52 protein-coding genes and 1 riboswitch (1 of these 53 only partly in view) are annotated in these 55,833 nt (G+C 73.5%); of the genes, 34 read left to right on the top strand and 18 right to left on the bottom strand.

Annotation, left to right across the window (positions count from 1 at the left end; genetic code table 11):
- Positions 1-242, bottom strand: partial view of an adenosylcobinamide-GDP ribazoletransferase gene (locus ACFP1Z_RS31295; protein WP_390321109.1) — the beginning only. Its footprint begins 574 nt before the window's first position; the window shows 242 of its 816 coding nt (coding positions 1-242); its start codon is at positions 240-242; the stop codon falls past the left edge of the window.
- Between the two features lie 577 nt (positions 243-819).
- On the opposite strand from ACFP1Z_RS31295, the gene ACFP1Z_RS31290 reads away from it, so the two are divergent.
- Complete coding sequence (locus ACFP1Z_RS31290) at positions 820-1,557, top strand: hypothetical protein (protein ID WP_390321108.1); 738 nt, start codon at positions 820-822, stop codon at positions 1,555-1,557.
- Here the strand turns inward: ACFP1Z_RS31290 and ACFP1Z_RS31285 are convergent.
- From ACFP1Z_RS31285 to ACFP1Z_RS31270, 4 genes are all read right to left on the bottom strand, one after another.
- Positions 1,524-2,243 carry a hypothetical protein gene (locus ACFP1Z_RS31285; RefSeq protein ID WP_390321106.1) on the bottom strand — a complete coding sequence of 240 codons (720 nt, stop codon included), beginning with the start codon at positions 2,241-2,243 and terminating at the stop codon, positions 1,524-1,526. The two genes, ACFP1Z_RS31290 and ACFP1Z_RS31285, sit on opposite strands and share 34 nt — an antisense overlap.
- Positions 2,240-4,003 (bottom strand): phosphatidylglycerol lysyltransferase domain-containing protein, encoded by a 1,764-nt coding sequence (locus tag ACFP1Z_RS31280; RefSeq protein WP_390321105.1) that lies wholly within the window; start codon positions 4,001-4,003, stop codon positions 2,240-2,242. The genes ACFP1Z_RS31285 and ACFP1Z_RS31280 overlap by 4 nt, the downstream gene beginning before the upstream one ends.
- 81 nt (positions 4,004-4,084) lie before the next feature.
- The gene (gene cobT / locus ACFP1Z_RS31275; protein ID WP_390321104.1) at positions 4,085-5,131 is read right to left on the bottom strand and encodes a nicotinate-nucleotide--dimethylbenzimidazole phosphoribosyltransferase; all 1,047 of its coding nucleotides are present in this window, start codon (positions 5,129-5,131) and stop codon (positions 4,085-4,087) included.
- Between the two features lie 118 nt (positions 5,132-5,249).
- Positions 5,250-6,449: a bifunctional adenosylcobinamide kinase/adenosylcobinamide-phosphate guanylyltransferase gene (locus ACFP1Z_RS31270; RefSeq protein ID WP_390321103.1), complete on the bottom strand. Its 1,200-nt coding sequence runs from the start codon at positions 6,447-6,449 to the stop codon at positions 5,250-5,252.
- A gap of 139 nt (positions 6,450-6,588) precedes the next feature.
- On the opposite strand from ACFP1Z_RS31270, the gene ACFP1Z_RS31265 reads away from it, so the two are divergent.
- Positions 6,589-6,798 (top strand): hypothetical protein, encoded by a 210-nt coding sequence (locus ACFP1Z_RS31265; RefSeq protein WP_390321102.1) that lies wholly within the window; start codon positions 6,589-6,591, stop codon positions 6,796-6,798.
- A 53-nt stretch (positions 6,799-6,851) separates the two neighbouring features.
- Here ACFP1Z_RS31265 and ACFP1Z_RS31260 read toward each other — a convergent pair whose 3' ends face one another.
- The 3 genes from ACFP1Z_RS31260 to ACFP1Z_RS31250 form a co-directional block, all read right to left on the bottom strand.
- Positions 6,852-7,946, bottom strand: a complete 1,095-nt coding sequence (locus tag ACFP1Z_RS31260; RefSeq protein ID WP_390321101.1) for a S1C family serine protease — start codon at positions 7,944-7,946, stop codon at positions 6,852-6,854.
- A gap of 218 nt (positions 7,947-8,164) precedes the next feature.
- Complete coding sequence (locus tag ACFP1Z_RS31255) at positions 8,165-8,917, bottom strand: class I SAM-dependent methyltransferase (RefSeq protein WP_390321117.1); 753 nt, start codon at positions 8,915-8,917, stop codon at positions 8,165-8,167.
- A 35-nt stretch (positions 8,918-8,952) separates the two neighbouring features.
- Positions 8,953-9,561 carry a DUF3043 domain-containing protein gene (locus ACFP1Z_RS31250; RefSeq protein ID WP_390321100.1) on the bottom strand — a complete coding sequence of 203 codons (609 nt, stop codon included), beginning with the start codon at positions 9,559-9,561 and terminating at the stop codon, positions 8,953-8,955.
- Positions 9,562-9,778: 217 nt separating this feature from the next.
- Between ACFP1Z_RS31250 and ACFP1Z_RS31245 the strand changes: the two genes are divergently transcribed.
- From ACFP1Z_RS31245 to ACFP1Z_RS31230, 4 genes are all read left to right on the top strand, one after another.
- Positions 9,779-10,597 carry a PspA/IM30 family protein gene (locus ACFP1Z_RS31245; RefSeq protein ID WP_390321099.1) on the top strand — a complete coding sequence of 273 codons (819 nt, stop codon included), beginning with the start codon at positions 9,779-9,781 and terminating at the stop codon, positions 10,595-10,597.
- A 42-nt stretch (positions 10,598-10,639) separates the two neighbouring features.
- On the top strand, positions 10,640-10,918 hold the full coding sequence (pspAA, locus tag ACFP1Z_RS31240) for a PspA-associated protein PspAA (protein WP_390321098.1): 279 nt from the start codon (positions 10,640-10,642) through the stop codon (positions 10,916-10,918).
- Between the two features lie 145 nt (positions 10,919-11,063).
- A complete protein-coding gene (locus ACFP1Z_RS31235; protein ID WP_390321096.1) occupies positions 11,064-12,356 on the top strand; it encodes a sensor histidine kinase in 1,293 nt (430 codons plus the stop codon).
- Positions 12,357-12,654: 298 nt separating this feature from the next.
- Positions 12,655-13,347, top strand: a complete 693-nt coding sequence (locus tag ACFP1Z_RS31230; RefSeq protein WP_390321095.1) for a response regulator — start codon at positions 12,655-12,657, stop codon at positions 13,345-13,347.
- A 44-nt stretch (positions 13,348-13,391) separates the two neighbouring features.
- Here the strand turns inward: ACFP1Z_RS31230 and nadA are convergent, their stop codons facing one another.
- Positions 13,392-14,570, bottom strand: a complete 1,179-nt coding sequence (gene nadA, locus ACFP1Z_RS31225; protein WP_390321094.1) for a quinolinate synthase NadA — start codon at positions 14,568-14,570, stop codon at positions 13,392-13,394.
- Between the two features lie 289 nt (positions 14,571-14,859).
- Between nadA and erpA the strand changes: the two genes are divergently transcribed.
- Positions 14,860-15,216: an iron-sulfur cluster insertion protein ErpA gene (gene erpA / locus ACFP1Z_RS31220; protein WP_390321093.1), complete on the top strand. Its 357-nt coding sequence runs from the start codon at positions 14,860-14,862 to the stop codon at positions 15,214-15,216.
- A 109-nt stretch (positions 15,217-15,325) separates the two neighbouring features.
- On the opposite strand, the gene ACFP1Z_RS31215 is transcribed toward erpA, so the two are convergent.
- The gene (locus ACFP1Z_RS31215; RefSeq protein WP_390321092.1) at positions 15,326-16,861 is read right to left on the bottom strand and encodes a hypothetical protein; all 1,536 of its coding nucleotides are present in this window, start codon (positions 16,859-16,861) and stop codon (positions 15,326-15,328) included.
- A 302-nt stretch (positions 16,862-17,163) separates the two neighbouring features.
- On the opposite strand from ACFP1Z_RS31215, the gene ACFP1Z_RS31210 reads away from it, so the two are divergent.
- Positions 17,164-18,138: a carbohydrate kinase family protein gene (locus ACFP1Z_RS31210; RefSeq protein WP_390321091.1), complete on the top strand. Its 975-nt coding sequence runs from the start codon at positions 17,164-17,166 to the stop codon at positions 18,136-18,138.
- A 45-nt stretch (positions 18,139-18,183) separates the two neighbouring features.
- On the opposite strand, the gene ACFP1Z_RS31205 is transcribed toward ACFP1Z_RS31210, so the two are convergent.
- Positions 18,184-19,566 carry a cysteine desulfurase/sulfurtransferase TusA family protein gene (locus ACFP1Z_RS31205; RefSeq protein WP_390321090.1) on the bottom strand — a complete coding sequence of 461 codons (1,383 nt, stop codon included), beginning with the start codon at positions 19,564-19,566 and terminating at the stop codon, positions 18,184-18,186.
- Between the two features lie 291 nt (positions 19,567-19,857).
- Here ACFP1Z_RS31205 and ctaC point away from each other — a divergent pair, with 291 nt between their 5' ends.
- The 4 genes from ctaC to ACFP1Z_RS31185 all read left to right on the top strand — a co-directional run bounded on the left by ctaC (position 19,858) and on the right by ACFP1Z_RS31185 (position 24,328).
- The gene (gene ctaC / locus ACFP1Z_RS31200) at positions 19,858-20,823 is read left to right on the top strand and encodes an aa3-type cytochrome oxidase subunit II (protein ID WP_390321089.1); all 966 of its coding nucleotides are present in this window, start codon (positions 19,858-19,860) and stop codon (positions 20,821-20,823) included.
- Positions 20,820-22,547, top strand: coding sequence for an aa3-type cytochrome oxidase subunit I (gene ctaD / locus ACFP1Z_RS31195; RefSeq protein WP_390321088.1), 1,728 nt, complete (start codon positions 20,820-20,822; stop codon positions 22,545-22,547). The genes ctaC and ctaD overlap by 4 nt, the downstream gene beginning before the upstream one ends.
- Positions 22,544-22,942, top strand: coding sequence for a cytochrome c oxidase subunit 4 (locus tag ACFP1Z_RS31190; protein WP_390321087.1), 399 nt, complete (start codon positions 22,544-22,546; stop codon positions 22,940-22,942). The genes ctaD and ACFP1Z_RS31190 overlap by 4 nt, the downstream gene beginning before the upstream one ends.
- 138 nt (positions 22,943-23,080) lie before the next feature.
- Positions 23,081-24,328: a L,D-transpeptidase gene (locus ACFP1Z_RS31185; protein ID WP_390321086.1), complete on the top strand. Its 1,248-nt coding sequence runs from the start codon at positions 23,081-23,083 to the stop codon at positions 24,326-24,328.
- Between the two features lie 52 nt (positions 24,329-24,380).
- On the opposite strand, the gene ACFP1Z_RS31180 is transcribed toward ACFP1Z_RS31185, so the two are convergent.
- Positions 24,381-24,812 (bottom strand): hypothetical protein, encoded by a 432-nt coding sequence (locus ACFP1Z_RS31180; RefSeq protein WP_390321085.1) that lies wholly within the window; start codon positions 24,810-24,812, stop codon positions 24,381-24,383.
- A gap of 300 nt (positions 24,813-25,112) precedes the next feature.
- Here ACFP1Z_RS31180 and ctaE point away from each other — a divergent pair, with 300 nt between their 5' ends.
- The 6 genes from ctaE (at position 25,113) to ACFP1Z_RS31150 (ending at position 32,316) form a co-directional block, all read left to right on the top strand.
- Positions 25,113-25,733, top strand: a complete 621-nt coding sequence (gene ctaE, locus ACFP1Z_RS31175; RefSeq protein WP_390321084.1) for an aa3-type cytochrome oxidase subunit III — start codon at positions 25,113-25,115, stop codon at positions 25,731-25,733.
- Positions 25,734-25,795: 62 nt separating this feature from the next.
- On the top strand, positions 25,796-26,605 hold the full coding sequence (qcrC, locus tag ACFP1Z_RS31170) for a cytochrome bc1 complex diheme cytochrome c subunit (protein WP_390321083.1): 810 nt from the start codon (positions 25,796-25,798) through the stop codon (positions 26,603-26,605).
- Entirely contained in the window at positions 26,602-27,660 is a 1,059-nt protein-coding gene (gene qcrA, locus ACFP1Z_RS31165; protein ID WP_390321082.1) for a cytochrome bc1 complex Rieske iron-sulfur subunit, read from the top strand. Before qcrC ends, qcrA begins: the two co-directional genes overlap by 4 nt.
- Positions 27,657-29,285, top strand: coding sequence for a cytochrome bc1 complex cytochrome b subunit (gene qcrB, locus ACFP1Z_RS31160; RefSeq protein WP_390321081.1), 1,629 nt, complete (start codon positions 27,657-27,659; stop codon positions 29,283-29,285). The genes qcrA and qcrB overlap by 4 nt, the downstream gene beginning before the upstream one ends.
- Before the next feature lie 179 nt (positions 29,286-29,464).
- Positions 29,465-30,532, top strand: coding sequence for an anthranilate phosphoribosyltransferase (gene trpD, locus ACFP1Z_RS31155; RefSeq protein WP_390321080.1), 1,068 nt, complete (start codon positions 29,465-29,467; stop codon positions 30,530-30,532).
- A gap of 99 nt (positions 30,533-30,631) precedes the next feature.
- Positions 30,632-30,748, top strand: a riboswitch (SAM riboswitch).
- Between the two features lie 188 nt (positions 30,749-30,936).
- Positions 30,937-32,316 (top strand): aminotransferase class V-fold PLP-dependent enzyme, encoded by a 1,380-nt coding sequence (locus tag ACFP1Z_RS31150; RefSeq protein WP_390321079.1) that lies wholly within the window; start codon positions 30,937-30,939, stop codon positions 32,314-32,316.
- 31 nt (positions 32,317-32,347) lie between these two features.
- Here the strand turns inward: ACFP1Z_RS31150 and ACFP1Z_RS31145 are convergent, their stop codons facing one another.
- The gene (locus ACFP1Z_RS31145) at positions 32,348-32,629 is read right to left on the bottom strand and encodes an Lrp/AsnC family transcriptional regulator (protein ID WP_390321078.1); all 282 of its coding nucleotides are present in this window, start codon (positions 32,627-32,629) and stop codon (positions 32,348-32,350) included.
- Positions 32,630-32,641: 12 nt separating this feature from the next.
- Positions 32,642-33,445 carry a rhomboid family intramembrane serine protease gene (locus tag ACFP1Z_RS31140; RefSeq protein WP_390321077.1) on the bottom strand — a complete coding sequence of 268 codons (804 nt, stop codon included), beginning with the start codon at positions 33,443-33,445 and terminating at the stop codon, positions 32,642-32,644.
- A gap of 201 nt (positions 33,446-33,646) precedes the next feature.
- On the opposite strand from ACFP1Z_RS31140, the gene ACFP1Z_RS31135 reads away from it, so the two are divergent.
- The 5 genes from ACFP1Z_RS31135 to ACFP1Z_RS31115 all read left to right on the top strand — a co-directional run bounded on the left by ACFP1Z_RS31135 (position 33,647) and on the right by ACFP1Z_RS31115 (position 39,292).
- Positions 33,647-33,886 carry a hypothetical protein gene (locus ACFP1Z_RS31135; protein WP_390321076.1) on the top strand — a complete coding sequence of 80 codons (240 nt, stop codon included), beginning with the start codon at positions 33,647-33,649 and terminating at the stop codon, positions 33,884-33,886.
- A gap of 18 nt (positions 33,887-33,904) precedes the next feature.
- A complete protein-coding gene (locus tag ACFP1Z_RS31130; protein WP_390321075.1) occupies positions 33,905-35,284 on the top strand; it encodes an NYN domain-containing protein in 1,380 nt (459 codons plus the stop codon).
- Between the two features lie 230 nt (positions 35,285-35,514).
- The gene (locus tag ACFP1Z_RS31125; RefSeq protein WP_390321074.1) at positions 35,515-36,618 is read left to right on the top strand and encodes a C40 family peptidase; all 1,104 of its coding nucleotides are present in this window, start codon (positions 35,515-35,517) and stop codon (positions 36,616-36,618) included.
- Positions 36,619-36,875: 257 nt separating this feature from the next.
- Entirely contained in the window at positions 36,876-37,964 is a 1,089-nt protein-coding gene (locus ACFP1Z_RS31120; protein ID WP_390321073.1) for a C40 family peptidase, read from the top strand.
- Between the two features lie 50 nt (positions 37,965-38,014).
- Positions 38,015-39,292 carry a hypothetical protein gene (locus ACFP1Z_RS31115; RefSeq protein ID WP_390321072.1) on the top strand — a complete coding sequence of 426 codons (1,278 nt, stop codon included), beginning with the start codon at positions 38,015-38,017 and terminating at the stop codon, positions 39,290-39,292.
- A gap of 800 nt (positions 39,293-40,092) precedes the next feature.
- Here ACFP1Z_RS31115 and ACFP1Z_RS31110 read toward each other — a convergent pair.
- Complete coding sequence (locus tag ACFP1Z_RS31110) at positions 40,093-41,340, bottom strand: glycosyltransferase 87 family protein (RefSeq protein WP_390321071.1); 1,248 nt, start codon at positions 41,338-41,340, stop codon at positions 40,093-40,095.
- A 142-nt stretch (positions 41,341-41,482) separates the two neighbouring features.
- Between ACFP1Z_RS31110 and ACFP1Z_RS31105 the strand changes: the two genes are divergently transcribed.
- Positions 41,483-42,625: a glycosyltransferase family 4 protein gene (locus ACFP1Z_RS31105; protein ID WP_390321070.1), complete on the top strand. Its 1,143-nt coding sequence runs from the start codon at positions 41,483-41,485 to the stop codon at positions 42,623-42,625.
- A gap of 71 nt (positions 42,626-42,696) precedes the next feature.
- On the opposite strand, the gene ACFP1Z_RS31100 is transcribed toward ACFP1Z_RS31105, so the two are convergent.
- On the bottom strand, positions 42,697-44,493 hold the full coding sequence (locus ACFP1Z_RS31100; protein WP_390321069.1) for an AMP-dependent synthetase/ligase: 1,797 nt from the start codon (positions 44,491-44,493) through the stop codon (positions 42,697-42,699).
- Positions 44,494-44,783: 290 nt separating this feature from the next.
- Between ACFP1Z_RS31100 and ACFP1Z_RS31095 the strand changes: the two genes are divergently transcribed.
- The 6 genes from ACFP1Z_RS31095 to ACFP1Z_RS31070 all read left to right on the top strand — a co-directional run bounded on the left by ACFP1Z_RS31095 (position 44,784) and on the right by ACFP1Z_RS31070 (position 49,790).
- Entirely contained in the window at positions 44,784-45,554 is a 771-nt protein-coding gene (locus tag ACFP1Z_RS31095; RefSeq protein ID WP_390321068.1) for a metallophosphoesterase family protein, read from the top strand.
- A 69-nt stretch (positions 45,555-45,623) separates the two neighbouring features.
- Positions 45,624-46,079: an SRPBCC family protein gene (locus ACFP1Z_RS31090; RefSeq protein ID WP_390321067.1), complete on the top strand. Its 456-nt coding sequence runs from the start codon at positions 45,624-45,626 to the stop codon at positions 46,077-46,079.
- Positions 46,080-46,122: 43 nt separating this feature from the next.
- Positions 46,123-47,436, top strand: coding sequence for an ArsA family ATPase (locus ACFP1Z_RS31085; protein WP_390321066.1), 1,314 nt, complete (start codon positions 46,123-46,125; stop codon positions 47,434-47,436).
- A 77-nt stretch (positions 47,437-47,513) separates the two neighbouring features.
- Positions 47,514-47,975 carry a DUF5304 domain-containing protein gene (locus ACFP1Z_RS31080; protein WP_390321065.1) on the top strand — a complete coding sequence of 154 codons (462 nt, stop codon included), beginning with the start codon at positions 47,514-47,516 and terminating at the stop codon, positions 47,973-47,975.
- A gap of 57 nt (positions 47,976-48,032) precedes the next feature.
- The gene (locus ACFP1Z_RS31075) at positions 48,033-48,974 is read left to right on the top strand and encodes an ROK family glucokinase (RefSeq protein WP_390321064.1); all 942 of its coding nucleotides are present in this window, start codon (positions 48,033-48,035) and stop codon (positions 48,972-48,974) included.
- Positions 48,975-49,019: 45 nt separating this feature from the next.
- Positions 49,020-49,790, top strand: coding sequence for an endonuclease/exonuclease/phosphatase family protein (locus tag ACFP1Z_RS31070; protein ID WP_390321063.1), 771 nt, complete (start codon positions 49,020-49,022; stop codon positions 49,788-49,790).
- Between the two features lie 32 nt (positions 49,791-49,822).
- Here ACFP1Z_RS31070 and ACFP1Z_RS31065 read toward each other — a convergent pair whose 3' ends face one another.
- Both ACFP1Z_RS31065 and ACFP1Z_RS31060 read right to left on the bottom strand, forming a co-directional pair.
- Positions 49,823-50,452, bottom strand: coding sequence for a hypothetical protein (locus ACFP1Z_RS31065; protein WP_390321062.1), 630 nt, complete (start codon positions 50,450-50,452; stop codon positions 49,823-49,825).
- Entirely contained in the window at positions 50,445-51,236 is a 792-nt protein-coding gene (locus ACFP1Z_RS31060; protein WP_390321061.1) for an alpha/beta hydrolase, read from the bottom strand. The genes ACFP1Z_RS31065 and ACFP1Z_RS31060 overlap by 8 nt, the downstream gene beginning before the upstream one ends.
- A gap of 196 nt (positions 51,237-51,432) precedes the next feature.
- Here ACFP1Z_RS31060 and ACFP1Z_RS31055 point away from each other — a divergent pair, with 196 nt between their 5' ends.
- From ACFP1Z_RS31055 to ACFP1Z_RS31040, 4 genes are all read left to right on the top strand, one after another.
- Entirely contained in the window at positions 51,433-52,299 is an 867-nt protein-coding gene (locus ACFP1Z_RS31055) for a lysophospholipid acyltransferase family protein (RefSeq protein ID WP_390321116.1), read from the top strand.
- Between the two features lie 99 nt (positions 52,300-52,398).
- Positions 52,399-53,604 carry a MacS family sensor histidine kinase gene (gene macS / locus ACFP1Z_RS31050; RefSeq protein WP_390321060.1) on the top strand — a complete coding sequence of 402 codons (1,206 nt, stop codon included), beginning with the start codon at positions 52,399-52,401 and terminating at the stop codon, positions 53,602-53,604.
- 296 nt (positions 53,605-53,900) lie between these two features.
- On the top strand, positions 53,901-54,602 hold the full coding sequence (locus ACFP1Z_RS31045) for a response regulator (RefSeq protein WP_390321115.1): 702 nt from the start codon (positions 53,901-53,903) through the stop codon (positions 54,600-54,602).
- A gap of 46 nt (positions 54,603-54,648) precedes the next feature.
- Positions 54,649-55,680 (top strand): 6-phosphofructokinase, encoded by a 1,032-nt coding sequence (locus tag ACFP1Z_RS31040; protein WP_390321059.1) that lies wholly within the window; start codon positions 54,649-54,651, stop codon positions 55,678-55,680.
- Positions 55,681-55,833: the final 153 nt, after the last annotated feature.

The following is a 55,833-nucleotide window of genomic DNA, read 5'->3' as shown; positions in this document are numbered from 1 at the left end:
GCCACGGCGGCGAGCAGCGGTCCCGAGCCGAGCAGCAGCAGCACCGCCCCGGCACCGGCCGCACCCGCACCGACGACCACCCCGGCCACCGGCGCCACGGCCATCCCCCCACGCGCGGCCGCCCGGTCCCAGCGGGAGACCCGTACGGGCAACACGGTCAGCGTCCCGAAGGCGAACCGCAGGGCGTCGCCCGGAGAGACGGAAGGGACGGGGGCGGGAGCCGCGGCGGGAGTGTCGGACATGGTGCGGCACCTTATCCGGTGGGTCCGGGGCACGGTGTCCGGTGGGCCCGGGGTGCCTTGTCCGGTGGGTCCGGGGCGCCGGGACGTGCCGCCGGGCCGACGGGGCGCGGCCTTGCGGGGTGCCGGGTCGGGTCGTGCGGGTGGTGTCCGGGGCATGCCGGGGTCGGCCCCCCCCGCAGCCTCCGCCCCGAGGGCCGTGCGCGGTCGGCCCGGCCAGGGACCCGGGTGGCGCTTGCGGGGAGCGGTGCGGATCCGGGTGTGGGCCCATGGGCCGGGTCGTTCGCCTGCGCGCGGGCGGTCGTACGGGCAGGGGCTCGGCCCTGCGTGCGGGCCGCGGCCTTGCGGGGTGCCGGGCCGGGCCGTACGGCGTTGCCCGGGGCACGCCGGGGTCGGCCCCCGGCCCCGGAGTGCGCGGCCGGCCGCCCCGCGCTTCGGGGCCGGGGGCGCGGTCGGAACCGGGGTGGGTGGCTGTGCGTTGCCCGGAGGGCGTTCGCTTGCGTGTGCTCGCCGTGCGGTGCCGTCGGGCGGCGGTACGTTGCCGGTGAGGGCTGATCAGGAGCGGAGCGAAGGCGCGTCAATGGGGCACTGGCTGGAGCGGAACATCGTCGCGCCGGGCAAACTGCCGCTGCTGCTCGCGCTGGCCGCGTTCGTGCTGACGTTTCTGGTGACCCGGGTCATCACCCGGCTGATCCGGGCCGGCAAGGGCCCGTTCCGCAATATCCGGCCGGGCGGGCTGCACATCCACCACGTGGTGCCCGGCATCGTGCTGATGGTCATCGGCGGTTTCAGCGCGGTGGCCTCGGGCCGGCACGGTCTCGCGGCCTCGGTGTCGGCGGTGGTCTTCGGTACCGGCGCCGGGCTCGTCCTCGACGAGTTCGCGCTCGTCCTGCACCTCGACGACGTCTACTGGACCGAACAGGGCCGCAAGAGCGTGGAGATCGTGGTGCTGACGGCGGCCCTGGTCGCGCTCGTGCTCTTCGGTTTCCTGCCGTTCGGCGTCAACGAGCTGACCCCGCAGGAGCTGCACGACCGCCGCGTGGTGATCGCGAACGTGCTCGTCAACTTCCTCATCGCGCTCTTCGCGCTCGCCAAGGGCAAGCCGCGGATCGCCCTGATCGGCTCGGTGGTGCCGTTCGTGGCGCTGGTGGGCGCGGTCCGGCTGGCCCGGCCGGGTTCGCCGTGGGCCCGGCGCTTCTACCGCAACCGCCCGCGGGCCCGCCGCAAGGCCCGCGTCCGCGCCTGGCGGCACGACGCGCGCTGGGCGGCCGTACGCAACCGGCTTCACGATCTGGTGGCGGGCGCCCCCGACCGCTGACCCCCGGCGCGGAAGAGGTCGCGGCGGGGCTTGCCTCTTCGGCGCACTTCGTCCACCGCGCACAGCAGCAGGACCGACAGGACGGCCGCGATGTGCTCCTTGCCCGCGAGATTGGGTTTGACGAACACCTCGACCACCATGGCCAGCACCACGGCCGCGCAGGTGAACCAGGCCCGGTAGCGCCAGGAGATGTACACCGCGAGCCCCACGACCGCCGCCGACGGGCCGGTGTCGATGACCTTGGCGGCCTCCGGCGGCAGCCCGAAGGGGGAGGCGGGGCCGATATGGACGGCCAGTCGCGCGTACATCGTCCCGGCGAGCGTGGCGAGGTAACCGATGGCCAGCGTCCGCCACTTGCCCAGGGTGAGCTCCGCGATCCCGAAGACCAGCAGGACCTGCGCCAGCGCCCCCCAGACGGGCAGGTCCAGCGCGGGGACGAACAGCGACAGCGGGGTGCGCAGCAGCGCGAGCCACCACGGCAGTTGGGCCTGCACCGAGCCGATGCGCTGCACCGGCTCGTAGCCCCAGGACTGGTTCTGGACGATCTGGAAGAGCGCGGTGAGGGCGACGGCCGAGAGCGTCATCGGGATCGCGCGCAGCCGCCGGCGGACGAGCGCCGTACGGACGGTCCCGGCCAGCGGGCCCCACTCGGCGCGCGCGGCGCGGCGCAGCGCCGCGCGGTTCATCGGCGGCTCTCCAGATGCTTTCGGTTGAGCCACTTGGGCAGGCCGGGTGCCTCCAGGAAGCCCTCGGCCCGTGCGCTCGCGACGCCGATCCGCAGCAGGTCGCTGCTCTTCTCGAACAGCATGAATCGAGGCTCCCAGATGGGGCGGTATTTCGCATTTGCTCGGTAGAGGGACTCGATCTGCCACCAGCGGGAGAAGAAGCTGAGCAGCGAGCGCCACGCGCGCAGGATCGGTCCGGCACCCAGCCGGGAGCCCCGCTCGAAGACCGAGCGGAACATCGCGAAGTTGAGCGAGACCTGGGCGATGCCGTGCTGCCGGGACGCCTGCAGCAGCTCGATGACCATGAACTCCATCAGCCCGTTCTCGGAGTCCCGGTCGCGGCGCATCAGGTCCAGCGACAGGCCCTTGGGCCCCCACGGCACGAAGCTGAGCAGCGCCCGCAGCCGGCCCTCGCCGTCGAAGCACTCCAGCATCACGCAGCGCCCGTCGGCGGGGTCGCCGAGCCGGCCCAGGGCCATGGAGAAGCCGCGCTCGGTCGCGCCGTCGCGCCAGTCGTCGGCGTGCCGCAGCAGCTCGGCCATCTCCTCCTCGGGGATGTCCTCGTGGCGGCGGATGCGCACCGTGTAACCGGCGCGCTTGACGCGGTTGTAGGCCTGGCGCACGGTGCGCATCGCGCGCCCTTCCAGGGTGAACTCCGCGGTGTCGACGATGGCCTCGTCGCCCAGCTCCAGGGCGTCGAAGCCGTGGCGCGCGTAGATGGTGCCCGCCTCCTCGCTCGCGCCCGACACCGCGGGGATCCAGCCGTGCGCCCGGGCCTCGGCCAGCCACAGGTCTATCGCCCCGGGCCAGGCCTCCGGGTCGCCGAGCGGATCGCCGGAGGCCAGGGAGACCCCGCCGAGGACGCGGTAGGTGACGGCGGCCTTGCCGCTGGGGGACCACACGACGCTCTTCTCGCGGCGCAGCGCGAAGTAGCCCAGCGAGTCGCGGTCGCCGTGCCGGTCGAGCAGGGCGCGCAGCCGCTCCTCGTCCTCCGGGGTGAGCGGGTCGGCCGCCGGGCGGGCGCGGAAGGCCGCGAAGACCACCGCGAGCAGCAGCACCATGCTCAGGATGTTGATGAAGACATCGACCCAGCCGGGCGTGGCGATGCCCGGCGGGGTGTCGTCGGTGGCCAGCCAGACCAGGTGGACGAAGCCGTAGTACCAGCGGTCCAGGAAGGTCGAACGGGCGCTGTCGGACGCCTCGTTGGTGGCGGTCACCAGCAGGGCCGCGGTCAGTGAGGTGACCAGCAGGCCGCCCACGGCGACCACCGTCGCCAGCACCGGGTTGGCCCGGTCGCCCTTGGCGTAGAACTCGCGGCGGCCCACCAGCAGGGCGAGCACGAACAGCCCGGTGGCCGCGGTGGAGAACCAGTTCAGTCCGTGCCGGTTGAACTCGGGGAGGAACATGGCCCACACGAGCACCAGGAACAGCAGCCCGGCGAGCACCAGGTTGAGGATCCACGCGGCGCGCTTGCGCCGGCGCAGCGTGACGGCCATCACGAACGACCACAGCGCCGAGGCGAAGCCCGCCGTCAGCAGGTAGGGAGTGAAGAACTCGTCGACGTTGTGCCGGCGGATGCCCGCGCCGATGGACACCCACATCGCGCCGAGCAGATTGACGAACGTGACGACGCGCAGATACCACACGGCGAACGCTGCGCCGCGCCGCGGCCAGCGGCCACCACGCGCTCCCTCATCCGGAGTCAAGCGGACTTCTCCCAAGAAATGCGGTCGTTCGGGGCGTCCGGTGCGGCGCTCCCCGTGCTCCCCCGGCCCTGTGACAGGCCGGGGGAGCGGCGCTGGTCAGGCGCGCTCGGGAAGTTCCGCCGCCAGGGCCGCGGCCGCCTGCACCATTGGCAGGGCGAGCAGCGCCCCTGTCCCCTCGCCCACTGTGACGCCATGATCGAGCAAAGGGTTGAGTGCCATCCGGTCAAGTGCTTTCGCCTGGGCCGGGTCGCCGCTCGCGTGCCCCGCCAGCCACCAGTCCGGCGCCCGGAACGCGACCCGCTGCGCGACCAGCCCGCAGGCCGCCGAGACCACGCCGTCGAGGATCACCGGGGTCCGCCGCACCGCGCTCTGCAGCAGGAAACCCGTGGCCGCGGCCAGGTCCGCGCCGCCGCTCGCCGCGAGCAGCGCCAGCTGGTCCCCGAGCACGGGACGGGCCCGGCGCAGCGCGTCACGGATCGCGGCGCACTTGCTCATCCACGCCAGGTCGTCGATGCCCGCCCCGCCCCGGCCGGTGACCACCGAGGCGTCCGTCCCGCACAGCGCGCCGATCAGGGTGCCGGCGGCGGTGGTCCCGCCCACGCTCAGATCGCCCAGCACCACCAGGTCGGTGCCGGCGTCGGCCTCCTCGTCGGCGAGCGCCGTCCCGGTACGGAACGCGGTCTCCGCCTCCTCGGCCGTCAGCGCGTCCTCGATGTCGATACGGCCCGAACCCCGGCGCACCCGGTACCGGGTGACCTCCTCGGGCAGTTCCGCCGGATCGCAGTCCACGGCCATGTCGACCACGCGCAGCCGCACCCCGGCCCGCCGGGCCAGCACCGCCGCCGCGCTCTCCCCGGCCAGCGCCGCCTTCACCAGCTCCACGGCCCCGCCCTGCGGCCCGGCCGAGACGCCCAGTTCGGCGACCTTGTGGTCCCCGGCGAACACCAGCGCCGTCACCCGCTCCACGGGCCGTACGCTCGCGGACCCCTGCGCGGCGGCGAGCCACTCGGCCAGCTCGTCCAGCCGCCCCAGCGCGCCGGGCGGCGGGCCCTGGCGCGCGCGCCGCGCCTCGGCGTCCCTGCGCACCGCGGGGTCGGGACGCTCGATCAGCGTGGCGAAGTCATCGAGATTCAGACCGCTCATCCGCGAAAGATTACCCGTGGGGGATGACGGTATCCCCGTGCGCGGTGCGGGGACGCGGGCGGAGCGGCCCGGCCCGTACGGCCGGAGCCCCCGGCCGCGCGCCGCCCCGGCCTGCCCCTCAGCCCCGCAGCAGCAGCGCCTGCCCGGCCACCACGAGCAGCACCTGCTCGCACTCCGCGCCCAACGCCGCGTTCAGCTTCCCCAGTTCGTCGCGGAAGCGGCGGCCCGCGGCCGTGGCCGGCACCACGCCCGCGCCGACCTCGTTGGAGACCGCCACGACCGTCCGCCGGGTGGCCCGTACCGCCGCCACCAGTTCCGCGACCCGCTCCGCCAGCGCCCGCGCGCCGCCGGCCGCCCACTTCTCCTCGTCCCAGGCCCCCACCGCGTCCATGGCGTGCGTCAGCCACAGCGCCAGACAGTCGATCAGCAGCGGGGGGCCGTCCGCCGCGAGCAGCGGCACCAGGTCCTGGGTCTCGACGGTGCGCCAGGAGGCGGGCCGCCGCTCGCGGTGCAGCGCGACGCGCTCCGCCCACTCCGGATCCCCCTCGCGGGTCCCGCTCGTCGCCGCGTACAGCACGTCCGGGAACGCCTCCAGACGCCGCTCGGCCTCCACCGACTTGCCCGAGCGGGCGCCGCCGAGCACCAGGGTGCGGCGCGGCAGGTCCGGCACCGCGTGGTAGTCGCCGACGATCAGCGTCGTGCCGTCGGGCACCGCCCGCGCGCCCGCCGCCGCGAGCCGCCGGTGCAGCTCGCGGCCCGGGGGCACCTCGTGGCCGAGGTGGACGGCGAGCACGTCGGTGGTCGCGGTGACCGCGCCCGCCGCCCGCAGCCGGGCCAGCCCGTCCGGCCGCCCGAGCACGTCGAGCAGCACCATCCCGTACGGGGCGGCGGCCTCGCGCAGCCCGGCCGGGGCCGTGCCCGGCGGCAGGTACAGCAGCCGTTCGCCGTCCGGCGAGGTCACCGCGTACCCGGTGCCCGGCGCGTCCAGCGGCACCGCCCGCACCCGGTGCCCGCTGATCAGCGCCAGTTCGCGGCCGTCGGGCACCCGGCCCGGCGCGGGCAGCCCCGGCGGCAGCTCGACGGCCGGACCGTTCTGCGGGTGCGAGAGCAGCACCTGGCGCACCCCCGCGATCGACCGCCCCGCGCGGGCGGCCGCGAAGGCCGGGCCCGGGGTCAGGTCCAGCAGCAGCACGCCGTCGACGAGCAGCGCGGTCGCGGCCCGCGCCTCCTCGCCCACGGCGGTGGCGCAGGACGCGCAGGGGCAGTCGGGGCGGGGCAGCCCCTGGGGGGCTCCGGTGCCGAGCAGAGTCACATCCACGCACTGATCGTCTCGCGTCCGGGGGCCCGCAGCGCGCGGGGCTCACCCTTTCACGCCGCCCGGGGCCGGTTAGGCTGCGCTCGCGAGAACGTGACCGGCAAGTGCGTGAACCAGTGATCCAGGGCCCCAGGAGGCGGACATGGCGTGGACGTGGCGGTTCGAGACGGCGGACGGGACGGAGACGGACCCGGCGGTGGAGCCGGAGGACTTCACCACCCAGGGCGACGCCGAGTCCTGGATCGGCGAGTACTGGCGGCAGCTGCTGGAGGGCGGCACCGAGCAGGTCACGCTCTTCGAGGACGGCACGGAGGTCTACGCGATGAGCCTGCGCGCGGCCGCCGAGAGCTGACCCGCCCCGGCCCGCCGTCCGTCCCGGACCCGGCGGCGGGCCGGCGTCCCGCTTCAGAGCTGGCCCAGGGTCACCGGCACTGTCCGGCTCGCGCCGTCGCGCTCGTACGTCACCTGGGCCGTGTCGCCCGGCTTGAGCGGGGCGAGCGCCTCCAGCAGCGACTGCATCGTCGTGATCGGGCTGCTGTTGACCTGGGTGATGACGTCGCCGGCCCGCAGCCCGGCCTTCTCGGCGCCGCCGCCCTGGGTGACGGAGACGACCGCGACCCCGGCCGGCCGGTAGTCCGGTCCGACGATGGTGCGCCCGGTGACGCCGAGCGCCGCCCGGCCCGACTCGGTGACCCGGCCGCTCTTGATGATCTGGTCGGCGATGGTGCGCACCGTCGCGGCGGGGATCGCGAAACCGATGCCGGGTGCCGCGCCGTTGCCCAGCTCCGGGTCGGTCGCGGCGAGCGTCGGGATGCCGATGACCTGCCCGGCGAGGTTGACCAGGGCGCCGCCGCTGTTGCCCGGGTTGATCGCCGCGGAGGTCTGCACCATGTTGGCGATCGTCGCGCCCGTACCCCCTCCGCCCCGGCCCTCGCTGACCGTCCGTCCGACGGCCGAGACGATGCCCTGGGTGACGCTGGAGGACAGGCCGAGCGGATTGCCCATGGCCAGCACGATCTGGCCGACCTCGACCTTGGCGGAGTCGCCGAGGACGGCCGGTTTGAGGTTCTTGGGCACCTCGTCGAGCACGACCACGGCCAGGTCCTGCTCCGGGTAGCCGGCGACGAGCCGGGCACCGACCGGCCCGCCGCCCGTGGCGAGGGTGACCTTGAAGGACGTCGCGTCGCCGACGACGTGCGCGTTGGTGACGATGTGGCCCTTGTCGTCGTAGACGACGCCCGAGCCCAGCCCCTGCCCGGTCGTGATCTGCACGACGGACGGGAGCACGTCCTTGACCACCTTCTCGTAGGCGGCCTGGAGGTCACCGGCAGCGCCCGGCGCGGCCGGCGCGGCGGCCGCCGAGGTGCTGGGGGCGGCCGAACCGCCTTGTTTCGAAGGGGCGTTGGAGCATCCGGTGGCGGCGAGCGCCGCCGCGCACAGCACGGCGGCCGCGGCGAGCGGAAGCCGCCGGAGGCGGCGGGAAGCGCGTGAGACAGCCATGACTGCGAGTATTCCGCCGCGCGGGGCCGCTGTCCCGGCCGTGATGGCCATACGGATGGCTGTCCGGAGGGGGTACGGGCGGCCACGGCGCCGGAACGGGGGCCGGCGGCGCGGGGGCGTACGCGCCGGAGGCCGGGCGCGCGGTGCGCGGCGGCGCTCCCGCCCGCCCGCCCAGGGGAGCGCACGGACGTACGGCCCCGGCGGGCCGCCCGCCGTGCCTACCCCCGCACCCCGCACAGATGCAGCAGCGCCGCCACCGCCCGGTACGGGTCCGTGCGGCCCGCGCGTTCCTCGGCGGTCAGCAGGCGGGCCAGGGCGGCGTCGTCCGGCGGGAGGGCGCCGTCGGGGGACAGGTCCGTGAAGACCCGGACGCCGTACCACGCGCGCAGCGGCGTCCCGATCCCGGCGAGGGTCGCGGCCAGCGTCTCCCGCCGGTCCGCACGCACCGTCAGACCGAGGCGGTTGACGTAGGACGGGGAGTCGAAGGCGGCCAGCGCCGTGTCCCAGTCGCCGCTCAGCCCCGGCCGCAGGGCCAGCGCGTCGGCGTTGCGGACGAGCAGCGACAGCAGTCCGCCCGGCGCGAGCACCCGGGCCAGCCCCGCGAGCATCGGGTCCGGCTCCGGCACGTACATCAGCACGCCGTGGCACAGCACCACGTCGAAGGAGCCCGGCAGGAAGTGCGCCCCGGTGTCCCGGCCGTCGCCCCGCACGATCCGCACCCGCTCTTGGACCCCGGGCGCCTCGGCGGCCAGTGCCTCGCGGAGGGCGGCCGCCATGCGCGGATCCGGCTCCAGGCCCGTCACCTCGTGGCCGGCACGGGCCAGCCGCAGCGTCTGCGTACCCTGCCCCGGGCCGACGTCGAGGACCCGCAGCCGCCGGCCCACCGGGAAGCGGGCGGCCAGCTGCTCGTCGAGCTGCCGGGCGACGAGTTCCTGGCGGACGGTGTTCCGTAAGCCCCCGAGCCCGCGCAGCCAGGACGCCGCACCGGGGGCGAAGCCGGCGACGCTCACGCTCTGGGCTTCTCCCCCCGCTTGACCTGGGGCTTGGGCAGCCGCAGCCGGCGCATCTGGAGCGTGCGCATGAGCGCGTACGGCACGGCGCCGCGCAGGTTCTCGTCGGGGAAGCGCTTCTTCAGCGCCCGGCGCAGGGTGACGGCCGTGATCACGGAGTTGATGACGATCAGGGCGATCACGATCATCCACAGCAGCAGCACGAAGGTCTGGAACGTGCCGCGGTTGATCATGCTGAGGATCAGGATGAGGACGGCCAGCGGCAGGAAGAACTCCGCCACCGAATAGCGCGCGTCGACGAAGTCGCGCGCGAAGCGGCGGACCGGCCCCTTGTCGCGCAGCGGCAGGAACCGCTCGTCGCCGTTGGCGAGCGCCTCGCGCTGCCGGGCGAGGTCCGCGCGGCGGGCCTCCCGGCTGCGCTTGGCGGCGTCCTTGCGGTTCGTCGGGGTGGACGCCAGGCTGCGGCGCTGGGACGTGGCCTCGCTGCGCTTGGGCGTCGGGCGGCCCTTGGGGGCCTGCGGGTCGCGGGGCTGCTTGGGCTGGGCCGCGGACGCCTTCGCGGCGGCGGCCTGCTCATCCTTGGAAGTGGAACGGCTTCGGAACACGAAACCCAAGGGTACGGGGTGCGGGCTCCGGGCAGCAGGCCCCCGCTCCCCGGACCGTCTCCTAGTCCTTGCGCCGGATGACCGTGACCTTGTGATCGTCCTGGAGGAGGAGCGCATCGGAGCCCGGACAGTGCGTCAATGGAAGCAGGGCCCGTAGTGTGGGGTCTGATAGTTGTGCTGGAGTACCGAGTCCGTCAGAAGGGGGCGCCGGAGGCCCATGAGCGGTGTCATGAAGCGTATGGGAATGATTTTCCGCGCGAAGGCCAACAAGGCCCTGGACCGGGCCGAGGATCCGCGCGAGACCCTCGACTACTCGTACCAGAAGCAGCTCGAACTGCTGCAGAAGGTACGCCGTGGCGTCGCCGACGTCGCCACGTCACGCAAGCGTCTGGAGCTCCAGCTCAACCAGCTGCAGGGCCAGTCGTCGAAGCTGGAGGACCAGGGCCGCAAGGCGCTCTCCCTCGGCCGCGAGGACCTCGCCCGCGAGGCGCTCACGCGCCGTGCCGCGCTGCAGCAGCAGGTCAGCGACCTGGAGACACAGCACCAGACCCTCCAGGGCGAGGAGGAGAAGCTGACCCTGGCCGCGCAGCGCCTGCAGGCCAAGGTCGACGCCTTCCGCACCAAGAAGGAGACCATCAAGGCCACCTACACCGCCGCGCAGGCGCAGACCCGCATCGGCGAGGCGTTCTCCGGCATCTCCGAGGAGATGGGCGACGTCGGCCTGGCCATCCAGCGGGCCGAGGACAAGACCGCGCAGATGCAGGCGCGGGCCGGTGCCATCGACGAGCTGCTCGCCTCGGGCGCGCTCGACGACCCCACCGGCATGGCCAAGGACGACATCACCGCCGAGCTGGAGCGGCTCTCCGGCGGCAACGACGTCGAGCTGGAACTGCAGCGCATGAAGGCCGAGCTGTCGGGCGGCAGCGCCCCCAAGCAGGCCATCGAGGGCGGCGGTGCCGGCCAGAACGCCGCGCAGAACCACGCCGCACAGCCGCAGCAGCAGCCGCAGCAACAGCAGCCGCGCCTCGACAAGTAGCGCCAAGCAGCGCCGACCGGCGCCGGAGCGAGGGAGACCGTCGTGATCGTACGGATCATGGGGGAGGGCCAGGTGAAGCTGGCGGACAGCCACTTCACCGAGCTCAACAAGCTGGACGACGAGCTGCTGGAGGAGATGGAGAGCGGCGACGAGCCGGGCTTCCGCCGTACGCTCGGCGCCCTCCTCGACGCGGTGCGCCGTCTCGGCGAGCCGCTCCCGGACGACGCCCTGGAGCCGTCCGAGCTGATCCTGCCGTCCCCGGACGCCTCCTTGGACGAGGTCCGGGACATGCTCAGCGACGAAGGGCTCATCCCCGGCTGACCCCGGCGCCGCGACGGACGGCCCCCGCGCCCCGGCCGGTGCCGTACTCCAGCACACGCGGCACCCCGCTCCGCCTCGCGCGGGGCGGGGCTCGTGCGTCCGCGCCCGGGCCGCCGTCGGCGCCTGCCGCCCCGACGGGACCTCCATGACGACCCCCCTCGCCCGCCCGTGCCGCTGGCTGCGCGCGCACCCGGCCGCGGCCGACGCCCTGCTCGCCCTCACGGTCCTCGCGGCCGTTCTGGTCGGCTCCTTCCTCGGGCCGCGCGACGGGCAGCGGGCACCCGGTGCCGGACTCGTGCTGCTCGCCGTCGCCGGCTGCGCGGCCCTGACGCTGCGCGGCCCGTACCCGCGCACGGTGCTCGCCGTCACCTCCGCGCTGACCCTCACCGACCTCGCCACCGGCGGCGACGGCCCCCCGCGCACCCAGCTCGTCCTCGCCGTCACCGTCGCCCTGTACACCGTGACCTCCCGCACCGGGCGGCCCGCCGCCTGGCGCATCGCCGCCGTCACCGTCGGGGGGCTCACCGCCGCCGCCATGGCCTTCGGCCCGCCGCCCTGGTACGCGCAGGGGAACCTCGGCCTGTTCGCGTGGACCGGCATGGCCGCGGCCGCCGGTGACGCCGTACGCAGCCGGCGCGCCGTCGTCGCCGCGATCGAGGAGCGGGCCGTACGGGCCGAACGCACCCGTGAGGAGGAGGCCCGCCGCCGCGTCGCGGAGGAGCGGCTGCGCATCGCCCGCGAGCTGCACGACGTGGTCGCCCACCACATCGCGCTCGTCAACGTCCAGGCGGGCGTCGCCTCGCACGTCATGGACAGCCGGCCCGAGCAGGCCAAGGAGGCCCTCGCGCACGTCCGCGAGGCCGGCCGCTCCGCCCTGGAGGAGCTGCGGGCCACCGTCGGGCTGCTGCGCCAGCACGGCGAGCCGGAGGCGCCCACCGAACCGGCCCCCGGCCTCGGCGACCTCGGCCGGCTGCTCGCGGGCGTGCGCCGGGCCGGACTGCCCGTCGCGGTCGCGGCCGCGGGTCCCGGCACCCCCGGCGTCGCCACCGAGGACGCCGAAGTCGCCGCCGCGCTGGGGCAGTTGCCCGCGGCCGTCGACCTGACCGCGTACCGGCTGGTGCAGGAGGCGCTGACCAACGCGCGCAAGCACGCCGGACCGGGCGCCCGCGCGGAGGTCTCCCTGCTGCGCGGCCCCGACTCGCTGCTGCTGACCGTCCGCGACGACGGCGCCGGCCCGCCGCCCGCTCCCGGCGGCCCCGGCGGGCACGGGCTGACCGGGATGCGCGAGCGCGTCGCGGCCCTCGGCGGCAACTGCACGGCGGGCCCGCGCGCCGACGGCATCCCGGGCTTCCAGGTCCGCGCCACACTGCCGCTGCCACGAACGCGGGACGCTGGCCGCGCGGACGGCCCCGGGCAAGGGCTGCTCCGGACCCGCTGACCGCGCGGGGCGCGCGAACGGGCCGTGGTGCGCGGGGCGTGGGCCGGCGGCCGGGGCGTAGGGCGGCTGGCGGTGCGTGCTCCGGGTCCGCTGACCGGGTAGGGCGCGTGAACGGGCCGTGGTGCGCGGGGTGTTCGCGGGGCGTGGGCCGCGGCCCCGGCGTACGGCGGCTCGTGGCGCGCGCACCACCCGGCGCGGTTCCGGGGCGCGCGGGCCGTGAACTGCCCCCGGCAGTACGGCTCCCGGACCGTCGCGCCGCCGCGTCCCCGCGCCCCCGGCCCGTCCGTACTCTTTCCCCATGGCCGAACCGACCGACGTGATCCGTGTGCTCCTCGCCGACGACCAGGCCCTGCTGCGCAGCGCGTTCCGGGTCCTGGTGGAGTCGGAGCCGGACATGACCGTGGTGGGCGAGGCCGCCGACGGTGCCGAGGCGGTCGGACTCGCCCGCAAGCATGTGCCCGACGTCGTCCTGATGGACATCCGCATGCCCGGTACGGACGGTCTGGCCGCCACCCGCGCCATCTGCTCGGACCCCGCGCTCGGCGACGTGCGCGTGGTGATGCTCACGACCTTCGAGGTCGACGAGTACGTGGTGCAGTCGCTGCGCGCGGGCGCCTCCGGGTTCCTCGGCAAGGGGGCCGAGCCGGGGGAGCTGCTCGCGGCGATCCGGATCGCGCGGGCGGGGGAGGCGCTGCTGTCGCCCGCCGCGACGAAGGGGCTGATCGCGACCTTCCTCGCCCAGGGCGGGCCCGGACCCGCCGTCCCCGAACAGTGCGAGCCGCGGCTCGCGACGCTGACCGGCCGCGAGCGGGAGGTGCTCGTGCACGTGGCGGGCGGTCTGTCCAACGACGAGATCGGCGGGCGGCTGTCGGTGAGCCCGCTCACCGTCAAGACCCATGTCAACCGGGCCATGGCGAAACTGGGGGCGCGGGACCGGGCCCAACTGGTCGTGATCGCCTACGAGTCGGGGCTGGTACGGCCCCGGGGCTGAGCGGGGAGGGCGGGGCTCCGCCCGGGGAGCCCCGCGCCGCGCGCCTACGGCAGCGCCAGCATCCGCTCCAGCGCCAGCTTCGAGAACGCCGCGACCTCCGGGTCCACCTCGATGCGGTTGACGACCGTGCCCTCGGCCAGCGACTCCAGCGCCCACACCAGGTGCGGCAGGTCGATCCGGTTCATCGTCGAGCAGAAGCACACCGTCCGGTCGAGGAAGACGATCTCCTTCCCCTCCCCGGCGAAACGGTTCGCCAGCCGCCGTACGAGGTTGAGCTCCGTACCGATGGCCCACTTGGAGCCGGCCGGGGCGGCCTCCAGGGTCTTGATGATGTGCTCGGTGGAACCGACGTGGTCCGCCGCCGCCACGACCTCGTGCCGGCACTCGGGGTGCACGAGCACGTTCACCCCCGGTATGCGCTCGCGCACGTCCTTGACGGAGTCGAGCGAGAAGCGCCCGTGCACCGAGCAGTGCCCGCGCCAAAGGATCATCTTCGCGGCCCGCAGTTCCTCGGCGGTCAGCCCGCCGCCCGGCTTGTGCGGGTTGTAGACGACGCAGTCGTCGAGGAACATGCCCAGGTCCCGTACGGCCGTGTTGCGCCCCAGGTGCTGGTCCGGCAGGAACAGAACCTTCTGGCCCTGCTCGAAGGCCCACGTCAGCGCCCGCTCGGCATTGGAGGAGGTGCAGATCGTCCCGCCGTGCTTGCCCGTGAACGCCTTGATGTCGGCGGAGGAGTTCATGTAGGAGACGGGCACGGTGACCTCGGCGACGCCCGCCTCGGTGAGCACGTCCCAGCACTCGGCGACCTGCTCGGCGGTGGCCATGTCGGCCATCGAGCAGCCGGCGGCCAGGTCCGGCAGGACGACCTGCTGGCTGTCCGAGGTGAGGATGTCCGCCGACTCGGCCATGAAGTGCACACCGCAGAAGACGATGTACTCGGCGTCGGGCCGGGCGGCCGCGTCGCGGGCCAGCTTGAAGGAGTCCCCGGTGACGTCCGCGAAGGCGATGACCTCGTCGCGCTGGTAGTGGTGGCCGAGCACGAAGACCTTGTCCCCGAGCCGCTCCTTGGCCGCGCGGGCGCGTGCCACCAGGTCCGGGTCGGACGGCGCCGGCAGTTCGCCGGGGCACTCGACACCCCGCTCGCTGCGCGGGTCGGCCTCGCGGCCGAGCAGCAGGAGCGCGAGCGGCGAGGGCTGGACATCCAGGGGCTGGGCGGTGGTCACGTCACGCACCCTTTCTCTCTGCAGAGGGCCGGACCGATTCCGCCGGCCCGGCCTTGTCGTCAGTTTGACGCTATTTATCATAGCGGCTTCGCGTCAGTTTGACGATGATGATCGTGTCAATGTGACGCATTCCCGGGGCGGCGGCCGGTGTGCGAGCATGAAAGACGCAAGACCAAGCAAGACCAAGCAAGGCCGAGCAAGTCCTCTGTGCCCGTCCCGGAATGAATCGGGGCGGCCGGCGGTTGCAGCCGACGGCAAGCAGTCCGCACCAGACCCGGGAGTGAAGCAGATGTCCGTTCAGGACGAGAAGACCACGGTGAGCGACGGCATCCTCCTGTCCGACGCCGCGGCCGCGAAGGTCAAGAGCCTGCTGGAGCAGGAGGGCCGCGAAGACCTCTCGCTGCGGGTCGCCGTCCAGCCCGGTGGCTGCTCCGGCCTGCGCTACCAGCTCTTTTTCGACGAGCGCTCGCTCGACGGCGACGTGGTCAAGGAGTTCGACGGCGTCAAGGTCGTCACCGACCGGATGAGCGCCCCGTACCTGAACGGCGCCTCCATCGACTTCGTCGACACCATCGAGAAGCAGGGCTTCACGATCGACAACCCCAACGCCACCGGCTCCTGCGCCTGCGGCGACTCCTTCAGCTGATGCAGCCGAAGAGCGGCTGAAGGGCAGCGCTCGCAGCGCTCCGCACGGCGAAGGCGGTGACCCCCGCACGACCGGGGTCACCGCCTTCGCGCGCCTCCCGCGCCCGCGCTCACGCCCGGCTCTCCGGCACCGTCCTGCCGTCGACGGCGTCGAGGACCCGGCGGCCGTCCAGCGGCTGGTCCAGCCGCACCGGCAGCTCGTACTGCCGCGCCATCATCACGCACGGCCGCTCCGGCTGCCGCGCCGTGCCGAGGATCTTCACCGTCACCGCGCCCGCCGACTGCTCGGCCGAGGCCGCGTACGAGGTGCACATCCCGCCCCAGAAGCGCAGCAGGAGCTTCTGGCCGCCCTCGGCCCTGCTGTACGACTCCACACCCGTCGGCACCGGGTGCGCCGTGTCCGTCGGAGCCGGGGAACGCCCCGGTTGTGACGGGCCTACGAGGAACTTCGGGTCCACCGCCGGCCGGACGAGCGTCACCGTACGGTCCGTACCCGGCACCTCGGCCGTGAACAGCCACGACGGCACCAGCGCGGGCCGTCCGCGCACCCAGTTCTGCGCCAGCGCGAAGGACGCCCCGCGCACCGTGACCGGCCCGTCCGACGGCGAGGGCACGAGCGGGCACGGCTTCGCCCCGCCGTCCGCCGGGAGCCCCTCGCCCTCCCCGTACGGGACGGCCGACGCGCAGCCCCCGCCCGGGCTCGCCATACCGCCCCCCGGGGAGCCGTTCAGCTGCTTCAGTGCCTCGTCCGCGCTGATCAGCGGGTACTCGGCCCCCTTGGCCGGGGCCTGCAACCGCCCGCTGCCGCCCACCAGTTGCCCGTCCGCGCCCACGCGCAGCGAGGTCTGCCAGCCGTGGCTCGGCAGCCCGCCGTGGACCGGGTCGGCCGTGACCACGCGCACCGCCCCGTACAGCTTCCCCGCGTCCACCTGCGCCCCGTCGAGGCCCAGCGCCGTGAACACCGGTGCCGCGACCGCCTTCGCCCGCTCCTCGGACACGGGCTGCGCCGCCGCCGGATCGGCCGGGTGCAGCGGGCAGTTGAGACCGGGCGGGCCGTCCGACGGAACGGGGGCGTCCGCCTTTCCGCGCTGCGGGCCGGTGCCCGGCGGGCGCACACAGCCGCTTTCCGGGCCGCCGTAACGGGTGTACGACCACAGGCCCGGCCCCTTCCGGGCCACCTGGAGCACGGGCTCTCCCGCCCCCGGCGCGCCCCCCACCCGCCAGGTGTCCCCGTCGAGCCGGGGCGTTCCCTGCACGTCAAGTGCCTTGGCCAGTAAGGCCACTTCGTCCCGGCCCACCTCGTCTTTCGGCAGGTACACCGGCGCCGAGCGCGGGCCCTGCGGCAGCTTCCCCGCCGCCCGGTAATGGCTGCCGTGCGGATCCGGCTCGCCGACCGCGATGCCCTGCGACGGGCCGCCGCGCCCGTAACCGTCCAGCGCGAGCGGCGGGGGAGAGGCGGACGGGGACGGGGAGCCGCCCCCGTGCGCGCCCGCCGGTGCGCCGTCGCCGCCGCCCGCCGTGGCGGCCCAGTACGCGCCACCGCCCCCGGCCAGCAGCACCGCCGCCACCGAGACCACCGCGAGCCGCGTATGTCCGCGCCGTGTGCGCTCCGGAGTGCTGTCAGGGGTGCCGCCCTCGCTGCTCACCGCATCGCTCCTTCGCTCCGCTCAATGTCGGTACGCCCTCTCCACCGAGAGGGTGACGGCGATTGGACGGAGCGAAGGAGCGGGTGGTTCCACCCGCGAGGAGAGTGACGTCCTTCACAGACTCCGGCAAGAGCGCACCGCGAGCACGGGGGAGCTCACGGAGAAAGGGACGCTATCCGGTAATTTCTGCTCCCTAGTGGCTGGATCCTTGCCTGGGTCCGATAAACGAACCCGGGTAGCGTGGTGTGGCTCGTTGTTTGTTGTCCTGTCCTACTGCCGAGCCCGCAGGAGCAGAACCCGCCGTGCGTATCGCTGTCACCGGCTCCATCGCCACCGACCACCTGATGACCTTCCCCGGCCGCTTCGCCGATCAGCTCGTGGCGGACCAGCTGCACACCGTCTCGCTCTCCTTCCTCGTCGACGAACTCGACGTCCGCCGCGGTGGCGTCGCCCCCAACATCTGCTTCGGCATGGGCCTGCTCGGACTGCGCCCGGTCCTCGTGGGCGCCGCCGGCGCCGACTTCGGCGAGTACCGCGCCTGGCTCGACCGGCACGGCGTCGACACCGACTCGGTGCGCATCTCCGAGGTCCTGCACACCGCGCGCTTCGTGTGCACCACCGACCAGGACCACAACCAGATCGCCTCCTTCTACACCGGCGCGATGAGCGAGGCCCGCCAGATCGAACTGCAGCCGGTCGCCGAGCGCGTGGGCGGTCTCGACCTCGTCCTCATCGGCGCCGACGACCCCGAGGCGATGCTGCGCCACACCCAGGAGTGCCGCACCCGGGGCATCTCCTTCGCCGCCGACCCCTCCCAGCAGCTCGCGCGCATGGACGGCGAGGACATCCGCCTGCTCGTCGACGGGGCCACGTACCTGTTCACCAACGAGTACGAGAAGGCCCTCATCGAGACCAAGACCGGCTGGACGGCCGAGGAGATCCTGGGCCGGGTCGGCACCCGCGTCACCACGCTCGGCGCCAACGGCGTGCGCATCGAGCGCGCCGGCGAGCCGGCCATCGAGGTGGGCTGCGCCCAGGAGGAGTCCAAGGTCGACCCGACCGGCGTCGGCGACGCCTTCCGCGCCGGCTTCCTCGCCGGCCTGACCTGGCAGCTGTCCCTGGAGCGCGCCGCCCAGCTCGGCTGCATGCTCGCCACCCTCGTCATCGAGACCCTGGGCACCCAGGAGTACGAGCTGCGCCGCGCCCACTTCATGGAGCGCTTCACCAAGGCGTACGGCGAGGAAGCGGCGGGCGAGGTCCGCGCCCACCTGGCGTAGCCGTAAGGCGGTACCGGTGCCGGGCCCTTCGGGGCCCGGCACCGCTCACACCACCCGCCGCACCCGGTACGCCGTCCCCCGCTCCGCCGGGCTCCCGCCCTCGTAGTCGTGGCCGCGCATATGGCACCAGGCCGGGATGTCCAGGCAGGCCGCCTCGTCGTCGGAGAGGACGGTCACCACGCCGCCCACCGGCACGTCCCCGATGACCTTCGCCAGCTCGATCACCGGGACCGGGCAGCGCTTGCCCAGCGCGTCGACGACCAGCCCGCCCGCGGCGGCCGGGGCCGTAGCGGGGGCGGCCGGGGCGCCCAGCTGCTCCCGGACCGAGGCCACCACCCCGGGCAGCACGTCGAGGAAGCGGTCGACGTCCGCCGCGTCCGTGCCCACCGGCAGGGACACCCGCACATTGCCCTCCGACAACACCCCCATCGCGCGCAGCACATGGCTGGGCGTCAGCGTGCCGGAGGTGCACGAGGAGCCGGAGGACACCGAGAAACCGGCCCGGTCCAGGCCGTGCAGCAGCGCCTCCCCGTCGACGTACAGACAGGAGAAGGTCACCAGGTGCGGCAGCCGCCGCACCGGATCGCCCACCACCTCCACGTCCGGGACGAGCGCGGGCACCCGCCGGCGGATCCGCTCCACCAGACCCCGCAGCCGCTCCGCCTCGGCGGCGGCCTCCTGCCGGACCGCCCGCAGCGAGGCGGCGGCCGCCACGATCGCCGGCAGGTCCGGGAAGCCGGGCGCCCGGCCCCCCTCCCGCTCGTCCGCCGGACCCGCGTGGGCGAAGCGCACCCCCTTGCGCACGGCCAGCAGTCCCACGCCCGCCGGCCCGCCCCACTTGTGCGCGCTCGCCGCCAGCAGCGACCAGCCGGCCGGGACGGGCCCCCAGCCCAGCGACTGCGCGGCGTCGACGAGCAGCGGCACCCCCGCCGCCCGGCACTCCTCGGCGGCCTCGGCCACCGGCTGCTCGGTGCCCACCTCGTGGTTGGCGGACTGCAGCACCGCCAGCGCGGTGTCCGCGCGCAGCGCTTCCGCGTACGCGCCGGGCGCCACCCGGCCCGTACGGTCCACGGGGATCTCGGTGACGCTGCCGCCCGCCGCCCGGAGCGCGGCGGCCGACTGCAGCACCGCCGAGTGCTCGACGGCCGAGACCAGCAGATGGCGGCCGACGCGCCGGCGCCCGGCGAGGGCCCCGGCGATGCCGTCGTGCAGCGCGCGCGTCCCCGAGGGGGTGAAGACGAGCTCGTCGGGCCGGCAGCCCACCGCCTCGGCGGCGGTCTCCCGCGCGGCGTCGAGCAGCAGCCGGGCCCGCCGGCCCTCCCGGTACAGCCGGGCCGGGTCGGCCCAGCCCTCGTCCAGGGCGGCCAGCAGCGCCTGGCGCGCGACGGGGTGCGGGGGAGCGGCGGACGCGGCGTCGAAGTAGGCCATGCCCGAACGCTAACCCCCGCCCGCCGCCGGGCGGGAGCGGCCCGGCGCGGGCGGCGCCCGCACCGGCCCCCACCGGGGCTGACGCCCTGGCAGATGGCCTCCGGAGCCGTCGATTCCATCCCTTCGGGGTGCGGCGCGGCGCGTTGGGTACCCTCCCCGCGCGGCCCCAAATAGCGTCCAGTAGGGTTTGGTCCGCATAAACATCCAAACCCCTGCCCGCAGCGGGCCGGCGACCGACCAGCGAGACGGCCGCAGCCGGCCGCACGGGCGAGACTCTCGGGAAGGCGCTACGTGAGTCCCAACGGCTCCGACCGCTCGTCGCGGCGCCCGGTGCGGCGGAAGCTGCTGCAGGCGCTGGCCGCGGGCGCTGTCCTGGTAACCGCCTCCGGTTGCACATACAAGGACTTCCCCCGCCTCGGAATGCCCACTCCCGTCACGGAGGAGGCGCCGCGGATCCTCTCCCTGTGGCAGGGATCCTGGGCAGCCGCCCTCGTGGTCGGCTGCCTGGTGTGGGGCCTGATCATCTGGAGCGTCATCTTCCACCGGCGCAGCCGGACGAAGGTGGAGGTCCCCGCTCAGACCCGGTACAACATGCCCATCGAGGCGCTGTACACCGCGGTCCCGATCATCATCGTGTCGGTGCTCTTCTACTTCACCGCGCGCGATGAGAACAAGCTCATGACCAACCCGGAGAAGCCGCAGCACGTCATCAACGTGGTCGGCTTCCAGTGGAGCTGGGCGTTCAACTACCTGGAGAACGTCGAGGGCCAGCCCGCGGGCCGGCCGCTGCGCGAGGTCAAGGAGCTCGACGCGATCCCGGACCGGTTCCTGAGCAAGGCCCCGCAGACCGCCCAGGGCGTCTACGAGATCGGCACTCCGGGCACGCGGAACCCGCAGACGAACAACCCCGGCCCGACCCTGTGGCTGCCCAAGGGTGAGACGGTCGAGTTCGTCCTCACCTCGCGGGATGTCGCCCACTCCTTCTGGGTGGTGCCGTTCCTGATGAAGCAGGACGTCCTTCCGGGCCACACCAACAGCTTCACGGTGACCCCGAACAAGGAGGGCACCTTCCTGGGCAAGTGTGCCGAGCTGTGCGGTCAGGACCACTCCCGGATGCTCTTCAACGTCAAGGTCGTCTCTCCTGAGCGGTACCGGGCGCACCTGAAGGAGCTGGCGGACAAGGGCCAGACCGGCTACCAGCCGGCGGGCATCGCGCAGACGGATCACGCGAAGAACGCGGAGACCAAGAACAAGTGAGCATCCTCAACGAACCCCAGGGTGCCGCCGCCGCGACAGCCACGGCAGCACCACCCGTACGTCAGAAGCAGCCCGGCAGCACGGTGATCAAGTGGCTCACCACCACTGACCACAAGACGATCGGCACGCTGTACCTGATCACGTCGTTCGCGTTCTTCTGCATCGGCGGCCTGATGGCGCTCCTCATGCGCGCCGAACTCGCCCGTCCCGGCACGCAGATCATGTCGAACGAGCAGTTCAACCAGGCGTTCACGATGCACGGCACGATCATGCTGCTGATGTTCGCGACGCCGCTGTTCGCCGGTTTCGCGAACTGGATCATGCCGCTGCAGATCGGCGCGCCCGACGTGGCGTTCCCGCGGCTGAACATGTTCGCCTACTGGCTGTACCTCTTCGGCTCGCTCATCGCGGTGGGCGGCTTCCTCACCCCGCAGGGCGCCGCGGACTTCGGCTGGTTCGCCTACTCGCCGCTGTCCGGCGCGGTGCACTCGCCGGGTGTGGGCGCCGACCTGTGGATCATGGGTCTGGCCATGTCCGGCTTCGGCACGATCCTCGGTTCGGTCAACTTCATCACCACCATCATCTGCATGCGCGCGCCGGGCATGACGATGTTCCGCATGCCGATCTTCACCTGGAACGTGCTGCTGACCGGTGTGCTGGTCCTGCTGGCCTTCCCGGTGCTGGCCGCCGCGCTGTTCGCCCTGGAGGCGGACCGCAAGTTCGGGGCGCAGATCTTCGAAGCGGCCAATGGCGGCGTGCTGCTGTGGCAGCACCTGTTCTGGTTCTTCGGCCACCCCGAGGTGTACATCATCGCGCTGCCGTTCTTCGGCATCATCTCCGAGGTCATCCCGGTCTTCTCCCGCAAGCCGATGTTCGGCTACTGGGGTCTGATCGCGGCCACGATCTCGATCGCCGGTCTGTCGGTGACGGTGTGGGCGCACCACATGTACGTCACAGGCGGTGTCCTGCTGCCGTTCTTCTCCTTCATGACCTTCCTGATCGCGGTCCCGACCGGTGTGAAGTTCTTCAACTGGATCGGCACCATGTGGAAGGGCTCGCTGTCCTTCGAGACCCCGATGCTGTGGGCCGTCGGCTTCCTGATCACCTTCACCTTCGGTGGTCTGACCGGCGTCATCCTGGCCTCGCCCCCGATGGACTTCCACGTCTCCGACTCGTACTTCGTGGTCGCGCACTTCCACTACGTCATCTTCGGCACCGTGGTGTTCGCGATGTTCGCCGGATTCCACTTCTGGTGGCCGAAGTTCACGGGCAAGATGCTGGACGAGCGCCTCGGCAAGATCACCTTCTGGACGCTGTTCGTGGGCTTCCACGGCACCTTCCTCGTCCAGCACTGGCTGGGTGCCGAGGGCATGCCGCGCCGCTACGCCGACTACCTGGCCGCGGACGGCTTCACGACCCTGAACACCATCTCGACCATCAGCTCCTTCCTGCTGGGCCTGTCGATCCTGCCGTTCTTCTACAACGTCTGGAAGACCGCCAAGTACGGCAAGAAGGTGGAGGTCGACGACCCGTGGGGCTACGGCCGTTCGCTGGAGTGGGCGACGTCCTGCCCGCCGCCGCGCCACAACTTCCTCACGCTGCCGCGGATCCGTTCCGAATCCCCGGCGTTCGACCTGCACCACCCGGAGATCGCGGCGCTGGAGCTCGAAGAGAGCCACGCCGGTGAGAAGGCTCTCGCGGGTGGCAAGGAGGCCGGCAAGTGAAGATCCAGGGCAAGATGTTCCTGTGGCTGTCTCTCTTCGTCCTCGTCATGGCGGCTGTCTATGGCGTGTGGTCGAAGGAGCCGGCCGGTACCACCGCGCTGTTCCTCGCGTTCGGACTGTGCGTCATGGTCGGCTACTACCTGGCGTTCACCGCGCGCCGGGTGGATGTCGGCGCGGGGGACGACAAGGACGCGGACGTCGCGGACGACGCCGGTGAGCTGGGCTTCTTCGCCCCGCACAGCTGGCAGCCGCTGTCGCTCGCGCTCGGTGGCTCGCTCGCGTTCCTGAGCATCTGCTTCGGCTGGTGGCTCATGTACTTCTCCGCCCCGATCATCCTGGTCGGCCTCCTCGGCTGGGTGTTCGAGTTCTACCGCGGCGAGAACCAGAACCAGTAGGTTCCGCGCCGCGACCGCTCCCGGGCCCCGCACACCACGACGGTGTGCGGGGCCCGGCGCGTGTCCTCCGGCAGACGCGTACACCCGATTGCAGTCACCCCACGGGCCCCGGCGGCCCCCGCTCCCTACGGTGTGACCATGAGCCACTCACCTCGCCGCCGTCGCACGGTGCTCGGCTGTGCTCTGCTGCTGGCCCCCCTCGTACTCGTCACCGCGTGCGGCGGCTCCGCCAACCCGCTGGCCGACAAGCCCTACGACGCGACGGAACAGGTGGAGCTCACCAGCGTCGGGGAGGGGGAGAAGGCCGACCCGGGCAAGCCCCTGGAGATCGAGGCAAGCGGCTCGGACCGGATCACCGACGTCACCGCCACCGACGCCGCCGGACGGTACGTCAGGGGCGAGCTCGCGGCCGACGGTTCCAGCTGGCACAGCACCGGCGCGCTCGCCGCCGGCGCGCACTACACGGTCCGCGTCAGCACCGAGGACGAGGACGGCGCCCAGGGCCGCCGCACGATCGGCTTCGACACCAGCCCGGCCGACCGGCTGCTGCGGGTCACCTTCGGCCCGCAGAGCGGCACCTACGGCGTGGGACAGCCCGTCACGGCCGAACTGAGCCACCCCGTGCAGGACCCCGCCACCCGGGCCGTCGTCGAACGCACCCTGAAGGTCGACTCCCAGCCCCCCGTCGAGGGCGCCTGGCACTGGGTCGACAACCGCACCCTGCACTACCGCCCCAAGGACTACTGGCCCGCCCACGCCACCGTCGACGTGCACGCGACCCTGGAGGGCATCCAGATCGGCGGCGGCCTCTACGGTGGCCCCGCCAAGCCCGTACGGCTGACCACCGGCGACCGCATCGAGGCCGTCACCGACGCCTCCGCGCACAGCATGACCGTCCTGCGCAACGGCCAGGAGCTGCGCGTCATCCCCGTGACCACCGGCAAGCCCGGCTACGCCACCCGCAACGGGGTCAAGGTGATCCTCGGCCGCGAATCCTTCGTCCGTATGCGCGGCACCACCATCGGCATCTCGGAGGGCAGCGCCGACTCCTACGACCTGCCCGTCTACTGGGCGACGCGGGTCACCTGGAGCGGCGAGTACGTGCACGCCGCGCCCTGGTCCGAGGGCTCGCAGGGCGCGGAGAACGTCAGCCACGGCTGCACCGGCATGAGCACCGAGAACGCCAAGTGGTTCTTCGACACCGTGCACGTCGGCGACCTCGTCAGGGTCGTGGGCAGTACGGGCGCCACCATGACGCCCTTCGACAACGGCTTCGGCGACTGGAACATGGAGTGGAAGGAGTGGCGCGAGGGCAGCGCCCTGGCCGCCGGCAAACGCGAGGGCGCCGGCCCGGAGGACGCGGCCCGGCTGCGGCCCCTGGTCTAGGGGCCCGGCCGGTCCAGGGGTCCGGCCGCCGGCTGCCGCGCGCGACGGGCCGTCAGGCCGGGGCGGCCCCGGCCGCCTTCGGCACGGGGTTCCCCGCCGGGCGGCTCCGCAGCAGCCCGGCCAGCGCCGAGGCGCACTCCACCGGGTCCAGCGGGAGCGTCACCGCGGCGTCCGCCCGGCTCCACGTCGCCAGCCAGGCGTCCTGCGGCCGGCCGATGAGCAGCAGCACTGGGGGGCAGCGGTAGACCTCGTCCTTCAGCTGCCGGCACACCCCCATGCCGCCCGCCGGGGCCGTCTCCCCGTCCAGGACGCACACGTCGACCCGGCGCTCGGCGAGGGTGCGCAGCACGGCGGGCAGCGTCGCGCACTCCAGATACGTCACCGCCGGCGCGTCGGGGGCGGGACGGCTCCCGGCGGCGAGCCGCACCTGCTCGCGGATGCCCGCGTCATCGCTGTAGACCAGCACCGTGGCAGTCGACTGCATCGTTCCTCCAGGCTCGTGGGCGCGGCTCGTCGCGCACAGCTGTGGAATGGACGTGACCCAGCGGGCCGACGGGGATCCGGCCGCCCGGCGATGCTACTCCCGCGACGGGGCCCGGGAGGAGGCCCCGGCCCGGGCGGATGACGCCCCGTCGGACCCCGCGGAAGCCCGCCTTCCCCCCTTCGGGCGAAGGGGTGTCCGCCCGGCGGACGGAGCCCGGAGCGGGCCGGGGGAAGCGGGCACGAGGTCTTGACACACCGAACGGCACCCCCCGGAGTGAGCGCGAGATAAGCGACCGACATAATGTCGGTCGTGGCGACAGCAACAGCAACAGATACCGGGCACGCGCACCCGTCGGTCAACCGGCCGAACCTCACCAGCGTCGGAACCATCATCTGGCTGAGTTCCGAGCTGATGTTCTTCGCGGCCCTCTTCGCGATGTACTTCACCCTCCGATCGGTGATGGGTGCCGCGCACTGGAAGGAAATGGCGTCCTCGCTGAACCTTCCGTTCTCGGCGACCAACACCACGATCCTGGTGCTCTCCTCCCTCACCTGCCAGCTCGGTGTGTTCGCCGCCGAGCGCGGTGACGTCAAGAAGCTGCGCACCTGGTTCACGGTCACCTTCGTGATGGGTGCCATCTTCATCGGCGGCCAGGTCTTCGAGTACACGGACTTGGTCAAGGAGGACGGGCTCTCCCTGTCCTCGGACCCGTACGGCTCGGTCTTCTACCTGACGACCGGCTTCCACGGCCTGCACGTGACGGGCGGTCTCATCGCCTTCCTGCTGGTCCTGGGCAGGACGTACGCGGCCAAGAGGTTCACCCACCACCAGGCGACGGCGGCCATCGTCGTGTCCTACTACTGGCACTTCGTCGACGTGGTGTGGATCGGCCTCTTCGCCACGATCTACTTGATCAAGTAATCGGTCCCGCACCGGACCGCAGTCCAGCATCGACGCAGAAGATCCTGACACCGGGGTAATCCGTGAAAAAGCTCTCCGCACGACGACGCCATCCGCTGGCGGCGGTCGTCGTCCTACTCTTCGCGCTGGCGGTAACTGGGGGGCTGTACGCCGCGTTCGCGCCGGCGGAGTCGGCCAAGGCCGATGACAGCGCTCAGTCCCTGGCCATCGAAGAGGGCAAGAAGCTCTATTCCGTGGGCTGCGCCAGCTGCCACGGCACCGGCGGTCAGGGCACCACCGACGGCCCGAGCCTGGTGGGCGTGGGCGCCGCGGCCGTCGACTTCCAGGTCGGCACCGGCCGTATGCCGCTGCAGCAGCAGGGCGCCCAGGCGCCGCGCAAGAAGGTGATCTACACCCAGGCCGAGATCGACCAGATGGCCGCGTACATCGCCTCGCTGGGCGCCGGCCCCTCGGTCCCGACCAAGGATCAGTACAGCCCGGACGGCGCGGACATCGCCAAGGGCGGGGAGCTCTTCCGCACCAACTGCGCGCAGTGCCACAACTTCACCGGCAAGGGTGGCGCGCTGTCGAACGGCAAGTACGCCCCGAGCCTTGAGGACGTCAACCCCAAGCACATCTACGAGGCCATGCAGACGGGCCCGCAGAACATGCCTTCCTTCCCCGACACGACGATGACGGAGAAGAACAAGAAGGACATCATCGCGTACCTCGACGAGGTCAACACCAGCAAGTCGGAGAGCCCGGGTGGCCTGTCGCTGGGCGGGCTCGGCCCGGTCAGCGAGGGGCTGTTCGCATGGGTCTTCGGCCTGGGCGCGCTGATCGCCGTCGCCATCTGGGTCGCCGCCCGGACCGCAAAGGCCAAGAAGTCATGAGTACACAGGACATTCCAGAAGAGAACCTGCCGAGCGAGCAGGTCCACGCGCCCGCCGGGACCGTGACGAAGCCCGTCGCCGACCCGTTCGCCGACCCCGGCCTGCCGCCGCACGAGCACCGTATCCAGGACATCGACGAGCGGGCGGCCAAGCGCTCCGAGCGCGTCGTGGCGTTCCTGTTCACGGTCTCGATGCTGGCCACCGTCGGCTTCATCGCCTCGTACGTGGGCATCCCGGTCGACAAGAACATCTACGTGTTCCCGATCGGCCACGTCAGCGCCCTGAACTTCGCCCTGGGCCTGACCCTGGGCGTCGCCCTGTTCTGCATCGGCGCGGGCGCGGTCCACTGGGCCCGCACCCTGATGTCCGACGTGGAGATGGCCGACGAGCGGCACGCCATCGAGGCCGAGCCCGAGGTCCGCGCCAAGGTGCTGGCCGACTTCCAGCAGGGCGCCGAGGAGTCCGCGCTCGGCCGCCGCAAGCTGATCCGCAACACCATGTTCGGCGCGCTGGCCCTGGTGCCGCTCTCCGGTGTGGTGCTGCTGCGCGACCTCGGCCCGCTGCCGGGCACCAAGCTCCGCAAGACCGCCTGGTCCGCGGGCAAGCTGCTGATCAACCAGAACACGATGCAGCCGCTGCGCCCCGAGGACGTCCAGGTCGGTTCGCTGACCTTCGCCATGCCCGAGGGCATGAAGGAGGAGGACCACGACTTCCAGACCGAGATCGCCAAGGCCGCCCTGATGATCGTCCGGCTGCGCCCGGAGAACATCAAGGACAAGCGCGAGCTCGACTGGTCGGCCGACGGCATCGTCGCCTTCTCCAAGATCTGCACGCACGTCGGCTGCCCGATCAGCCTCTACGAGCAGCAGACCCACCATGTGCTGTGCCCCTGCCACCAGTCCACGTTCGACCTGTCCGACGGCGGTCGCGTGATCTTCGGCCCGGCCGGCCACGCCCTTCCGCAGCTGCGGATCAAGGTCAACGACAAGGGCTACCTTGAGGCCATGGGCGACTTCGCCGAGCCCGTCGGTCCTGCCTACTGGGAGCGCGGATGAGTACTGCAACCACGGACAACCGGCGCCAGGCGCCGGCGGGCGAGCGCCTCGCCGACTGGGCCGACGGCCGAGTGGGGATCTACTCCCTGGCCAAGGCCAACATGCGCAAGATCTTCCCGGACCACTGGTCCTTCATGCTGGGCGAGGTCTGCCTCTACAGCTTCATCATCATCATCCTCACGGGTGTGTACCTGACGCTGTTCTTCCACCCGAGCATGAACGAGGTGGTCTACAACGGCCCGTACACCCCGCTGCAGGGCGTGCGGGTCTCGGAGGCCTTCGCCTCCACCCTGAACATCAGCTTCGACGTCCGCGGTGGTCTGCTGATCCGGCAGATCCACCACTGGGCCGCGCTGATCTTCCTCGCGGGCATGTTCGTGCACATGATGCGCGTGTTCTTCACCGGCGCGTTCCGCAAGCCGCGTGAGGTCAACTGGCTGTTCGGCTTCCTGCTGTTCGTCCTCGGCATGTTCACCGGCTTCACCGGTTACTCCCTGCCGGACGACCTGCTCTCCGGCACCGGTGTCCGCTTCATGGAGGGCGCGATCCTGTCCGTGCCGATCGTCGGCACGTACATCTCGATGTTCCTCTTCGGCGGCGAGTTCCCGGGCTCGGACTTCGTGCCCCGGTTCTTCTCGATCCACGTGCTGCTGCTGCCGGGCATCATGCTCGGCCTGCTGGTGGCGCACCTGATCCTCGTCGTCTACCACAAGCACACCCAGTTCGCGGGTCCCGGCCGGACCGAGAAGAACGTCGTCGGCCTGCCGATGATGCCCGTCTACGCGGCCAAGGCCGGTGGCTTCTTCTTCCTGGTCTTCGGCGTGATCGCGGCCATCGCCGCGCTCGCCACGATCAACCCGATCTGGGAGATCGGCCCCTACCGGCCGGACCAGGTCTCCACCGGCGCCCAGCCCGACTGGTACATGGGCTTCGCCGAGGGTCTGATCCGTGTCATGCCGGGCTGGGAGATCAACCTGTGGGGCCACACGCTGGTCCTGGGTGTCTTCATCCCGCTGGTGATCTTCCCGCTGGTGCTCGGCGCCATCGCCGTCTACCCGTTCATCGAGTCCTGGGTCACGGGCGACAAGCGCGAGCACCACATCCTGGACCGCCCGCGCAACGCCCCGACGCGCACCGCGTTCGGTGTCGCCTGGCTCACCGCCTACATGGTGATGCTGGTCGGCGGTGGAAACGACCTGTGGGCCACCCACTTCCACCTGTCGATCAACGCGATCACCTGGTTCGTGCGCATCGGCTTCTTCGTCTGCCCGGCGCTGGCCTTCGTCATCACCCGCCGCTGGTGCCTGGGCCTGCAGCGCCGCGACCGGGACAAGGTCCTGCACGGCCGCGAGTCCGGCATCATCAAGCGCCTGCCGCACGGTGAGTTCGTCGAGGTCCACGAGCCCCTGTCGCAGGAGCAGCTGCACACGCTCACGGCCCACGACCAGCACAAGCCGCTGGAGCTGGAGCCCGAGGTCGACGAGAACGGTGTCGAGCGCAAGGCCAAGGGGTCCCAGCGGCTGCGGGCCAGGCTCTCCCAGGGCTACTACGGCGAGGGCGGGCAGATCCCCAAGCCCACCGTGGAGGAGTACCAGGAGATCACCAGCGGCCACGGTCACCACTGATCCCCGGCGGCGGCCGCACCCCGCGGCCACCGCCCGCTGACGCCACAGCACGGAGCCCCGTCCAGCACCTGGACGGGGCTCTGCGCCGTTCCCGGCCGGGCTAGGCTGGCCGCAGGCCCGCGGACCCCCGCGGCGAGCAGCGACGCAAGCGACGTGAGCGACCACCAGGAGCGTGGACCATGAGTGTGGCGACCCCGGCAGGCGGCGACAGCACGGTGGCCCCCACCTGGCCGGGTCTGCTGGAGACCCTGCTGCGCGGCGGTGACCTGAGCGCCGACGAGACCGCCTGGGCCATGGACCGGATCATGCGCGGGGAGGCCACCGACGCCCAGATCGCCGGGTTCGCGGTGGCGCTGCGGGCCAAGGGCGAGACCGTCGCCGAGATCTCCGGCCTGGTCCGCGCGATGTACGCGCACGCCCGGCTCATCGAGGTGCCCGGCCCGAGCGTCGACATCGTCGGCACCGGCGGGGACGGCGCGAAGACCGTCAACATCTCCACCATGTCCTCGATCGTCGTGGCCGGCACCGGCGCGAAGGTCGTCAAGCACGGCAACCGGGCCGCGTCCTCCGCCAGCGGGGCCTCGGACGTGCTGGAGAAGCTCGGCGTCAATCTGGACCTGAGCCCGCGCCGGGTGGTGGAGGTCGCCGAGGAGGCCGGGATCACCTTCTGCTTCGCGGTGAAGTTCCACCCCGCGCTGCGGCATGTGGCCGCCGCGCGGCGCGAGTTGGGCATCCGCACCACCTTCAACGTGCTCGGCCCGCTCACCAACCCCGCGCGGGTACGGGCCCAGGCCACCGGGGTCTCCGATGCCCGCATGGCCCCCATCCTCGCCGGGGTGCTCGCCGAACGCGGCTCCTCGGCACTGGTCTTCCGCGGCGACGACGGACTCGACGAACTCACCACGACCGCGACCTCCCGGGTGTGGACGGTGGCCGGCGGCACGGTCCGCGAGGAGTCCTTCGACCCCCGCGAGGTGGGCCTGGACCTGGTGCCGGTCGAGGCGCTGCGCGGCGCCGACGCCTCGTACAACGCGGATGTCGCCCGCCGGCTGCTGGCCGGGGAGAAGGGCCCGGTCCGCGACGCGGTCCTGCTCAACGCGGCCGCCGCGCTGGTGGCGCTGGAGGGTGAGGTGGACGCCCCGCTCGTGGAGCGTGTCCGAGCGGGCATGGAGCGGGCTGCGGAGTCGATCGACTCCGGGGCGGCGCGGCGGGTGCTGGAGCGCTGGGTGGCGGCGAGCAACGCGTAGCGCCTGGCGGCGGGCGGCAGTTGCGGGTTCCCTGGGCCGAGTCACCGCTATGCGGACAACGGTTCCGCGCAGCGACTTCGTGTGCCATACTCCTGCGCAGGTCACGAGTGACAGCGATACGGCCCCGGCCTGCTGTCCGGCAACCCTCCTTCCGTGGCGGGGTGCCCCGGGTGATGACCGGGCCGCAGGCAGCGAGGTCTGCGGCAAGCGCGGATCCCTCGCCAGGGATCCTGGTTGCCGAGGGAGTTCTCACCGTGGTTCAGCGAATGCGCTAGGGCTCTGCAGAGCCCCTTTCCCGCACATCCCTTTTCCCGTCCGGGTGTTCCCGGACGCTCCTGCGCCGCCCCGCGCTGCCCGCGCGCCCCGGCGCAGTCGAAGCCGCCTGCCTCTTACGGGAGTTCGCCGTGTCCGTTTCCGCCGTACCCACTCTGCCCGCCGTCGCCGAACCGCTGCCCGTCCTCGGCTCCGACGTCCGTGTCCCGCTCGTCACCGGCGGCGAGGTGGGCTACGCGGCCCTGGACTACGGGGCCAGCGCCCCGGCGCTGCGGCGGGTGTGGGACGACGTGGCCGCGTACGCCCCGTACTACGGGAGTGTGCACCGGGGCGCCGGTTATCTCTCGCAGTTGTCCACGGAACTGTTCGAGAACAGCCGGGCGGAGGTCGGGCGGTTCCTCGGCTGCCGCCCGGCCGACCAGGTCGTCTTCACCCGCTCCACCACGGACTCCCTGAACCTGCTGGCCGGTGTACTCCCGTCCGGCACCCGGGTGTTCGTCTTCGAGAGCGAGCATCACGCGGCGCTGCTGCCCTGGGAGCGGCGCGCGGACGTGGAGGTGACGTATCTGACGGCGCCCCGCTCCCGGCGCGAGGCGGTCGAGGTCCTGGAGCGGGCGCTGGCCGGACGCGAGCCCCACGGCCCGGCCCTGGTGTGCGTGACGGGCGCGTCCAATGTGACCGGGGAGCTGTGGCCCGTACGGGAACTGGCGGCGGCCGCGCACGCGCACGGCGCCCGGATCGTGCTCGACGCGGCCCAGCTCGCCCCCCACCACCCCGTGGACATCGCGGAACTGGACGTGGACTGGGTGGCCTTCTCCGGCCACAAGCTGTACGCGCCGTTCGGCGCCGGGGTGCTGGCCGGCCGCGCGGACTGGCTCCGGGCCGCCGAGCCGTACCTGGCGGGCGGCGGCGCGAGCCGTACGGTCGCGCGCGGTGCCGACGGCCGGGTGAGTGTCGTCTGGCACGAGGGCACCGCCCGGCACGAGGCGGGCTCGCCCAACGTCATCGGCGCGTACGCGATCGCCGCGGCCTGCCGGGCCCTGACCGAGGCGGGCTTCGAGCGGCTCGTCGCCCGGGAGCAGCGGCTCCTGTCGGCCCTGCGCGCGGGACTGGCCGAGGTGCCGGGGGTGAAGGTGCTGTCGCTGTTCGGCGAGGACGCCCCGCGGGTGGGCGTGCTGTCCTTCGTCGTCGAGGGCTGGAACAGCTCGCACCTGGCGGCGGCGCTGTCCGCCGAGTACGGCATCGGGGTGCGCGACGGCCTGTTCTGCGCCCACCCCCTCGTGCGTACCCTGCTCGGTACGGACGGCCGGGCGCCCGGGGAGTGCGGGGCGCCGGAGGGGGAGCGGGAGCAGGCGCCGCTGAACGCGGTCCGGGTCAGCTTCGGCGCGGGCACACCCGACGAGCACGTCGAGCGCTTCGTGCGCGCCGTCGAGGAGTTGGTGGCCCACGGCGCGCGCTGGACCTACCGCACCGAGGACGGCCGCTGCGTGCCCGACACCTCCGGGGCCTGAACGCCCGCTCCCCGCGGCCCGGTTCGCGCGCTCAGCTCTCCAGGCCGATCGCGAACGCGGCCTCCAGGTCGTGCTGCGAGTACGTGCGGAAGGCGATGTGGGTCTCGGTGGAGGCCACGCCCGGCACCTTGCTGATCCGGCCCGGGATGACGTCCGCGAGGTCGTCGTGCCGGGCCACCCGCACCATGGCGATCAGGTCGTAGGCGCCGGTGACCGAGTAGACCTCGCTCACGCCCTCCAGCGCCGCGATGGTCTCGGCGATCTCGGGGATCCGGTCGGCTTCGGTCTTGATGAGCACGATCGAGGTGATCACGGCCGGCAGCTCCTATCGGGGGTCGGGGGGCGGAGCCCCGTCGGGCCCCGGCCCGCCGTCGCGGGCGGCCGCGGACGGGGCGTCGGAGGGGACAGGGACCTTCACTCTAGCCGCACACGTGTACCGGGCCCACGCGTACAGAAAGCCCAGCGCGAAGCCGATCACATGGGCGAGATAGGCGACCTGCGGCCGGTCGCCCGCCGACCGCGCCGCCAGCCACTGCAGCGCGAACCAGAACAGCAGCACCATCCAGGCCGGGAAGCGCAGCGGCAGGAAGAACAGGAAAGGGAAGAGACTGGTGACTCGGGCCCGGGGGAAGAGGTAGAGGAACGCCCCGAGCACCCCCGAGATCGCCCCGGAGGCTCCGACGAGCGTCTGGGTGGAGTGGGCGTGCGCGGCCGCGTAGCCGAGCAGGGCCGCCGCCCCGACGGCCAGATAGAACAGGGCGAAGGCGCGGCGGCCCATGTGCTGCTCGGCCATGGCGCCGAAGACATAGAGGAAGAGCATGTTCCCCAGCAGATGCAGCCAGTTGCCGTGGACGAACAGCGCGGTCAGGGGGGTGATCAGGGACTGGGGGGAGCCGTGCCACAGCGCGGCCGGCACCACGCCCCAGCGTTCGAAGTAGGCGGTCTGCTCGGCCAGCAGCTCGCTGCCGCCGGGCCGGCCGGTGCCCTCGGGGCGGCCGGCGAGCGGGACGAAGCCCGCGGCGGGACCGGCGAGGAAGACCACGCAGCACGTGCCGATGATTCCGTAGGTGATCCAGGGGGGCGCCGGGCGCTGTCCGGCGGGGACCCGGCGCACTGCCGTTCCGGTCATGGAGCAGATCATGGCGTACCGGTCGCAACCGGCGCAGAGTGCCTCGCCGGGCCGCCGAAGCGGGGCCGCCCTCCGCGCCGGGTGACCATGAGGCCGTAGGGTTACCGGGAACACTCCCGCGGATCGGACGGGCGCCGCGGCAGCGGAGCGCCGCCGGCGGGACCTTGGTGACCGACCCTGACAAGGACGGGTGAGAAGACGATGGGCATTCCCCAGCCGACCGCCACGACCCGCTGGCGCTGCGCGCTGTGCGGCAACCTCACCCGCTTCGACGTCACCCGGTCGAGCAAGGCCGTGGAGTATGTGCACCTGGACCTGGCCGGGGAGCCGAAGGTCGAGGAGCGAGAAGTGATCAGTGAGACGATCGAGTCCGTACGGTGCCGCTGGTGCAACGCGGTGGACCAGGTCGAGTTGGTGGACCGGCCGGGCGCGAGCGCCTGAAGAACGAAAGCGGTGACGGTGGTGGAGCACACAGGCGGCTCGGATGCGGCCGGTGGCCCGCAGCACACCGGCGGGTCCGACGGCGCCGCCGAGGTGCTCGACCGTCCCCTGCCGGAAGGGGTGCGGCGGCGGGTCGTCGGGCTCGTCGCGGAGGCCTTCGGCAGTCTGACCCCGGCCGAACTTCCGCCCGGATTGCGGCAGTACGCCCGTTTCACCCCCAGTCGTCGGGCCAAGTTCGCGGGCAACGCGATGGCCGCCGCCGTGGAGAACGACGCCGCCTTCCGGCAGCGGATCTCCGCCCGGCTGCGCGAGAGCGGCACCGAGCTCGTCGAGGCCCTGGAGGCCGGCTCCCCGCCGGCCGCCGCGGACCCCGAGGACGTGGCCGCCATGGCCTATGTGCTGCGTCCGGCGGGCTGGGTCAAGCTCGTCACCGCCGCCGGCGAGGAGGCCCAGCGCGCCACCGCGGAACGCGCCGGTGAGGAGGCCCAGCGCGAACTGCGGCGGCTGCGCGAGGAACTGGCCGCCGCCCGCGCCGACGCCCGCGCCGAGAACGACCGCGTCCGCGCCGAACTCGACGCCGTGCGCAAGGAGCACGACACCCTCCAGCGCAAACTGCGCAGCGCCGTCAGCGACGTGCGCCGTGGCGAGGCCGCGCTGCGCAAGGCCCACGAGGAACTGGAGGCCCAACGGGCCGCAGGCGCCGCCGAGAAGGCCGCCGCCCTCGGCGAGGCCCGCCGGCTCAAGGCCCGGCTCGCCGAGGCCGAGGCGGCCCTGGAGGCCGGCCGGCGCGCGGTGCGCGAGGGGCGCAGCGTGGAGGACATGCGCTTGCGGCTGCTCCTGGACACCGTCCTCGACGCCGCGCAGGGCCTGCGCCGCGAGCTCGCGCTGCCCCCCGTCGCCGCCCGCCCCGCCGACACCGTCGACGCCGTCGAGCCGGGCCGGATGACCCCCAAGGACATCGCCAACCGCGCGCTGTCCGAGACCGATCCGGCGCTGCTGGACCAGCTGCTGGCGCTGCCTCAGGCACATCTGGTCGTCGACGGCTACAACGTCACCAAGACCGGCTATCCCACGATGCCCCTGGACAAGCAGCGGCTGCGGCTGCTCGGCGGACTCGCGATGCTCGCCGCGCAGACCGGCGCCGAGGTCACCTGCGTCTTCGACGGCGCCGAACTCGCCGCGCCCGTCCTGCTCGCACCGCCGCGCGGGGTGCGGGTGCTGTTCTCCAAGCCCGGCGTCACCGCCGACGAGCTCATCCGCCAACTGGTCCGGGCCGAACCCCCGGGCCGGCCGGTCGTCGTGGTCTCCACCGACCGCGAGGTCGCCGACGGGGTGGCCAAGTCCGGGGCGCGCCCGGTCGCATCCGCCCTGCTGCTCAAGCGACTTGCCCGTACCTGAAACGGTGCCGGAGCGTCAAATTCCGGCTACCCGCTGTGTCATGTTGGTAAAGGATGGGGCGGGTGGCGCGAATTTTTCCGATGAGGATTTGAACGGATCACGAGAGGGTCACTAAGGTCGGGCCTCGAACCTTCACCCGGTTGATCATCCATTCGGGGTGACGGTGAAGGTCCCGCCGGGACCGTGGTGATGCGCGGGGGCCGGCGGCCGAGGAAAAGGAGCGCGTCTCCGTGGCGTCCCACCGTCGACCCAAACAGCCGGGCCGGACCCGGGTCACCGTGCTGACCGCGACCGCCGCGGCAGCCGTCGCCCTCTCCGCCCAGGCCGCGCACGCCGACCCGCAGCCCTCCAAGGCCGACGCCAAGGCCAAGGTCGACCAGCTCTACGAAGAGGCGGAGCAGGCCACCGAGAAGTACAACGGGGCCAAGGAGAAGCAGGACAAGCTCGACAAGCAGGTCGGCGAGCTCCAGGACAAGGTCGCCCGCGGCCAGGACGAGCTCAACAAGCTGCGCGGGAGCCTCGGTTCGATCGCCACCGCCCAGTACCGCGACGGCACCGCCGGCTCCTCGCTGGGGCTGCTGCTCTCCTCCGACCCCGACGAGTTCCTCGACAAGGCCTCCACCGTCAGCCGGGTGAGCGACAAGCAGGCCCGCACCCTCGATCTGGTCGCCGAGAAGCAGCGCACGCTCAAGCAGCAGCGCCAGGAGGCCGGCAAGGCGGTCGCGGAGCTCGCCGAGACCCAGAAGGCCCTCGCCGAGAAGAAGGAAGAGGTCCAGGGCAAGCTCGCCGAGGCCCAGCAGGTCCTCAACTCCCTGACCGCCAAGGAGCGCGCGGAGCTGGAGGCCGAGCAGGCCAAGGAGGCCAAGGCCGCCCAGGAGGCCGCCAAGGCCGCGCAGGGCCAGGGCAGCGGCTCCTCCTCCGACAACGGGCGCGCCAGCCGCGCCGACTCCCGCCCCGACCTCGGCAAGCAGTCCGCCGCCTCCGGCCGCGGCGCCGCCGCCCTGGCCGCCGCCCAGGGCAAGATCGGCTCCCCGTACGTGTGGGGCGCCACCGGGCCCGGCTCCTTCGACTGCTCCGGGCTGACCTCCTGGGCGTACGCGCAGGCCGGCGTCAACATCAGCCGCACCTCGCAGGAGCAGGCCAACGACGGCACCCGCATCTACAACCAGAGCGACCTGCGCCCCGGCGACCTCATCCTCTTCTACGGCGACCTGCACCACGTCGGCCTCTACGCGGGCAACGGCATGACGCTGCACGCCCCGAAGCCGGGCGCCAATGTGCGCTACGAGTCGATCAACAACATGCCGTTCCAGTACGGGGTGCGCATAGGCTGAACGGCTGAACCGCCGCCCGATCGGGCGAATCACGGCAGCCCCTGATGACCCACGCCCCGCCGGTGACCTGCGTCTCCGGCGGGGCGACGGCTTTTTGCCCGCGTTCGCTCGCGGCTGGGGTCTTTGAACGCGGGGTGAGCACGCCGCTACTGTCTGGCGCGCGGCGGCGACACGCCGTCCGCCCCCGCGCGAGCGCGCAGGGCGGCAGCGGCACCGCCGCACCATCGAGCACCCAGTGGAAGGGAGTGCGGCAGCCCGTGGCGTCCCATCGCCGTCCTTCGCCGTCCGGTCTCGCCCAGACCGCCCGGGTCACCTTCGTCTCCGCCGCCGTCGCCACCGCGGCGGCCGCGCTGGCGGCGCCCGCGAACGCCGCCCGGCCCGGCGCCCCCTCCGGCACCGCCGAGCCGTCCGGGACGGTCAAGGCCCGGGTCGACCGGCTCTACGAGGAGGCCGAGCGCGCCACCGAGAAGTACAACGCCGCCAAGGAGCGCGCCGACGGGCTGCACCGCACCGCCGACCAGGCCGCCGACCGCGTCGCCCGCGGCCAGGAGCACGTCAACCGGCTGCGTACCGCCCTCGGCATGATCGCCACCGCCCAGTACCGCAGCGGCGCCGTCGACCCCGCGCTGCAACTGCTGCTCTCCTCCGACCCCGACGGCTACCTGGAGCGCGCCGCCGCCCTCGACCGGGTCTCCGGGCGGCAGGCCGAGCAGCTGCGGGTGCTCGTCGCGGCCCAGCGCGCGCTGCGCCAGGAGCGCAGCCAGGTGGCCCGTACCCTCGGCGAGCTGGAGGACAGCCGGCGGGCCGCCGAGGAGCGCAAGCACGAGGTGGAGCGCAAGCTCGCCGCCGCGAGCCGGCTGCTGAACTCGCTGCCGCAGCCCGACCGGGAGGCCTACGGGCGGGCCTCGCGCTCCGGCGGGGACCGCAGCGAGGGCTCCCTCGGCTCCGTCGAACAGGCCGTGGAACACGTCGGGAGCGCGGCCGCCTCGGCCGCCGCGAGCGCGCGCGGCGCCATCGCGGTCGCCGCCGCCCGCTCCGCCCTCGGCTCCCCCTACGCGTGGGGCGCGACCGGGCCCGGCTCCTTCGACTGCTCCGGGCTGATGCAGTGGGCGTACGGGCGGGCCGGGGTCGGACTGCCCCGTACCTCGCAGGCGCAGCGCAACGCGGGCCGCCACGTGCCGCTGTCCGAGGCCCGCCCCGGAGACCTGGTGGTCTACCGGGGCGACGCCAGCCACGTCGGCATGTACGTCGGCAACGGGCAGGTCATCCACGCCCCCTACCCGGGCGCGCGGGTGCGCTACGACCCCGTCGGCATGATGCCGATCTCGTCCGTGACCAGGCCCTGAGCGGGGACTGGGGGAAGCCCCCCGGGAGGGTGGCTCGTACGATGCGGGGCGTGACGGGCTGGTGGCAGTGGGGAGGACGGGGCGGCCGGGGAGGTCGGCCCCGGGTCGCGCGCTGCCTGGCGGCGGCCCTGCTCGTCCTGACGGCCTCGGGCGGCTGCGGCGTCGACGGCGCCCCGGGCGCGCGGCCCGGGGACGGCACCGTGCAACGGCTGCTGGACCGCTGGGCGGCGGCCGTACGGGACCACGACGAGGCCGCCTTCCTCGCGGCCGTGGACCCCGGGTCGCCCGCCTACCGGCAGCGGCAGCGGCAGGTCTTCGAGAGTCTTGCCGCCGTGCCGCTGGCCTCCTGGGAGTACCGCCTGGTACGCACCGGGGGCTTCGCGCCCGAACCCGGCGACGGCCGGCGCGTCGCCGCCCAGGCCGAACTCCGCTACCGGCTGGACGGCTACGACACCGCCCCGGTGACCACCGGCGTGCGGCTGACCCTCGTCGAACGCGACGGCCGCTGGTACGTGGCCGCCGAGGACCCCCACCAGGCCGGCCGGCAGCTGTGGCAGCAGGGCCGGGTCACCGCCGTGCGCGGCCGGCACAGCCTCGTCCTGGGCGTCGGCCAGGACGAGGACCGGCTCAAGGCGGTCGCCGACCTCGCCGACGCCGCCGTGCCCGCCGTCACCGACGCCTGGCGGGGCGGGCAGGAATGGCCCGGCCGGGTCGTCGTCGAAATGCCCGAGTCACTGGAGCGGATGGCCGCCCTGCTGGACGCCCCCGCCGCGAACTACCGGGGCATCGCCGCCGTGACCACCGGGGAGGTCGGCGGCTCCGGCAAGGCCCCGGCCGACCGCATCGTGGTCAACCCCGAGGCCTACGGTGTGCTCGGCGACCTCGGCCGCCGTGTCGTCCTCACCCACGAGACCACCCACGTCGCCACCCGCGCCCTGACCTCCCGGGCCACCCCGCTGTGGCTCTCCGAGGGCTTCGCCGACTGGGCCGCCTACCGCGGCAGCGGCCGCACCGCCCGGCAGGCCGCCCCCGAACTCGCCCGCGCCGTCGCCTCCGGCTACCTGCCGAAGAACCTGCCCGCCGACGCCGACTTCGGCTTCACCGGCGAGGCCGGCCGGCTGGCCGGCGCCTACGAGGAGGGCTGGCTCGCCTGCCGGATGATCGCCGAACAGTGGGGCGAGGCCAAGCTCGTCGCCTTCTACCGCGCGGTCGGCGGCCACAGCCGCCGCTCGGGAGCGGTGGAGTCCGCGCTGCGCGCGGAACTGGGCGTGAGCAAGGCGGAGTTCACCGACCGCTGGCGGGCGTACGTGAAGCGCGAGTTCCGCTGAGCCGGTGCCGCTGGCGCGGGCGGGGCCGGGGAGCCGGTGCGGGTACGGGGGGCGGCTCGTCGGATGCGGGTGCGTCGTGGTCGGCCGCGTCGACGCGGCGGTGCCGCTCGCGCGGGCGGGCTCGGGAAGCCGGCGCGGGGCCGGGCCGGGGGAGGCGGCGTGGTTGTCGGGCGGGGCGTCGGCCGTGTGCGGGTGCGTCGTGGCTGGCCGCGTCCACGCGGCGGTGCCGCGCATCGACAGGCGCGCCCTTCGGGCGCTGCCCGAAGCGCGCCGGGCTTCGCCAGGACCGCTCGGCCCGCTCGTGCGGTGCCGCTCACGCGGGCGGGCCGGCCCGGAAAGCCGATGCGGGCGCAGTCGGGTGCGGGTCCGGGGGCGGCGGCGCGGTCGCCGGGCGGGGTGGCAGCCACGCGGGCCGTGCGGGGGCGCTCGCCGTGCGTGGGTGCGGCTGAGTGCGCCGTAGCGTTCGTGCCCACGCGGCGGAGCCGCGCATCGGCACAGGTGCCGCGCCCCTCGGGGCGCTGCCCCAAGCGCACTCGTGCGCTGGCGCGGGGCCGGGCCGGGGGCGGCGGCGCGGTCGCCGGGCGGGGTGGCAGCCACGCGGGCCGTGCGGGGGCGCTCGCCGTGCGTGGGTGCGGCTGCGTGTGTGCCGGGGTGTTCGCGCCCACGTGGCGGGGCCGCGTATCGGCACAGGTGCCACGCCCCTCGGGGCGCTGCCCGAAGCGCGCTCGTGCGCGCGGGTGCGGCCGCGGGAAGGTCCTGCGTCCGGGATCGGGGCGGCCGGGTGCGTCCCCGTGTGGGGTTCAGTCCGCCGTCAGCAGGCGTTCCCGTTCCGTGGGGGGATCGGTCGCGTGGGCCGGGGCCGGCTCGGTCACCGTTTCGCGCCACAGGCGGGCGCACGCCACGGACGTGGCCACCGTCAGCAGCAGGTTGCGTACCGTCAGCGTCGCCACCCCCAGCCAGTCGCTGTCCACCACGTGCGCGAACCACAGGGGGAACTCCAGCTGCGTGAACGGGGTCGCCGCCAGTACCAGCCACACGGGCAGCCGCTGCCGGACCGTGCCCATCGTCACGCACACCGCCGCGAGCCCGATCAGCCAGATCACGTACTGCGGGCTGATCACCCGGCTCGTCGTGGTGAACAGCAGTACCGCCACGAACGCCGCGTCGTAGGGCGTGCACGCGGTGAAGCGGCGGGCCTTGAGCCGCCACAGCAGCAGCCAGCCGAAGGCCAGCAGCGACAGCAGCAGCGCGAGCCGGCTCACGGCCGGCACGTACGGGCCGAGGAACTCCACCGAGCCGTAGTGCAGCCGTGCCTCGCCCGGCCAGCCGAAGTGCCGGCCGAGGTGGAAGACGAGCGCGCCCAGCGACTCCACCTCGGTGCCCCGGTCCTTCTGGAAGGTCAGGAACGCCAGCCCGCCCGGCATCGTCACCGCGCACGCCAGCCCGAGCCCGCCGGCGGTCAGCAGCGCGGTGAGCCAGGAGGAGCGGGTGGGTCGGCCGCGTTCCGTGCCCACCAGCAGCAGCACCGGCCACACCTTCAGCAGCGCCCCGAACCCGACCAGCGCGCCCGCTGTGCGCGCCCGCCGGCCCACCGCCAGCAGGGCCGCCACGGCCACGGCCGTGACCATCACGTCGTAGCGGGTGTAGACGATCGGGCCGAGCAGCGGCACCCCCGCCACCCACACCCACACCCCGCCCGCCGCCCGCCGGCCGCAGCGCGCCGCGTACAGCAGCAGCGCGAGCACCAGTGCGTCCGCCAGCAGGCACATGACGAAGAACGCCGGCGCGTAGTCGAGGAACGGCAGCAGCCCCGGCGCCAGCACCGGGAGCGCGGCGGCCGGCGGATACTGCCAGGCGACGTCCGAGGAGGGGAAGGTGCCCGAGCGCAGCACCCCGTACCAGCCCCGGTAGATCACCTCGACGTCGACCGAGACGTCCGAGCCCGGCATCGGCCAGATCCGGAAGACGAACAGCAGCAGCACGGCCCGGGACAGCAGCCACGCCACGATCGCAAGCCGTACGCCGGTCCTCGCCGTCCTGTCCGCCATCGGTCACCTCGCTCCTCATGGTCTCCCCACAGCCTGGACGGCATGATGCCGCTAGCGGGGGCCCGGAGCGACGACGTGGCGCGTCGCGGGGGGTGTTGCCGCCCGATCGCCGCCCGCGGCCACCGGGTACCCTCGGGCGGCGATGCACAAGACCCTCATCGTCACCAACGACTTCCCGCCCCGGCCCGGCGGTATCCAGGCGTTCCTGCACAACATGGCGCTGCGGCTGGACCCGTCCTCCGTCGTCGTCTACGCCTCGACCTGGAAACGCGGCCGGGAGGGCGCCGAGGCCACCGCCCGCTTCGACGCCGAGCAGCCCTTCCCCGTCGTCCGGGACCGGACGACGATGCTGCTGCCCACGCCCCGGGTGACCCGGCGCGCCGCCGCCCTGCTGCGGGAACACGGCTGCGGCTCCGTGTGGTTCGGGGCCGCCGCGCCGCTCGGGCTGATGGCGCCCGCGCTGCGCCGGGCCGGGGCGCGCCGGCTCGTCGGCACCACGCACGGGCACGAGGCCGGCTGGGCGCAGCTGCCCGCTTCCCGGCAGTTGCTGCGGCGCATCGGGGAGGGCACGGACACCCTCACGTACCTGGGGGAGTACACGCGCTCGCGGATCGCCGCCGCGCTGACGCCGGAGGCCGCCGCGCGCATGGTGCAACTGCCGCCCGGTGTCGACGAGAAGACCTTCCATCCCGCTTCCGGCGGGGACCGGGTGCGGGCCGGGCTCGGGCTCGCCGACCGGCCCGTCGTGGTGTGCGTCTCCCGGCTCGTCCCGCGCAAGGGGCAGGACACCCTGATCCGGGCCATGCCCCGGATCCTGGCGTCGGTGCCGGACGCGGTGCTGCTGATCGTCGGCGGCGGCCCGTACGAGAAGGACCTGCGGCGGCTCGCGGCGGAGACCGGTGTGGCCGGGGCCGTGCGCTTCACCGGGCCGGTGGCCTGGGAGGAGCTGCCCGCGCACTACGGGGCGGGCGACGTCTTCGCGATGCCCTGCCGTACGCGCCGGGGCGGGCTGGATGTCGAGGGGCTCGGCATCGTCTACCTGGAGGCGTCCGCGACGGGGCTGCCGGTGGTCGCCGGTGACTCGGGCGGGGCGCCGGACGCGGTTCTCGACGGGGAGACCGGCTTCGTGGTGCGCGGCGGGTCCGAGGCACAGACCGCCGACCGTGTGGTCGCGCTGCTGAAGGATCCGGCGCTGCGGCAGCGCATGGGGGAGCGCGGACGGCAGTGGGTCGAGGAGAAGTGGCGCTGGGACCTGCTCGCGGAGCGGCTGAAGGAACTGCTGTGAGCAGTAGGTGATACGGGTAAGGGGCTCGCGCCATGGCGCGAGCCCCTTACCCGTATGCCGTGTGCCCGTGTTCAGCGGCGGTAGATCGCCTCGATCTCGTCGGCGAAGTCCTTGGCCACGACACTGCGCTTGAGCTTGAGCGAGGGCGTCATGTGCCCCGACGCCTCGGTGAACTGGGTCGGCAGGATACGGAACTTGCGGACCGACTCCGCCTTGGAGACCGCGGCGTTGCCGTCGTCGACCGCCTTCTGCACCTCCGCCAACAGCTCGGGGTCGTCGGCGAGTTCGGCCGGTGTCGTCCCGGCCGGCTTTCCGTGCTGCTGGAGCCAGCGCGGCAGGAAGTCCTCGTCGAGGGTGATCAGCGCGCCGACGAACGGGCGTCCGTCACCCACGACCATGCACTCGGCGATCAGGGCGTGCGCCCGGATCCGGTCCTCGATCACGGCGGGTGCCACGTTCTTGCCGCCGGCGGTGACGAGGATCTCCTTCTTGCGGCCGGTGATGGTCAGATAGCCCTCCTCGTCGAGGGTGCCGAGGTCACCGGTGTGGAACCAGCCGTCCGACAGGGCGTCCTTGGTGGCCGGTTCGTTGTTCCAGTAGCCCTGGAAGAGGTGCTCGCCGTGGAGCAGGACCTCGCCGTCGTCGGCGATGCGCACCACCGAGCCGGGCAGCGGCTGGCCGACCGTGCCGATCTTCGGCCGGTCCGCGGGGTTGAACGCGGTCGCCGCGCAGGACTCGGTCAGCCCGTAGCCCTCCAGGACCGTCAGGCCCACGCCCCGGTAGAAGTGGCCCAGCCGTGCCCCCAGCGGCGCGCCGCCGGAGATCGCGTGCGTGGCCCGTCCGCCGAGTACCGCGCGCAGCTTGCCGTAGACGAGTTTGTCGAAGATCTTGTGCTTGATCCGCAGGCCCAGCGAGGGGCCGGACGGGTCGTCCAGGGCGCGGCTGTAGGCGATGGCGGTGTCCGCGGCCCGGTCGAAGATCTTGCCTTTGCCGTCGGCCTGGGCCTTGGCGCGGGCCCCGTTGTAGACCTTCTCGAAGACCCGGGGCACGCCCAGGATCAGCGTCGGGCGGAAGGAGGCCAGGTCGTCGGTGAGGTTCCTGATGTCGGGGACGCAGCCGAGGCGGATCGGCGCGAGCATCGCCGCGATCTCCACGAGCCGGCCGAAGACGTGCGCGGTGGGCAGGAACAGCAGCACGGAGGAGTGGCCGGTGTTGAACAGCGGTTTGAGCCGCTCGACGGCGTTGCCGCACTCGGCGAAGAAGCTGCGGTGGGTGAGCACGCAGCCCTTGGGGCGCCCGGTGGTGCCGGAGGTGTAGACGATGGTCGCGGGCGAGTCGGCGTTCGCCGCCGCGCCGCGCTCGTCGACCTCCTCGTCGGTGACGTCCTCGCCGGCGGCGCGCAGCCGCTCCAGGCCGCCGTCCTCGATCTGCCACACGTGCGCGAGGTCCGGGAGGCGGTCGCGTACGGAGCCCACGGCCTCCTCGTGCGCGGCGGTCTCCGCCACACAGGCCACGGCCCCGGAGTCGCCGAGGATCCACTGGATCTGCTCGGGCGAGCTCGTCTCGTACACCGGCACCGTGACCCCGCCGGCGCTCCAGATCGCGAAGTCGGCGAGCGTCCACTCGTAGCGCGTGCGCGAGAGCAGCGCGACCCGGTCGCCCGGCCGCACCCCGGAGGCGATCAGGCCCTTGGCGACCGCGCGCACCTGCGCGTAGAAGGAGGCGGCGGTCACGTCCTCCCAGCGGCCCTCGGTCTTGCGCCCGATGACCACGGTGTCGGGGCGCTGCGCGGCGTTCCGGCGGATGAGATCCGTCAGGTTTCCGTCCGCGGGGACCTCATAGAGGGCCGGAAGGCTGAACTCGCGCAAGACTGCTCCTCGTCGGGCGCCGGCGCCACCGCGTCTTTGAGGGGCGCTGCGTCGGCTGCGGTCCATGATCATCAGGCAAGGGGGTAGAACTGCCCGGACGTTACCCACCAGTACAGGTTTCGAATAGGGGGTCGTGCCCAGATGTTCTCTGCGTCACATGCCTCGGGACTGCTCAGCGCACCCTAGCTCCTCCGGTCGGTGACCCGGAAGTAACCGCAGGTCGGGGCGGCCGCCGCGGGCCGCTCGGGAGGCCTGCGGCGGCCCGTCGGCGGTGACCTACAGTGAGGCCCATGCGAGTCCATGTGGTCAGCGACGTGCACGGCAACAGCGAGGGCCTCGCCAGGGCGGGGCAGGGCGCGGACGCCCTGGTCTGCCTCGGCGACCTGGTCCTCTTCCTCGACTACGCCGACCACTCGCGCGGCATCTTCCCCCAGCTGTTCGGCGTCGAGAACGCCGACCGGGTCGTCGAGCTGCGCACCGCCCGCCGCTTCGAGGAGGCCCGCGCCCTGCAGCGCCGGTTGTGGGAGGGGCTGGACCGCGACGCCGCGATCGAGGGCGCGGTACGGGGGCAGTACGCCGAGCTGTTCGCCGCCTTCGCCGAGAACCCCGTGCCCACGTACGCGACCTACGGCAACGTCGACATCCCGGCGCTGTGGCCCGAGTACGCCCGCAGCGGCACCCACGTCCTCGACGGTGAGCGCGTGGAGATCGGCGGGCTCGTCTTCGGCTTCGTCGGCGGCGGGCTGCGCTCGCCCATGCGCACCCCCTACGAGATCGACGACGACGTCTACGCCGCCAAGGTCGCCGCCCTCGGCGAGGTCGACGTGCTCTGCTCGCACATCCCGCCCGACGTGCCCGAGCTGTGCTACGACACCGTCGCCCGGCGCTTCGAGCGCGGCAGCGCCGCCCTGCTGGAGGCGATCCGCGCGGTGCGCCCCCGCTACGCCCTCTTCGGCCACGTCCACCAGCCGCTGGCCCGCCGGATGCGCGTCGGCGCCACCGAGTGCGTCAATGTCGGCCACTTCGCCTCGACCGGGACACCCTGGGCCCTGGAGTGGTGACGGAGCGCGCAAGGTAGCCTGCACCGGCAGGCACAGCAGGCCGCCGACCGCTACGGAGGAGCCACGCAGATGGCGGAACACACCAGCTCTAGCATCACGATCGAGGCCGCACCGGCCGAGGTGATGGCGGTGATCGCCGATTTCGACCGCTACCCGGAGTGGACCGGCGAGGTCGAGCGGGCGGAGGTGCTGGAGCGGGACGAGCAGGGCCGGGCCGCACAGGTCCGTCTCGTCCTCGACGCCGGGGCCATCAAGGACGACCACACGCTCGCCTACAGCTGGTCGCGGGGGACCGCCGGGCAAAGCACAGTCAGCTGGTCCCTCGTGAAGTCCCAGATGCTCCGTCAGCTCGACGGCTCCTACACGCTGGAGCCGGAGTCGGGCGGGACGCGCACCACGGTGACCTACCAGCTCACCGTCGACGTCAAGATCCCCATGCTCGGGATGATCAAGCGCAAGGCGGAGAAGGTCATCATCGACCGCGCCCTGGAGGGGCTCAAGCAGCGCGTGGAGAGCGTGAAGTAGCCCCTCGCGGGCGTCGGTCGTGGATTCCAGCGGAGGCAGCAGAATGCGTACGGTCCTCGTCACCGGAGCCGGCGGCGCGGGCCGCACCACTGTCGCGGCGGCCACGGCACTGGCCGCCGCCCGGCGCGGCGGGCGCGTGCTGCTGCTCAGCTGCGACCGCACCCCCGCGCCGGAACTCGTGCTCGGCGCCGCCCTGCCCGCGCCGGCCCCCGGCGCGGACGTGCCCTGGGGGGAGCCCGTCGAGCTCGCACCGGGGCTGACGGCGGCGCGCGTCGCCGTCGCCGAGCACTTCCAGGACCGGGCCCGCGAACTGCAGAGCCGCGGCGCCTCCGTCCTCGACCTGCTGGGCGCCGCCCCCCTCGACGCCGAGGAACTGACCGAACCCCCCGGCGCCGACGCCCTCGCCACCCTCACCGCGCTGCGCTGCGCCCACACCGGCCCGTGGGACCTGGTCGTGGCCGACATGCCGCCGGCGCACGAGACCGTACGGCTGCTCGCGCTGCCCGAGCAGCTGCGCCGCTACCTGCGCCGGCTGCTGCCCCCCGACCGGCAGGCCGCCCGCGCCCTGCGCCCGATGCTCGCCCAGCTGGCCGGGGTGCCGATGCCCGCGCAGCGGCTGTACGAGGCCGCCGAGCGCTGGGAGGGCGAACTCGCCGCCGTCCAGGCCGTACTGGAGGCCCCCGGCACCACCGTGCGCCTGGTCGCCGAGCCCGGCCCCCTCGCCGCGGCCGCCCTGCGCGAGGCCCGCGCCGGGCTCGCCCTGCAGGGCTGCCGCATCGACTCCCTCGTCGCCAACCGGCTGCTGCCCCAGGACGGCACCGACTCCGCCGGGCCCTGGCTCGCCGGCCTCGCCGCCGAGCAGCGCGGCGCCCTCAAGAGCCTGTACGAGGACTTCCTCGTCGACGGCATCACCCTGTGCGAACTGCCGCACCTGGGCCGGGCCCCGCGCGGCGGCGGCGACCTCGCCGAACTCGTCGACCGCGCCCGCTCCACGACCGTCGGCGGCGGCGAGGACGGCGGCCCCGGGTCCGCCGGAGTCGTCGAGGGAGAGGGCCTGGCCGAGGAGCTGTCCGGCTGGACGGGCAGGCCGGGCGCGGACGGGACCTGGACGGTGGACGACCGTCTGGCCACCGACGGCGTGCTGCTGTGGCGGCTGCCGCTGGCCGGCGCCGACCGCGACGGCCTCGACCTGGTGCGCCGGGGCGACGAACTCATCGTCACCGTCGGCCCGTTCCGGCGCGTGCTGCCCCTGCCGTCCGCGCTGCGCCGCTGCACTGTCTCCGGCGCGGCCCTGCGCGACGGGGCCCTGTGCGTGCGCTTCACCCCGGACCCCGCGCAGTGGCCCCGCACGTCCTGAACCGGCCTCCGGGCACGGTGAACGCGACTGACCCGTTCGGGTAACGTCGAAGAAAAGTCCAGCCGCAGGAGTACGCCATGAGCGAATCCACCGAGCGTCCCCGCCCCGCGGCGGAGGCCGACCCCGATGCCTGGGAGCAGGCGTGCGCCGAGGACCTCGCCGCCGAACAGGCGCGCAGGCGCGCCTCCCACGGGCAGCCGGTCGGCAGCGCGGCCGAGGAGCTGCGCAAGCTCGTGGACGCCGTGGCCGAGAAGGTCTCCGGGCTGCAGCTGCCGCTCGCCGGGGCGGCCGCGCAGGGCGCCCTGCAACAGGTCGTCGCCCAGGCCAGGGCGGCCGTCGAACCCGTCGTCGAGCGCAACCCCCAGGTCTTCGAGCACCTCGCCGCCGCCGGATCCGAGCTCCTGGCCGCCTACCGCGCCGCCGTCCAGGGCCACGAACAGCGCTGGACGAAGGACGCCGCCGACCGCCCCACCGGGGCCGACCGGACCCCCCGAGATGACGGACCGCCCCCCGGCCCCGAGCGCATCGACCTCGACTGACCTGGGCCTCCGGTACCGTGGGTCCCGGCGGGGATCGAGCGAAAAACTGAGGGACACATGGGACTCACCATCGGCGTCGACATCGGCGGCACCAAGATCGCGGCGGGTGTGGTCGACGAAGCCGGCAACATCCTCGCCACCTGCAAAGTGCCGACCCCGTCGAGCCCCGAGGCGGTCATCGACGCCATCGCCGACGCGGTGCGCACCGTCAGCGCCGACCACGAGGTGGAGGCCGTCGGCATCGGCGCCGCCGGCTACGTGGACGAGAAGCGGGCCACCGTTCTCTTCGCCCCCAACATCAACTGGCGCCACGAGGCGCTCAAGGACAAGGTCGAGCAGCGCGTGGGCCTGCCCGTCGTCGTCGAGAACGACGCCAACGCCGCGGCCTGGGGCGAGTACCGCTTCGGCGCCGGCAAGGGCCACGACGACGTCATCTGCATCACCCTGGGCACCGGCCTGGGCGGCGGCATCATCATCGGCAACAAGCTGCGCCGCGGCCGCTTCGGCGTGGCCGCCGAGTTCGGCCACATCCGGGTCGTCCCGGACGGGCTGCTGTGCGGCTGCGGCAGCCAGGGCTGCTGGGAGCAGTACGCCTCCGGCCGCGCCCTCGTGCGCTACGCCCGCCAGCGCGCCCAGGCCACCCCGGAGAACGCCGAGATCCTCCTCGCCCTCGGCGACGGCACCCCCGAGGGCATCCAGGGCAAGCACATCAGCGACGCCGCCCGCAAGGGCGACCCGGTGGCCGTCGACTCCTTCCGCGAGCTGGCCCGCTGGGCCGGCGCGGGCCTGGCCGACCTCGCCTCGCTCTTCGACCCCTCGGCGTTCATCGTCGGCGGCGGTGTCTCCGACGAGGGCGACCTCGTCCTCGAACCGATCCGCAAGTCCTTCCGGCGCTGGCTGGTCGGCGGCCAGTGGCGGCCGCACGCGCAGGTCCTCGCGGCCCAGCTGGGCGGCAAGGCCGGGCTGGTCGGCGCGGCCGACCTGGCACGCCAGGGCTGACCCTGACGGCCCTGCGGGGCCGGGGAGTTGGTAAAGGTAGGCGGCATGAGTGCTGTCCTGCCACTGCCGGACCTCCCGGCATCCCGTATCGCGGACGACGGCTCGGCCGTCGTCCGCGTACTCAGCTACAACATCCGTTCCCTGCGTGACGACCTGGGGGCGCTGGCCCGCATCGTCCGGGCCTGCGCCCCCGACGTCGTCTGCGTCCAGGAGGCGCCGCGCTTCTTCCGCTGGCGCAAGGCGGCGGCCCGGCTCGCCACCGCCACCGACCTGGTGTACGTCACCGGCGGGGCCACCGCCTGCGGGCCGATGGTCCTCGCCCCGCTGCGCGCCCACGTCGAACACACCGAGGACCTGCTGCTGCCGAGGAGACCCGGACTGCACCAGCGGGGACTCGCCACGGCCGTGCTGCGGTTCGGGCGGACGGCCCGCCTGGGGGTGGTCAGCTGCCACCTGAGCGTGAACGTCGAGGAACGCCTCGCCCAAGGGCGGCTGATCCTGCGGCAGTTGGAGAAACAGGGCGCCCCGCACGCGGTCGTGGCGGGAGACCTCAACGACCGCCCCGACGGCCGCACCTTCCGGCTGCTCGCCGGAGAACTGCAGGACGGCTGGACGACCGCCCCGTGGGGGCGGGAGCACACCACCCGGCTGGGCGACCCCGAGCAGCGCATCGACGCCGTCTTCGCCACCCGGGGCGTCGAAGTGCTGGGCTGCGGGGTGCCGATGGGGCTGCCCGGGGTCACCGAGGCGGACCTGCGGGCGGCCACGGACCACCTGCCGGTGCTGGCCGCGCTGCGGGTACCGGCCGCCGGATAGCGGGCCTCACGCCCGTACGGCCCGGGGCGGGGTCAGACGACCGCGCCCCGGCCCGGGTCGTCGTGGTCGTCCTCGTCGTCGTCCCGCATCCGCAGCACGAGCGTGGCGAAGCCGCCCAGGAAGCCGCCGACGCCCAGCGTCGTGATCCACCACGTCAGCTCCTGCCGCAACAGCACCATCACGAGCAGCAGCAGCGGGCCGCCGAGCACCGCGATCCACGCGAAGCGCGCGGTGACATCACCGGTGGGCAGGGGCGGCGGCTCCGGGGGCACGAAATGGCCCTCGCCGTCGGGATCCTCCGGGTGCTCCGGGGGCGCCGACCAGTCGCGGGGGCCGACCCCCGGCGCGTACACCACGAAACCGCCGGGCCGCCCGGGCCGGCCCGGGGACCCCGGGTCCGCGGCCGGGTCCGCCGGCGGACCCTCCGGCTCCTTGCCGGACGGCAGGGCGGCGGCCCCGCCGTCGGGGCCGCCAGGGGTGCCAGGGCCGCCACCGCCAGGGGTGCCGGGGGTATCGGGGGTGTCGGGCACATCCCCCGACGCGGGCCAGCGCCCCGTCTCGGGGTCCGGCTGCTCCCCGTACGCGGCCACGAGCTGCGCCCACGCCGCGTCCTCGTCCAGCGGATCGTGGCTCTCGTCCCGGCCGGCGTCGCGCTCAGCCACGGGCGGCCGTCCCTCCCGGCTGTGCGGCCTCGCCGGTCCCGGCCACGATCCGGGTGATGAACGCGTACGTCTCCTCGAAGACCAGCTCCGCGTCGTGGTCGAGGGTCGCCACGTGGTAGCTGCGGTCCAGCAGCCGCTCGGTGACGTCCCGGGAGGACACCCGGGACAGGATGCGCTCGGAGTCGGCCGGGGGCACCACATGGTCCTGCGGGCTGTGCAGCAGCAGCAACGGCTGGGTGACCTGGGGCAGTTCGCCGTCCAGCAGCCGCAGGAAGCGGCGGAACGAGTGCGCGGCGTGCAGCGGCACCCGGTCGTAGCCGACCTCCTCGGCGCCCTCCTTGGCGATGTCGCTGGCGATACCCTGGGTGGAGCGCACCAGATGGCGCAGCACGGGCAGGGCCTTCGTGGCCTGGCCGTGGACCTTGTTCGCGGGATTGACGACCGCGACCCCGCTGATCGCGTCGCCGTGCTTCGCGGCGAGCCGCAGGGCGAGCGCCCCGCCCATCGACAGCCCGCACACGAACACCCGCGAGCAGCGCTCCCGCAGCTCCCGCAGCGCGCGGTCCACCTCCGCGTACCAGTCCTGCCAGGTGGTGACCTGCATGTCCTGCCAGCGGGTGCCGTGGCCCGGCAGCAGCGGCAGCGAGACGCTCAGCCCGCGCTCCGCCAGGTGCTCGGCCCAGGGGCGTACGGACTGCGGGGAGCCGGTGAAGCCGTGACAGACGAGGGCGCCGACCTCTCCGCCGTCGTGGCGGAACGGCTCGGCTCCGGGAAGGAGCGGCACCGGGATCTCCGATCGCGTAAAGCCGGCCGTGCGGGGGTCCGGCCGAGGAAGGACAGGGACAGACGAAGGCGCCGCGGGGCGACCACGGGACACGGACGGGGTCCGGCCCTCAGCGTACGCGGAGCGCCGCACGGCGGGTAGGCAGGTTAAGGTCTCCTCGTCACACACAGGAGGTTCTCGGTTGTTCTACGGCGCTATGAAGCTGTCCCTCGGCGGGTCGCTGAAGCTTGCCTTCCGTCCGTGGGTGGAGGGCTTGGAGAACATTCCGGCCGAGGGGCCCGCGATCCTGGCGAGCAACCACCTGTCGTTCTCGGACTCCTTCTTCCTGCCCGCGGTCCTCGACCGCAAGGTCACCTTCATCGCGAAGCAGGAATACTTCACCTCCCCCGGAGTCAAGGGAAAGCTGACGGCGGCCTTCTTCAAGGGCGTGGGCCAGCTGCCGGTCGACCGCTCGGGCGCCCGCGGCGCCGGCGAGGCCGCGGTCAAGAGCGGGCTGGAGGTGCTCGCGCGCGGTGAACTGTTCGGCATCTACCCCGAGGGCACCCGCTCGCCCGACGGCCGGCTCTACCGGGGCAAGCCCGGCGGGCTCGCCCGGGTCGCGCTGCTCTCCGGCGCGCCCGTCCTGCCCGTCGCGATGATCGACACCGAGAAGGTGCAGCCCCCGGGCAAGGTCCTGCCGAAGATGGTCCGGCCGGGCATCCGCATCGGCAAGCCGCTGGACTTCAGCCGCTACCAGGGCATGGACGGCGACCGCTTCATCCTGCGCTCGGTGACCGACGAGGTCATGTACAAGATCATGGAGCTGTCGGGCCAGGAGTACGTCGACATCTACGCGACGGCCGCCAAGCGGCAGATCGCGGAGGAGGCCAAGCGCCGCGCCGAGGAGGAGAAGGCGGCCAAGGCCGCGGGCCTCGAAGAGGAGACCGGCCGCAGGAAGCGCCGCAAGGACCGCAAGGCGGAGCAGGCCGAGGAGCGGGCCGGGCACCAGGCCGGGGACGCCGGGGACAAGGCGGAGGGCAAGGCCGGGGACAAGGCGGAGCAGGCCGGGCAGGCCGGCCAGTAGCCGAAGGGACCAGTGGTCGAAGGGAGCCGGCGCGGCGCGGTCGCGCCGGCCGGTGGGGGGACGATGGCACCTTCCTCACGGCGCCCGCGCGCCGTTCGCATGTCCGTGGAGCTGCCGCTGTGGCGGGCGCTGACGGGCTACCGGATCCTGACGCTCGGCTACGCGCTGGCGCTCTTCGTGCTCGCCTACCGCGACTACGACCACCCGCTGGGCGCCGCCGCGTACATGGGCGTACTGACGCTGTGGACGGCGCTCACCTGGAACCGCGTCACCGGGCCCGAGCGCTGCACCCGGCGGTTCCTGGCGGCCGACCTCACCGTCGCGCTCACCGGAATTCTCCTCACCCCGGCCGTCGACTCCGCCGAGCGGATCGCCTCGGGAGCGGCCACCCTGCCGTCCATCTGGGCCGGCGGTGCCGTCCTGGGCCTGGCCATCAAGGGCGGCTGGCGGTGGGCGGCCGTCGGCTCCACCCTCGTCGCCGCCGCCAACCTCGTCGAGCGCGGCGGCCCGGCCCGCGACACCGTCCACAACGTGCTCCTGGTGTGGGTCTCCAGCATCGCCATCGGCTACATCGTGGAGGTGGCCCGCGCCAGCGAGCGCACGCTCGCCCGCGCCCTGCGCATCGAGGCGGCCACCCGGGAGCGCGAGCGGCTCGCCCGCGACATCCACGACAGCGTGCTCCAGGTGCTGGCCATGGTGCAGCGGCGCGGCACCGCGCTCGGCGGGGAGGCCGCCGAACTCGGGCGGCTGGCGGGCGAGCAGGAGATCGCGCTGCGCACCCTCGTCACCGGCGGCCCCCGCCCCGCGCCGCATGAGCAGCCCGGGGACGGGGCCGCCCGGCCCGTGCCGCCCGCCCCGCGCGAGGGCCCCCGCGACCTGGACGCGCTCCTCGCCCCGTACGCAGGCGCCGGCGTCACCTACTCCGGGCCCGGCACGCCCGTCCTGCTCGCGGCGGGCGCGGCGGCGGAACTGGCCGCGGCCGTCGGCGCCGCCCTGGACAATGTCCGCAAGCACGCGGGCGAGGGGGCGCGGGCCTGGATCCTGCTGGAGGAGGAGCCCGACGGCGTCCTGGTCACGGTGCGGGACGACGGGCCGGGCATCCCCGAGGGCCGGCTCGCCGCCGCGGAGCGCGAGGGCCGGCTCGGGGCCGCGCTGTCCATCCGGGGCCGGCTGCGGGACCTGGGCGGCAGCGCGGAGTGGATCTCGGTGCCGGGGCAGGGCACGGAGGTCGAGCTGCGGCTGCCCCACCCGGCCGGCGGCAGCGCGGACAGCGGCGCGAACGGGGCGCGGGGGGCGGGAAGTTGAGCACGACGACGGACAGGACGAGCGGGATGCGGCGGACGGACGACACGCAGAACGGGCCCGGCGCGAACGGGCACAGTGTGAACGGGCACAGTGCGGGCGGACAGAGCCGGGACGGGCAGGGCGTGGACGGGCGCAGCGCGGGCGGGCCCAGCGCCGGACCGAGTGTGGACGGACCGAGCGTGGACGGACCGAGCCGGGGCGGGCAGGGCGTGGACGGACAGAGCGCGGACGGGCACAGTGTGAACGGGCCCAGCGCCGGACAGAGCGTGGACGGACAGGGCTTGGACGGACCGAGCATGGACGGGCACAGCGCTGACGGACCCGGTGCGCAGGAGTCGCCGGCCGTGAAGGTCATGGTCGTCGACGACCACCCCATGTGGCGCGACGCGGTCGCCCGCGACCTCGCCGCCGCCGGCTACGAGGTGGTGGCCACCGCCGGCGACGGCCCGCAGGCGGTGCGCCGGGCCCGTGCCGCCGCCCCCGACGTCCTCGTCCTGGACCTCAATCTGCCGGGCCTGCCCGGCGCCGCCGTCTGCCGGCAGCTCGTGGCCGAACTCCCGGCGCTGCGCGTGCTGGTGCTCTCCGCGAGCGGCGAGCACGCCGACGTCCTGGAGGCCGTGAAGTCCGGCGCCACCGGCTATCTGGTGAAGTCCGCCAGCACCGGGGAACTGCTGGACGCGGTGCGCCGGACGGCCGAGGGCGACGCGGTCTTCACCCCCGGCCTCGCCGGGCTCGTCCTCGGCGAGTACCGGCGGGTCGCCGCCGCCCCGGCCCCCGCCGCCCCCGAGGAGGCGGACGCCCCCCGGCTCACCGAGCGCGAGACCGAGGTGCTGCGGCTCGTCGCCAAGGGCCTGTCGTACCGGCAGATCGCGGAACGCCTGGTTATTTCCCACCGCACGGTGCAGAACCATGTGCAGAACACCTTGGGCAAGCTCCAGTTGCACAACCGAGTGGAACTCGTGCGCTACGCGATAGAGCGCGGTCTCGACGACGCCTGACCGCTTCCCCGCGGCCGGGCGTCCACCGGCTGAAGGGAGAAGCGTCATGCGGGTCGCAATGCTGACCGGCGGCGGTGACTGCCCCGGGCTCAACGCGGTCATCCGCGCCGCCGTCCGCAAGGGCGTCCAGGACCACGACTACGAATTCGTCGGCTACCGCGACGGCTGGTACGGGCCGTTGCACGGCATCGGCCACCCCCTCGGCATCCCGTCCGTGCGCGGCATCCTGCCGCGCGGCGGCACGGTGCTCGGCTCCTCGCGCACCAACCCCTTCCGGGAGCCCGACGGGGTCCGCCGCATCAAGGAGAGCCTCGCCAAGGACCACGTCGACGCGCTGATCGCCATCGGCGGCGAGGACACCCTCGGCGTCGCCGCCCGGCTGCACAGCGAGTACGGCATCCCCTGCGTCGGCGTCCCCAAGACCATCGACAACGACCTGTCCGCCACCGACTACACCTTCGGCTTCGACACCGCCGTCGGCATCGCCACCGAGGCCATCGACCGGCTGCACACCACCGCCGAGTCCCACATGCGCGTCCTCGTCGTCGAGGTCATGGGCCGGCACGCGGGCTGGATCGCCCTGCACTCCGGGCTCGCCGGCGGCGCCAACGTCATCCTCATCCCCGAGCAGCGCTTCGACATCACCGAGGTCTGCGGCTGGGTCACCTCCCGCTTCCGCTCCAGCTACGCCCCGATCGTGGTCGTCGCCGAGGGCGCCGTGCCCAAGGACGGCGACCTCGTCCTGAAGAACGCGGCCGCGCGGGACTCCTTCGGCCACGTCCGGCTGTCCGGAGTGGGGGAGTGGCTGGCCGCCGAGATCGAACGCCGTACGGGCAAGGAGGCGCGCACCACGGTGCTCGGCCACATCCAGCGGGGCGGCACCCCCAGCGCGTTCGACCGCTGGCTCGCCACCCGCTTCGGTCTGCACGCGATCTCCGCGGTGCACGACGGGGACTTCGGGCGGATGGTCGCGCTGCGGGGCACGGACATCGTGCGGGTGCCGCTGGCGGCGGCGACGGCACGGCTGAAGACGGTGCCGCCGGAGCGGTACGAGGAGGTGAAGGTGTTCTTCGGCTGACCTTGCCCACCCACCCGCCCGTCACCCGGAAACGAGCCCCTTCCCCCGGGGGCTCCGCCCCCGGACCCCCACCGGGGGGCTGCGCCCCCCGGACCCCCCGATCGCGGCTGCGCCGCTCGTCCTCAATCGCCGGACGGGCTGGAATGTCCAGCC

This window comes from Streptomyces gamaensis (assembly GCF_042656465.1).
Classification (GTDB): domain Bacteria; phylum Actinomycetota; class Actinomycetes; order Streptomycetales; family Streptomycetaceae; genus Streptomyces; species Streptomyces gamaensis.
The sequence above is the reverse complement of the archived record's forward strand: the minus strand, read 5'-3'. Positions and strand labels throughout refer to the sequence as shown.

Bases quoted from the DNA above. Each gene is read 5' to 3' on its own strand.
- ACFP1Z_RS31075 (WP_390321064.1), top strand. From the start codon at position 48,033: ATGGGACTCACCATCGGCGTCGACATCGGCGGCACCAAGATCGCGGCG.
- erpA (WP_390321093.1), top strand. From the start codon at position 14,860: ATGTCCGTTCAGGACGAGAAGACCACGGTGAGCGACGGCATCCTCCTG.
- ACFP1Z_RS31230 (WP_390321095.1), top strand. From the start codon at position 12,655: ATGGCCGAACCGACCGACGTGATCCGTGTGCTCCTCGCCGACGACCAG.
- ACFP1Z_RS31290 (WP_390321108.1), top strand. From the start codon at position 820: ATGGGGCACTGGCTGGAGCGGAACATCGTCGCGCCGGGCAAACTGCCG.
- ACFP1Z_RS31245 (WP_390321099.1), top strand. From the start codon at position 9,779: ATGAGCGGTGTCATGAAGCGTATGGGAATGATTTTCCGCGCGAAGGCC.
- ACFP1Z_RS31185 (WP_390321086.1), top strand. From the start codon at position 23,081: ATGAGCCACTCACCTCGCCGCCGTCGCACGGTGCTCGGCTGTGCTCTG.
- ACFP1Z_RS31205 (WP_390321090.1), bottom strand. From the start codon at position 19,566: ATGGCCTACTTCGACGCCGCGTCCGCCGCTCCCCCGCACCCCGTCGCG.
- ACFP1Z_RS31105 (WP_390321070.1), top strand. From the start codon at position 41,483: ATGCACAAGACCCTCATCGTCACCAACGACTTCCCGCCCCGGCCCGGC.
- trpD (WP_390321080.1), top strand. From the start codon at position 29,465: ATGAGTGTGGCGACCCCGGCAGGCGGCGACAGCACGGTGGCCCCCACC.
- cobT (WP_390321104.1), bottom strand. From the start codon at position 5,131: ATGAGCGGTCTGAATCTCGATGACTTCGCCACGCTGATCGAGCGTCCC.
- ACFP1Z_RS31285 (WP_390321106.1), bottom strand. From the start codon at position 2,243: ATGAACCGCGCGGCGCTGCGCCGCGCCGCGCGCGCCGAGTGGGGCCCG.
- ACFP1Z_RS31085 (WP_390321066.1), top strand. From the start codon at position 46,123: ATGCGTACGGTCCTCGTCACCGGAGCCGGCGGCGCGGGCCGCACCACT.
- ACFP1Z_RS31090 (WP_390321067.1), top strand. From the start codon at position 45,624: ATGGCGGAACACACCAGCTCTAGCATCACGATCGAGGCCGCACCGGCC.
- ACFP1Z_RS31260 (WP_390321101.1), bottom strand. From the start codon at position 7,946: ATGGCTGTCTCACGCGCTTCCCGCCGCCTCCGGCGGCTTCCGCTCGCC.
- qcrA (WP_390321082.1), top strand. From the start codon at position 26,602: ATGAGTACACAGGACATTCCAGAAGAGAACCTGCCGAGCGAGCAGGTC.
- ACFP1Z_RS31040 (WP_390321059.1), top strand. From the start codon at position 54,649: ATGCGGGTCGCAATGCTGACCGGCGGCGGTGACTGCCCCGGGCTCAAC.
- ACFP1Z_RS31080 (WP_390321065.1), top strand. From the start codon at position 47,514: ATGAGCGAATCCACCGAGCGTCCCCGCCCCGCGGCGGAGGCCGACCCC.
- ACFP1Z_RS31235 (WP_390321096.1), top strand. From the start codon at position 11,064: ATGACGACCCCCCTCGCCCGCCCGTGCCGCTGGCTGCGCGCGCACCCG.
- ACFP1Z_RS31180 (WP_390321085.1), bottom strand. From the start codon at position 24,812: ATGCAGTCGACTGCCACGGTGCTGGTCTACAGCGATGACGCGGGCATC.
- ACFP1Z_RS31135 (WP_390321076.1), top strand. From the start codon at position 33,647: ATGGGCATTCCCCAGCCGACCGCCACGACCCGCTGGCGCTGCGCGCTG.
- macS (WP_390321060.1), top strand. From the start codon at position 52,399: ATGTCCGTGGAGCTGCCGCTGTGGCGGGCGCTGACGGGCTACCGGATC.
- qcrB (WP_390321081.1), top strand. From the start codon at position 27,657: ATGAGTACTGCAACCACGGACAACCGGCGCCAGGCGCCGGCGGGCGAG.
- ACFP1Z_RS31265 (WP_390321102.1), top strand. From the start codon at position 6,589: ATGGCGTGGACGTGGCGGTTCGAGACGGCGGACGGGACGGAGACGGAC.
- ACFP1Z_RS31070 (WP_390321063.1), top strand. From the start codon at position 49,020: ATGAGTGCTGTCCTGCCACTGCCGGACCTCCCGGCATCCCGTATCGCG.
- ctaE (WP_390321084.1), top strand. From the start codon at position 25,113: ATGTCGGTCGTGGCGACAGCAACAGCAACAGATACCGGGCACGCGCAC.
- ACFP1Z_RS31055 (WP_390321116.1), top strand. From the start codon at position 51,433: ATGAAGCTGTCCCTCGGCGGGTCGCTGAAGCTTGCCTTCCGTCCGTGG.
- ACFP1Z_RS31140 (WP_390321077.1), bottom strand. From the start codon at position 33,445: ATGACCGGAACGGCAGTGCGCCGGGTCCCCGCCGGACAGCGCCCGGCG.
- ACFP1Z_RS31110 (WP_390321071.1), bottom strand. From the start codon at position 41,340: ATGGCGGACAGGACGGCGAGGACCGGCGTACGGCTTGCGATCGTGGCG.
- ACFP1Z_RS31095 (WP_390321068.1), top strand. From the start codon at position 44,784: ATGCGAGTCCATGTGGTCAGCGACGTGCACGGCAACAGCGAGGGCCTC.
- ACFP1Z_RS31045 (WP_390321115.1), top strand. From the start codon at position 53,901: ATGGACGGGCACAGCGCTGACGGACCCGGTGCGCAGGAGTCGCCGGCC.